The organism is Streptomyces sp. NPDC057099 (genome assembly GCF_042671245.1).
Taxonomy (GTDB): Bacteria; Actinomycetota; Actinomycetes; order Streptomycetales; family Streptomycetaceae; genus Streptomyces; species Streptomyces purpurascens.
In genome coordinates this window covers 1-57,503 of sequence record NZ_JBHUTX010000039.1, presented here as the reverse complement: position 1 = coordinate 57,503, position 57,503 = coordinate 1, and the positions used below count along the sequence as shown (strand labels likewise).

Annotated in this window: 50 protein-coding genes and 1 pseudogene; 25 read left to right on the top strand and 26 right to left on the bottom strand. The window is 70.7% G+C overall.

All coding sequences use genetic code 11. From position 1 onward, the window contains the following. Window positions 1–245 precede the first annotated feature (245 nt). From ACFT4A_RS32510 to ACFT4A_RS32480, 7 genes are all read left to right on the top strand, one after another. Window positions 246–1,607 carry a bifunctional o-acetylhomoserine/o-acetylserine sulfhydrylase gene (locus tag ACFT4A_RS32510; protein WP_382837308.1) on the top strand — a complete coding sequence of 454 codons (1,362 nt, stop codon included), beginning with the start codon at window positions 246–248 and terminating at the stop codon, window positions 1,605–1,607. After that, window positions 1,604–2,779: a homoserine O-acetyltransferase gene (locus tag ACFT4A_RS32505; RefSeq protein ID WP_382837352.1), complete on the top strand. Its 1,176-nt coding sequence runs from the start codon at window positions 1,604–1,606 to the stop codon at window positions 2,777–2,779. Before ACFT4A_RS32510 ends, ACFT4A_RS32505 begins: the two co-directional genes overlap by 4 nt. 29 nt (window positions 2,780–2,808) lie before the next feature. Further along, window positions 2,809–3,411 (top strand): nitroreductase family protein, encoded by a 603-nt coding sequence (locus ACFT4A_RS32500; RefSeq protein WP_382837305.1) that lies wholly within the window; start codon window positions 2,809–2,811, stop codon window positions 3,409–3,411. 63 nt (window positions 3,412–3,474) lie between these two features. Continuing rightward, window positions 3,475–4,305, top strand: a complete 831-nt coding sequence (locus ACFT4A_RS32495; RefSeq protein WP_382837302.1) for a DUF1684 domain-containing protein — start codon at window positions 3,475–3,477, stop codon at window positions 4,303–4,305. Then, entirely contained in the window at window positions 4,302–5,369 is a 1,068-nt protein-coding gene (locus ACFT4A_RS32490; RefSeq protein WP_382837299.1) for an LLM class flavin-dependent oxidoreductase, read from the top strand. Before ACFT4A_RS32495 ends, ACFT4A_RS32490 begins: the two co-directional genes overlap by 4 nt. Further along, complete coding sequence (locus ACFT4A_RS32485) at window positions 5,366–5,554, top strand: hypothetical protein (protein WP_382837296.1); 189 nt, start codon at window positions 5,366–5,368, stop codon at window positions 5,552–5,554. The genes ACFT4A_RS32490 and ACFT4A_RS32485 overlap by 4 nt, the downstream gene beginning before the upstream one ends. A gap of 19 nt (window positions 5,555–5,573) precedes the next feature. Beyond that, a complete protein-coding gene (locus ACFT4A_RS32480) occupies window positions 5,574–5,816 on the top strand; it encodes a hypothetical protein (RefSeq protein WP_382837294.1) in 243 nt (80 codons plus the stop codon). Window positions 5,817–5,866: 50 nt separating this feature from the next. Here the strand turns inward: ACFT4A_RS32480 and ACFT4A_RS32475 are convergent, their stop codons facing one another. Further along, window positions 5,867–6,613: a GNAT family N-acetyltransferase gene (locus tag ACFT4A_RS32475; protein ID WP_382837291.1), complete on the bottom strand. Its 747-nt coding sequence runs from the start codon at window positions 6,611–6,613 to the stop codon at window positions 5,867–5,869. Between the two features lie 417 nt (window positions 6,614–7,030). Here ACFT4A_RS32475 and ACFT4A_RS32470 point away from each other — a divergent pair, with 417 nt between their 5' ends. From ACFT4A_RS32470 to ACFT4A_RS32420, 11 genes are all read left to right on the top strand, one after another. Continuing rightward, the gene (locus ACFT4A_RS32470; protein ID WP_382837288.1) at window positions 7,031–7,612 is read left to right on the top strand and encodes a winged helix-turn-helix domain-containing protein; all 582 of its coding nucleotides are present in this window, start codon (window positions 7,031–7,033) and stop codon (window positions 7,610–7,612) included. Window positions 7,613–7,625: 13 nt separating this feature from the next. Beyond that, the gene (locus ACFT4A_RS32465) at window positions 7,626–8,855 is read left to right on the top strand and encodes an acyl-CoA dehydrogenase family protein (RefSeq protein WP_382837285.1); all 1,230 of its coding nucleotides are present in this window, start codon (window positions 7,626–7,628) and stop codon (window positions 8,853–8,855) included. Between the two features lie 391 nt (window positions 8,856–9,246). After that, complete coding sequence (locus tag ACFT4A_RS32460; RefSeq protein WP_382837283.1) at window positions 9,247–10,263, top strand: ABC transporter substrate-binding protein; 1,017 nt, start codon at window positions 9,247–9,249, stop codon at window positions 10,261–10,263. Window positions 10,264–10,269: 6 nt separating this feature from the next. After that, the gene (locus ACFT4A_RS32455; protein WP_382837281.1) at window positions 10,270–11,106 is read left to right on the top strand and encodes an ABC transporter ATP-binding protein; all 837 of its coding nucleotides are present in this window, start codon (window positions 10,270–10,272) and stop codon (window positions 11,104–11,106) included. Then, a complete protein-coding gene (locus tag ACFT4A_RS32450; RefSeq protein ID WP_382837278.1) occupies window positions 11,103–12,017 on the top strand; it encodes an ABC transporter permease in 915 nt (304 codons plus the stop codon). Before ACFT4A_RS32455 ends, ACFT4A_RS32450 begins: the two co-directional genes overlap by 4 nt. Window positions 12,018–12,070: 53 nt before the next feature. After that, entirely contained in the window at window positions 12,071–13,426 is a 1,356-nt protein-coding gene (locus tag ACFT4A_RS32445) for an LLM class flavin-dependent oxidoreductase (RefSeq protein WP_382837275.1), read from the top strand. Further along, complete coding sequence (locus ACFT4A_RS32440) at window positions 13,423–15,027, top strand: FAD-dependent oxidoreductase (RefSeq protein ID WP_382837272.1); 1,605 nt, start codon at window positions 13,423–13,425, stop codon at window positions 15,025–15,027. The genes ACFT4A_RS32445 and ACFT4A_RS32440 overlap by 4 nt, the downstream gene beginning before the upstream one ends. Further along, on the top strand, window positions 15,024–15,392 hold the full coding sequence (locus ACFT4A_RS32435) for a 4Fe-4S dicluster domain-containing protein (RefSeq protein WP_382837269.1): 369 nt from the start codon (window positions 15,024–15,026) through the stop codon (window positions 15,390–15,392). The genes ACFT4A_RS32440 and ACFT4A_RS32435 overlap by 4 nt, the downstream gene beginning before the upstream one ends. Window positions 15,393–15,448: 56 nt before the next feature. Further along, window positions 15,449–16,348, top strand: coding sequence for a TauD/TfdA dioxygenase family protein (locus ACFT4A_RS32430; protein WP_382837266.1), 900 nt, complete (start codon window positions 15,449–15,451; stop codon window positions 16,346–16,348). A gap of 199 nt (window positions 16,349–16,547) precedes the next feature. Further along, window positions 16,548–17,654 carry an ABC transporter substrate-binding protein gene (locus tag ACFT4A_RS32425; protein ID WP_382837263.1) on the top strand — a complete coding sequence of 369 codons (1,107 nt, stop codon included), beginning with the start codon at window positions 16,548–16,550 and terminating at the stop codon, window positions 17,652–17,654. Window positions 17,655–17,821: 167 nt separating this feature from the next. Further along, window positions 17,822–19,588: an FAD-dependent oxidoreductase gene (locus ACFT4A_RS32420; RefSeq protein ID WP_382837260.1), complete on the top strand. Its 1,767-nt coding sequence runs from the start codon at window positions 17,822–17,824 to the stop codon at window positions 19,586–19,588. A gap of 54 nt (window positions 19,589–19,642) precedes the next feature. On the opposite strand, the gene ACFT4A_RS32415 is transcribed toward ACFT4A_RS32420, so the two are convergent. Then, window positions 19,643–20,488 (bottom strand): LLM class flavin-dependent oxidoreductase, encoded by an 846-nt coding sequence (locus ACFT4A_RS32415; RefSeq protein ID WP_382837257.1) that lies wholly within the window; start codon window positions 20,486–20,488, stop codon window positions 19,643–19,645. 278 nt (window positions 20,489–20,766) lie between these two features. Here ACFT4A_RS32415 and ACFT4A_RS32410 point away from each other — a divergent pair, with 278 nt between their 5' ends. Further along, complete coding sequence (locus ACFT4A_RS32410; RefSeq protein ID WP_382837254.1) at window positions 20,767–21,834, top strand: alkene reductase; 1,068 nt, start codon at window positions 20,767–20,769, stop codon at window positions 21,832–21,834. A gap of 57 nt (window positions 21,835–21,891) precedes the next feature. Here ACFT4A_RS32410 and ACFT4A_RS32405 read toward each other — a convergent pair whose 3' ends face one another. Then, window positions 21,892–22,392, bottom strand: coding sequence for a PaaI family thioesterase (locus ACFT4A_RS32405; protein WP_382837251.1), 501 nt, complete (start codon window positions 22,390–22,392; stop codon window positions 21,892–21,894). Between the two features lie 93 nt (window positions 22,393–22,485). Here ACFT4A_RS32405 and ACFT4A_RS32400 point away from each other — a divergent pair, with 93 nt between their 5' ends. Together ACFT4A_RS32400 and ACFT4A_RS32395 are read left to right on the top strand one after the other, a co-directional pair. Beyond that, on the top strand, window positions 22,486–22,953 hold the full coding sequence (locus ACFT4A_RS32400) for a winged helix-turn-helix transcriptional regulator (RefSeq protein WP_382837249.1): 468 nt from the start codon (window positions 22,486–22,488) through the stop codon (window positions 22,951–22,953). Between the two features lie 132 nt (window positions 22,954–23,085). Continuing rightward, window positions 23,086–23,658, top strand: coding sequence for a TetR/AcrR family transcriptional regulator (locus ACFT4A_RS32395; RefSeq protein ID WP_382837246.1), 573 nt, complete (start codon window positions 23,086–23,088; stop codon window positions 23,656–23,658). A gap of 58 nt (window positions 23,659–23,716) precedes the next feature. On the opposite strand, the gene ACFT4A_RS32390 is transcribed toward ACFT4A_RS32395, so the two are convergent. After that, a complete protein-coding gene (locus ACFT4A_RS32390) occupies window positions 23,717–24,583 on the bottom strand; it encodes an alpha/beta fold hydrolase (RefSeq protein ID WP_382837243.1) in 867 nt (288 codons plus the stop codon). Between the two features lie 158 nt (window positions 24,584–24,741). Then, window positions 24,742–25,593: an alpha/beta fold hydrolase gene (locus tag ACFT4A_RS32385; protein WP_382837240.1), complete on the bottom strand. Its 852-nt coding sequence runs from the start codon at window positions 25,591–25,593 to the stop codon at window positions 24,742–24,744. Window positions 25,594–25,734: 141 nt separating this feature from the next. Here ACFT4A_RS32385 and ACFT4A_RS32380 point away from each other — a divergent pair, with 141 nt between their 5' ends. Beyond that, window positions 25,735–26,370, top strand: a complete 636-nt coding sequence (locus ACFT4A_RS32380) for a TetR family transcriptional regulator (RefSeq protein WP_382837238.1) — start codon at window positions 25,735–25,737, stop codon at window positions 26,368–26,370. A 64-nt stretch (window positions 26,371–26,434) separates the two neighbouring features. Next, complete coding sequence (locus ACFT4A_RS32375) at window positions 26,435–27,439, top strand: NADP-dependent oxidoreductase (protein ID WP_382837235.1); 1,005 nt, start codon at window positions 26,435–26,437, stop codon at window positions 27,437–27,439. A 17-nt stretch (window positions 27,440–27,456) separates the two neighbouring features. Here the strand turns inward: ACFT4A_RS32375 and ACFT4A_RS32370 are convergent, their stop codons facing one another. From ACFT4A_RS32370 to ACFT4A_RS32280, 19 genes and pseudogenes are all read right to left on the bottom strand, one after another. Continuing rightward, window positions 27,457–28,164 (bottom strand): 2-phosphosulfolactate phosphatase, encoded by a 708-nt coding sequence (locus tag ACFT4A_RS32370; RefSeq protein WP_382837232.1) that lies wholly within the window; start codon window positions 28,162–28,164, stop codon window positions 27,457–27,459. Between the two features lie 62 nt (window positions 28,165–28,226). Beyond that, complete coding sequence (locus ACFT4A_RS32365) at window positions 28,227–29,324, bottom strand: magnesium and cobalt transport protein CorA (protein ID WP_382837229.1); 1,098 nt, start codon at window positions 29,322–29,324, stop codon at window positions 28,227–28,229. 64 nt (window positions 29,325–29,388) lie between these two features. Then, window positions 29,389–29,493, bottom strand: a complete 105-nt coding sequence (locus ACFT4A_RS32360; RefSeq protein WP_382837349.1) for a Loki-CTERM sorting domain-containing protein — start codon at window positions 29,491–29,493, stop codon at window positions 29,389–29,391. Between the two features lie 31 nt (window positions 29,494–29,524). Further along, window positions 29,525–29,752 (bottom strand): annotated as a pseudogene (locus ACFT4A_RS32355) (diaminopimelate decarboxylase); the annotation flags it as partial. Window positions 29,753–29,956: 204 nt separating this feature from the next. Continuing rightward, window positions 29,957–30,757 (bottom strand): ABC transporter ATP-binding protein, encoded by an 801-nt coding sequence (locus ACFT4A_RS32350; RefSeq protein WP_382837226.1) that lies wholly within the window; start codon window positions 30,755–30,757, stop codon window positions 29,957–29,959. Further along, window positions 30,754–31,728 carry a FecCD family ABC transporter permease gene (locus tag ACFT4A_RS32345; RefSeq protein ID WP_382837347.1) on the bottom strand — a complete coding sequence of 325 codons (975 nt, stop codon included), beginning with the start codon at window positions 31,726–31,728 and terminating at the stop codon, window positions 30,754–30,756. Before ACFT4A_RS32345 ends, ACFT4A_RS32350 begins: the two co-directional genes overlap by 4 nt. 56 nt (window positions 31,729–31,784) lie before the next feature. Next, window positions 31,785–32,810, bottom strand: coding sequence for an ABC transporter substrate-binding protein (locus ACFT4A_RS32340; RefSeq protein WP_382837224.1), 1,026 nt, complete (start codon window positions 32,808–32,810; stop codon window positions 31,785–31,787). Window positions 32,811–32,901: 91 nt separating this feature from the next. Further along, complete coding sequence (locus tag ACFT4A_RS32335; RefSeq protein WP_382837221.1) at window positions 32,902–37,170, bottom strand: amino acid adenylation domain-containing protein; 4,269 nt, start codon at window positions 37,168–37,170, stop codon at window positions 32,902–32,904. Then, window positions 37,167–37,412: a phosphopantetheine-binding protein gene (locus ACFT4A_RS32330; RefSeq protein WP_382837218.1), complete on the bottom strand. Its 246-nt coding sequence runs from the start codon at window positions 37,410–37,412 to the stop codon at window positions 37,167–37,169. The genes ACFT4A_RS32335 and ACFT4A_RS32330 overlap by 4 nt, the downstream gene beginning before the upstream one ends. 64 nt (window positions 37,413–37,476) lie before the next feature. Beyond that, window positions 37,477–38,994, bottom strand: coding sequence for a long-chain-fatty-acid--CoA ligase (locus ACFT4A_RS32325; protein ID WP_382837215.1), 1,518 nt, complete (start codon window positions 38,992–38,994; stop codon window positions 37,477–37,479). 18 nt (window positions 38,995–39,012) lie between these two features. Continuing rightward, window positions 39,013–39,510, bottom strand: coding sequence for an FcoT family thioesterase (locus ACFT4A_RS32320; protein ID WP_382837212.1), 498 nt, complete (start codon window positions 39,508–39,510; stop codon window positions 39,013–39,015). After that, window positions 39,507–40,400 (bottom strand): TauD/TfdA dioxygenase family protein, encoded by an 894-nt coding sequence (locus ACFT4A_RS32315; protein WP_382837209.1) that lies wholly within the window; start codon window positions 40,398–40,400, stop codon window positions 39,507–39,509. The genes ACFT4A_RS32320 and ACFT4A_RS32315 overlap by 4 nt, the downstream gene beginning before the upstream one ends. Before the next feature lie 22 nt (window positions 40,401–40,422). Further along, window positions 40,423–41,826: an MFS transporter gene (locus tag ACFT4A_RS32310; protein WP_382837206.1), complete on the bottom strand. Its 1,404-nt coding sequence runs from the start codon at window positions 41,824–41,826 to the stop codon at window positions 40,423–40,425. Then, window positions 41,823–42,587, bottom strand: coding sequence for an aspartyl/asparaginyl beta-hydroxylase domain-containing protein (locus ACFT4A_RS32305; protein ID WP_382837204.1), 765 nt, complete (start codon window positions 42,585–42,587; stop codon window positions 41,823–41,825). The genes ACFT4A_RS32310 and ACFT4A_RS32305 overlap by 4 nt, the downstream gene beginning before the upstream one ends. Window positions 42,588–42,597: 10 nt before the next feature. After that, the gene (locus tag ACFT4A_RS32300) at window positions 42,598–43,242 is read right to left on the bottom strand and encodes a sigma-70 family RNA polymerase sigma factor (protein WP_382837201.1); all 645 of its coding nucleotides are present in this window, start codon (window positions 43,240–43,242) and stop codon (window positions 42,598–42,600) included. Window positions 43,243–43,350: 108 nt separating this feature from the next. After that, a complete protein-coding gene (locus tag ACFT4A_RS32295) occupies window positions 43,351–43,959 on the bottom strand; it encodes a hypothetical protein (protein ID WP_382837199.1) in 609 nt (202 codons plus the stop codon). Then, window positions 43,956–44,492, bottom strand: a complete 537-nt coding sequence (locus ACFT4A_RS32290; protein WP_382837197.1) for a copper chaperone PCu(A)C — start codon at window positions 44,490–44,492, stop codon at window positions 43,956–43,958. The genes ACFT4A_RS32295 and ACFT4A_RS32290 overlap by 4 nt, the downstream gene beginning before the upstream one ends. Beyond that, entirely contained in the window at window positions 44,489–46,768 is a 2,280-nt protein-coding gene (locus ACFT4A_RS32285) for a heavy metal translocating P-type ATPase (protein ID WP_382837195.1), read from the bottom strand. Before ACFT4A_RS32285 ends, ACFT4A_RS32290 begins: the two co-directional genes overlap by 4 nt. Next, window positions 46,768–47,016: a hypothetical protein gene (locus tag ACFT4A_RS32280; protein WP_382837193.1), complete on the bottom strand. Its 249-nt coding sequence runs from the start codon at window positions 47,014–47,016 to the stop codon at window positions 46,768–46,770. The genes ACFT4A_RS32285 and ACFT4A_RS32280 overlap by 1 nt, the downstream gene beginning before the upstream one ends. Before the next feature lie 227 nt (window positions 47,017–47,243). Here ACFT4A_RS32280 and ACFT4A_RS32275 point away from each other — a divergent pair, with 227 nt between their 5' ends. Both ACFT4A_RS32275 and ACFT4A_RS32270 read left to right on the top strand, forming a co-directional pair. Beyond that, window positions 47,244–50,237 (top strand): LodA/GoxA family CTQ-dependent oxidase, encoded by a 2,994-nt coding sequence (locus tag ACFT4A_RS32275; protein ID WP_382837190.1) that lies wholly within the window; start codon window positions 47,244–47,246, stop codon window positions 50,235–50,237. Then, on the top strand, window positions 50,234–51,352 hold the full coding sequence (locus ACFT4A_RS32270) for an NAD(P)/FAD-dependent oxidoreductase (RefSeq protein WP_382837188.1): 1,119 nt from the start codon (window positions 50,234–50,236) through the stop codon (window positions 51,350–51,352). Before ACFT4A_RS32275 ends, ACFT4A_RS32270 begins: the two co-directional genes overlap by 4 nt. 21 nt (window positions 51,353–51,373) lie before the next feature. On the opposite strand, the gene ACFT4A_RS32265 is transcribed toward ACFT4A_RS32270, so the two are convergent. After that, window positions 51,374–53,842, bottom strand: a complete 2,469-nt coding sequence (locus ACFT4A_RS32265) for a SpoIIE family protein phosphatase (RefSeq protein WP_382837184.1) — start codon at window positions 53,840–53,842, stop codon at window positions 51,374–51,376. 67 nt (window positions 53,843–53,909) lie between these two features. Continuing rightward, window positions 53,910–57,503 (bottom strand): HAMP domain-containing protein (locus ACFT4A_RS32260; protein WP_382837181.1); only part of this gene is annotated, 3,594 nt, incomplete at its 5' end.

Genomic DNA, 57,503 nt, shown 5'->3' with positions numbered 1-57,503 from the left:
TGCCGCCACCGTGTGGTTACCTGGGCCCATGACCGTGCTCGTGACCCGCCGCCACGTCGATTACGTGCGTGTCACCACCACGGGCTGTTCCGCCGTGAGCTGACGCCTCGCTCCGGCTTCCGACCCGCATTTCCTCCACCGCATCACGCTGACCGCTGCCCTGTACGCCCGTACGGGCGCGGCCGCCTGTCCAGCGGTGTCCTCACGCTTGCCGTCTTCTCCGCCCTCAGCACAGGAGTACCGCCATGAGCCAGCCCCTCGACTCCGTCACCGCCGGCCACACCCCCGAGGACGAGCCCGCCGGTCCCGACACCTCGGCCTGGTCCTTCGAGACCCGGCAGCTCCACGCCGGTGCCGCGCCGGATCCGACGACCGGGGCCCGGGCGACGCCGATCTACCAGACGACGTCGTTCGTGTTCCGCGACACCCGGCACGCCGCCGACCTGTTCTCGCTGGCCGAGCCCGGCAACATCTACACCCGCATCCACAACCCCACCCAGGACGTCTTCGAGCAGCGCGTCGCCGCCCTGGAGGGCGGGGTCGCGGCCGTGGCGCTGGCCTCCGGGCAGGCGGCGGAGACGCTGGCGATCCTCACGCTGGCGAGCTCCGGGGACCACATCGTCTCCAGTACGTCGCTGTACGGCGGCACGTACAACCTGTTCCGGCACACCCTGCCGAAGCTCGGCATCGAGGTGTCCTTCGTGGACGACCCGGACGACGTCGAGGCCTGGCGCGCGGCGATCCGGCCCCACACCAAGGCGCTGTTCGCCGAGACCCTGGGCAATCCGCGCGGCAACGTGCTCGATGTGCGGGCGGTCGCGGACGCGGCGCACGAGGCGGGCGTACCGCTGATCGTGGACAACACGGTCCCGACCCCCTACCTGCTGCGGCCCATCGAACACGGCGCGGACATCGTCGTGCACTCGGCGACCAAGTTCCTCGGCGGGCACGGCACCGCGATCGCGGGTGTGGTGGTCGACGGCGGCACCTTCGACTTCGGTGCGCACGCCGAGCGGTTCCCCGACTTCACCGAGCCCGACCCCAGCTACCACGGCCTCCAGTACTGGCCGGCGCTCGGCCCGGGCGCCTTCGCCGTCAAGCTGCGGGTGCAGTTGCTGCGCGACCTCGGGCCCGCCCTGTCGCCGCACTCCGCCTTCCTGCTCCTCCAGGGCGTGGAGACGCTCAGCCTGCGCATCGAGCGGCACTCCTCGAACGCCCAAGCCCTGGCCGAGTGGCTGGAGCAGCGCGACGAGGTGGCCGCCGTCCATTACCCGGGGCTGGAGTCCAGCCGTTGGTACGAGGCGGGTCGGACGTATCTGCCGCGTGGCGCGGGTGCCGTGGTCTCCTTCGAGCTGCGGGACGGCGTCGAGGCGGGCAAGCGGTTCGTGGACGCGGTCGAGCTGTTCAGCCATCTCGCCAACATCGGAGACGTACGCAGCCTCATCATCCATCCGGCGTCCACCACCCACAGCCAGCTCGACGAGGAGCAGCTGGCGGCCACCGGCGCCGCACCCGGCCTGGTGCGCCTCTCGGTCGGCATCGAGAACCTCGTGGATCTCAAGGCGGACCTGGAGGCCGGGTTCCGAGCGGCGAAGGGCGCGTCCTGAAGACCGTACTGACGCCCTCTCAGGTTCCTCTCCCGCCGGCCTCCGGGGCCTGGCGGGAGGGGGACCCGCCCGGGCGCCGTCGGTGGTACGTGCGTGAGAGCCCGCTCGCGTTGGAGGCGGGAGGTGAACTGCCCGGTGTCCGGCTGGCGTTCGAGACCTGGGGGCGGCTCGCACCGGACCGGTCCAACGCGGTGCTGGTGCTGCACGCGCTCACCGGCGACAGCCATGCGGCGGGTGCGGCCGAGCCCGGCCACCCCACCCCCGGGTGGTGGGACGGGCTCATCGGCCCCGGGCGGGCGCTCGACACGGACCGCTGGTTCGTCGTCGCCCCCAACGTGCTCGGGGGCTGCCAGGGCAGCACCGGGCCGTCCTCGGTGAGCCCTTGCGGTCGGCACTGGGGCGGCGACTTCCCGTTTCTGACGCAGCGCGACCAGGTCGCGGCCGAGGCCGGACTGGCCGATGCCTTGGGCATCGGCCGCTGGGCCCTGGTGGTCGGAGGGTCGATGGGCGGGATGCGGGCGCTGGAATGGGCGGTGTCCCGTCCCGAACGGACGGACGCGCTCCTGCTGCTCGCCACGGCGGCCGCGGCGAGCGCCGAGCAGATCGCCTGGTCCGCCATCCAGCTTCAGGCCGTACGCTCCGACCCGAACTGGCGGGGCGGCCACTATCACGAAACCGGCCGGGGTCCCCACGCCGGGCTCGGCCTGGCCCGACGGGTCGCCCATGTCACATATCGCAGCGAGCCGGAACTCCAGGTCCGCTTCGGCCGCTCGGCCCAGGGCGCGGAGGATCCCTGGGACGGCGGCCGGTACGAGGTCGAGTCCTATCTCGACCATCACGCGGACAAGCTCGTGCGTCGCTTCGACGCGGGCAGCTACGTCGTGCTGTGCGAGGCCATGAACAGCCATGACATCGGCCGCGGACGCGGCGGCGTGCGCTCCGCCCTGAGCCGGGTGACCGCGAGAACCCTCGTGGCGGGGGTGGACTCCGACCGTCTCTACCCGCCCTCCCAGCAAGCGGAGTTGGCGGCGGGCATCCCCACGGCGGACGACGTACGGGTCATCGAATCGCCCTACGGCCATGACGGCTTCCTCATCGAGTTGGAACAGGTCGCCGTGCTCGTGAGCGAACTCGTCCGCCCTCCGCAGGCACCCATCAGAACTCGCCCATGATTCCCATGATTCACGGAAAGGCAGCGCACATGTCGCCTCGTACCGCGCACACGACCGTGGCGGTCCATCCGCTGCTCGCCGAGCGCTGGAGCCCACGCTCGTTCGACGCCACGCACACGGTCACCGACGAGGAGCTGGTGTCCCTGCTGGAGGCCGCCCGCTGGGCGCCCTCCGCCCGCAATACGCAGCCTTGGCGCTTCCTCGTCGGACGGCGCGGCGACACGACGTACCAGCAGATCCTGGCCACTCTCGTGCCCGGCAACCAGGCCTGGGCGGGGAACAGTTCGGTGCTGATCGCGGCGGTGGCGGCGGAGCGTCTCGAGAACGGAACCGCGCACCACGGCGCCGCGTACGACACCGGGCTGGCGGTGGCCCATCTGTCGGTGCAGGCCCACGCGCTGGGACTGCACGCGCACCAGATGGGCGGCTTCGACCCCGAGCGGCTGCGCGTGTCGTTGGACGTCCCGGACGGCTACCGGCCACTCACCGTCACCGCGCTGGGGGCCCTGGCCGCGGCGGATCTCCTCCCGGAGGAACTGCGCGTCCGCGAGACCGCCGTCCGCGAGCGCCGGCCTCTGGCGGAGACGTTCTTCGCCGAGAGCTGGGGCAAGCCGCTTCCGGCCGGCCCCTGAAGCGCGCCCCAGCCCTTGCCCGCACTGTCCTGACCATCAGCGCCGCATCCCGCAGGAGTACACATGACCGTCCAGGACGCCCCCACCGGCATCGACGCCTTCGCCGCCGCATGGGAGGCATGGCATCAGCACAGGGACTCCGCCCTCGCCCATGAACACGGATTCCTCGCCGTCACCGGCCTGTACTGGCCGGACGCCGAACCCCGGCGCTTCCCCGGCGCGCCCGGCAGCTGGTCGACGGGCGACGAGGGCGTCACCGTCGCGCTCGGAGAGGGGGAGGAACTCGTCGTCGACGGCACCGCGGTGCGCGGACGGCACACCTTCGGTGTCATCCCGGAACGCGGTGGCGTGACCGCCGTCTGGGGCGACGCGGTGATCGAGATCGCCAAACGCGGCGGCCACCACGTGATCCGGCCACGGCACCCGGAACATCCGCTGCGGACCGGGTTCACCGGGACGCCCGCGTACGCACCGGACCCGCGGTGGGTGGTCTCCGGTACGTACACGCCGTTCCCGGAGCCGCGACCGACCACCGTGGGTGCCTCCGTCGAGGGACTGCAGCACGTCTACGACGCGCCCGGCAGAATCCGCTTCCGGGTCGACGGCCGGACGCTGGGCCTGACCGCGTTCAACGGGTCCGCACCAGGCAGCCTCATGGTGCTGTTCACCGACGCGACCTCCGGCGTGACCACGTACGCGGCCAATCGCGCCCTGCGGATCGACGCGCCCGGACCCGACGGCACCGTGGTGCTGGACTTCAACCGTGCCACCAACCTTCCGTGCGCCTACACCGACTTCGCGACCTGCCCGCTGCCGCCCGGCGAGAACCGGCTCCCGGTGGCGATCGAGGCCGGTGAGCGGATCCCCCACGAGCGGAAGCCGATCGCCCGGTGAGCCCCTCGCCCCTCCCCCGGATCCGCTCGCTGTCGTTCCTGACGCCGGGCAACTACGCGGACGACGACCCGTACGCGGGTCTCGAGGCCACCCTGCGGCTGTTCGAGTACGGCGAGCGCACGGGGTACGACGGTGCCTGGGTGCGGCAGCGGCACCTGGAGCACGGAGTGTCCTCGGCGGCGGTGTTCCTCGCCGCCGCCGGCCAGCGCACGGAGCACATCGAGCTGGGCACCGCCGTGATCCCGATCGGGTACGAGAACCCGTTCCGGCTCGCCGAGGATCTCGCGCTCGCCGATGTGCTCTCCCGCGGGCGGCTGCAGGTCGGTTTCAGCACGGGCATGCCCCATGCGGAGCTGATGGCGCGACTGGTCCACGACGGCGACTGGCACAGCTTCGACCTGTCGTACGGCCGGATCGCCCGGGTGCGCGACCATCTGCGCGGCGGCCCCCTGGGCAGTGAGGACACCGTCATCCAGACGCCGGGCGGCGCACAGCGGCCACGCCTGCAGCCGTACAGCCCCGGGCTGGCCGACCGCACCTGGTACGGGGCCGGCAGCCTGCGCTCGGCACGGTGGGCGGGCGAGCAGGGGCTGGGCATGCTCAGCGGGAACATCGTCGCCGGCGAAGGCACCGACGACTTCTCCACCGCCCAGCGGGCACTGATCCACGCGTACCGTCGCCTGCTCGGGCCGGAGCGACCGGGACGGGTGGCGATCGGCCGGGTGATCGTGCCCTTCGACAGCGCGGACGCGGCGACCCGGCGGCGCTACCGCGCCTACGCGGCGAGCCGCCACGAGCGGACCCTGGGACCGCAGGGGGCCAAGCGCACCCTGTTCGCCCCCGACGTGGTGGGGACGTCGGAGGAGATCCTGGAGGTGTTGAGCGCCGACGCCGCACTCGCGGAGGTGCCGGAGCTGCGCCTGGAGTTGCCGTACGAGTTCGAACCGGGCGACTACGAGCAGATCCTGCACGATGTGCGCCACCACATCGCGCCCCGGCTGGGCTGGCGGCCCGCCCGGGACCACGGCCCGCGAATCGTCGCCCCGTCGCAAGCGGCAGGATGACTCCCTCGCTCGTCGCGATCGGCGGCCTGCCCGCTACCGGAAAGACCACACCGGCCCGGCACCCGGTCGGTCCGGCGGGTTACGTCGTCGGGTACACCCTGGCCGAGGAGCATCTGCGGCAGGGTCGGACCGTGATCGCGGAGTCGGTGAACCCGCTGGCGGTGACGCGGGGGCGCCTGGCGTGATGCGGCCGCACGGGCGGGGGTGCGTTCCGTCGAGGTGGAGGTCGTCTGCTCCGATCCGGTCGAGCACCGGCGCCGGGTGATGTCGCGGTCGGTCGGCATCCCGGGCCTGCCGCTGCCCGACTGGCAGCAGATCCTCGACCGGGAGTACGAGCCGTGGGACCGGGACCGCGTCGTCGTCGACACGGCGGGACAGCGCCTGGAGGTGTCGTCGGCCGTGCTGCTGGGGGCTGTGTCGGCGGCGGCTGCCGGTGCGTCCGGGTAGGGCGCCCGGGCTTCACGAGCGGCGGGTCGGACGGCGTGGAACGTCATCCGTCACAGCGCCTTCGCCTCGCACGATGTGCCCGGGCTGCGGACCAGCAGGATGGGCGAACGGCGGCGCAGGGTGAAGCCGATGGACTCGTAGAGCCGGATCGCCTGCGCGTTGCCGGCCGAGGCGTGCAGGAACGGGATGTCGCCGCGGGCGCGGATGCCCGCCGCGACGGCGCGCACGAGGCGGGTGCCCAGGCCGCGGCCGCGATGCTCCGGGTCGGTGCAGACGGCGCTGATCTCCGTCCAGCCGGGTGGCCGGATGCGCTCGCCGGCCATGGCGATCAGCCGCCCCCGGTGCCGGATGCCGAGATAGGTGCCCAGTTCCACGGTGCGTTTCCGGAAGGGGCCAGGTCTGGTGCGGGCGACCAGGTCGAGGATCTCGGGGACGTCGTCGGGTCCGAGTCGTACCGCTTCCGGGGCGGGCTGGGCCCGCAGTGCGGTGTCGACGAGCTGGACTCCCAGACCGCCGCCGACGACATCCCACCCGGAGGGGACCTCTTCGACCGGCTTGAGCCGTACGACGGTTCCGGGACCGACGAGCGTACGCAGGTCGGCCCAGGCGGCCGGGTCGGCCGGATCGGCGAGGGCGGCGAAGTCGTAGACGTCGGCAGGGTAGCGGGCGGCACGGCCGAGCCGTTCGGCGAAGCGGGCGTGCGGGCCGGCCAGGGCGGCCCAGACCGCGTTGTCCAGAGGATGCGTGCTCGGGCCGGCCAGGGCTTCGCCACCACGAACGTCGATCGAATGAGCCACGGAGGCGGAGTCCTTAAGGGTCAGCGAGCAGCGCTTCGCAGGGGCACCTCCACCATGTCTAGCAGGCAGTTGAGGGACAGATCATTGCAGGTGCATGAATTTCGGGTCCGGCCACCGGTCAGGCCACGGTCCGGCCACTGTGGCCTTCCCTACATTTCCCATCGATTCACTAGGGAATCGTTGACGGCTCAGCCGCCGGGTGCGCAGGATGATGTACATGTCCCACACGCAGCAACGACTCGTTCGTCGTCGGCATGTCGACTTTGGTCACGTCGTCAGCGCCGCCTGCTGTCGTCGGTGAGGTACGCGGCTCACACCCAGCGCGTGCCGCTCCGCTCCTTCTCTCTTCGCCCAGGTGCCCGGGCGCACGCATCCGCCGCACCTGATGGCCCGACGCACTTCTGAAGGACGACCGCCATGACCACGGCACTTCCGGCCCAGGCCATTCCGTCGGATTCCCCGCTCCCCGATCTGCGCCGCCTCCGGCTCGTGGGCGACACCGCCCAGGAGAGCGACAAGGGAAACGGTTCCGCACCCCTCGTCGGCTATCTCCTGCTCGTACCCGAGGGCACCGACCCGGCCCAGCTCTTCGCCAACGACGTGACACTGCCGGAGATCCGGCCGGTCGCCTACGTTGACTCGCCTCCCCCGCACCGGACGGGGGCGGAAGCCGGAGGCAGTGGCGTCCGCATCGATCCGGAACGCCGTGTCGCCGAGCTGGACGGACGCCAACTCGACCTCACCTACCTGGAGTTCGGGCTGCTGACCCACCTCGTACAGCATCCCCACCAAGTGCATTCGCGCGAGCGGTTGATGGCCGGCATCTGGGGCTACGACCACATCGGCGACGGCCGCACCGTGGACGTCCACATCGCGCGCCTGCGCCGCAAGCTCGGCGCGGCTCACCGGCACCAGGTCGTCACCGTGCGGCGCGTGGGCTACAAGTACGTGCCCGACCAGCAAGAGCGCCCCACCACCACAACGTGCCGCCGACCCTGAGGAGACCACCGTCATGGGCGTTGCCACCGCGCCGGCCGACCACGCCTCGGCATCCGACCGGACCGGGCCCGGCCGTGCGCACTGGCTGCGCGTGGCCCGGGAGACGGCGGACGATCTGGCCACGGACGCGGTGGCCAGGGAGCAGGCGGGCAAGCCCCCGTTCGACGAGGTGTCCCGGCTGCGCGAGTCGGGACTGTTGACCCTCCTCGTTTCGGCCGAGCTCGGGGGTGGCGGTGCGGACTGGCCCACGGCCCACTCCGTCGTCCGGGACATCTCCGCCGCCGACGGTGCCATCGGCCAACTCCTGGGCTGTCACTACTTCCTGTCGTGGAGCGCCCGGTTCCTCACCGAGCCCGCCCTCGCCGCCCGGGTCGAGCGGCGGTCCGCGGCGGAGCAGTGGTGCTGGGGCGGTGGTGTCGCCCGTCAGGACCTGCCCCTGGCGCTGGCCAGGACCACCGCCGGTTATGTGCTCGACGGTCGACAGAGCTACGCCACCGGGGTCCTGGTCGCCGACCGCCTCGTCGTGCGGGCCGTACGGCCCGATACCGGCGAGCCGTTCGCCGTCGTGGTCGACCCCGCCCGTCCTGGCGTGAGGATCGACGGCGACGCCGACCCGTTCGGACAGCGACTCGCGGCCGGCGGGAGCGTGGAGTTCGACGGTGTGGTGATCGCCGCCCACGAGGTGCTCGGTTCTCTGTCCGCGGACGAGGACGTCCTGTCGCCCCTCACCGCATTGGCCTCGCCGGTCGGGCGGCTCCTGTCCGTCCAGCTCTGTCTCGGCATGGCCGAGGGCGTGCTCGCCGAAGCCCGTGACTACAGCAGGTCGGGCCACTCCCCCTGGCACCCGGACTGGCCCGTCGGCTCGCCCCAGGACCCCCAGGTGCTGACCGCGTACGGGGAACTCACCGTCCTCACCCGCTCCGCCTCCGCGCTCACCGACCAGGCACAGGAAGCGGTGCAGCGCGGGCTCATGTGCGGCGAGGACATCACCTACGAGGAGTACGCGGAGATCTCCGTCCTCGTGGCCATGGCCGAAGCCGCCGCGTCCAAGGCCGCGCAGGAGACCACCGCCCGTGCCCTCGACATCATCGGCGTCCGCTCCGCGTCCGCGCGGCTGGGCTTCGACCGCTTCTGGCGCAATGCCCGCATCCACACCCTGTACGAGCCCGTCACTCACCGGCTCCGGGATGTCGGGGACTATTTCCTCAACGGGGCGCATCCTCCGTTCACCCTGCCCGTCTGACAAACCCGCACGGCCGGGCGATTGTGAACGCCGTACTTCACTCGCGTGTCGGACAGTTGCGAACATGAGACGTGTACGCAAGCGGCGTTGACGTGGCTGGTTTTCGCTGCAACTCTCTTGGCTGTGAGCCATTCCGAGAACCTCGCCGCTCGCCTGCACGTCGATTTGCGACGCCAGGCCAGCGCCATCTGTGCCGTCGGTATCTGAGCCCTGCCGGGCACCGCTCTCCCGCGCTCCCTTTCACAGTCGGCTGTCATGTCGCACTGATGCTGCCGTAGAACGCCGCGATCCTCGCAGTTCTCTCTGGCGAGGTCTCATTACCGCTGTTCGCCGCGGTTTCCCATGTTCTCGGCACGTCCGCTTCCTCATTCCCTTGAACAGGATCCTTTTCATGGCCACGACGGCATCGACCAGACGCCACTTCCTTTCCCTGCTCGGTCTTTCGGCGGTGGCCGTGAGCTGCGGTACGACCGCTGGAGCCTCGTCCGGCAAGGGCGGGACCAAGACGCTGCGCTATCAGGGCTGGGCGGGCCAGGTCACTCTGCCGGAGCTGGCCGAGGACCTCGGCTATCTGGAGGACGTGAAGCTGGACTGGGTCGGCAACACCATCAGCGGACCGCAGGACATCCAGTCCGCGGCGACCGGCCAGATCGACTTCGGCGGCGCGTTCAACGGCGCGGTCGTCAAACTGGCCGCGAACAAGGCCCCCATCAAGGCCGTCATCAGCTACTACGGCGCCGACAAGTACGCCTACAACGGCTTCTACGTCCTCGAGGACAGCCCCATCCGCTCGGCCCGGGACCTCATCGGCAAGAAGATCGGGATGAACACCCTCGGAGCCCACTCCGAGGCCATGCTCGACATCTACCTGCAGCGGGGCGGCCTGTCCCAGTCGGACATCGGCAAGGCCGAGCCCCTGGTGGTCCCTCCGGTCAACACCGAGCAGACCCTGCGCCAAAAGCAGATCGACGTGGCCGTACTCGGCGGCCTCCTGCGCGACAAGGCCCTCGCCACGGGCGGCATCCGCCCGCTGTTCACCGACTACCAGCTGCTCGGCGCCTTCAGTGCCGGCACCTACGTGATGACCGACCGCTTCCTCGAGCAGAACCCCGACACGGCCCGCGTCTTCGTCACCGGCGTCGGAAAGGCCATCGAATGGGCCCGTTCCACTCCACGCGAGGAAGTCGTCGCCCGGATGACGGACATCGTGAAGAAGCGCGGCCGCAACGAGGACCCCGCACCCCTCAAGTACTGGCAGTCCTTCGGCGTCGCCGAGAAGGCCGGCCGTATCACCGGCAAAGAGCTCAAGCTGTGGATCGACTGGCTGGCCGAGCGCGGTGACATCAAGAAGGGTCAGGTCACGTTGTCGGACCTCTACACCAACGAGTTCAACGCCAGCGGGAGCTGACCCCCTATGCCGGAATCCACCACACCCAAGATCGAGTTCGAGAACGTGACGAAGGAATTCACCGTCAAGAAGCGAGCGGGAACGGGCGAGGAAACCCGGTTCACCGCACTCGACGGAATCGATCTGCGGATAGCGGACGGAGAATTCGTCGTCCTCGTCGGCCCGAGCGGCTGCGGAAAGTCGACCCTGCTGGATCTCCTCGGCGGCCTCACCCGGCCCACCGGCGGACGCATCCTGCTGGACGGACGGCCCGTCACCGGGCCGGGCCTGGACCGCGGCATCGTCTTCCAGCAGTACGCGCTGCTGCCCTGGCGCACCGCGCAGGGCAACGTCGAGTTCGGCCTGGAGGCCACGGGCGTTCCGCGACGCCGACGCACCCAGCGCGCCCGGGAGTTCCTGGACCTGGTCGGCCTCACCGGGTTCGAGGACCGCCATCCGCACGAGCTGTCGGGCGGGATGCGCCAGCGCGTGGCGATCGCCCGCAGCCTCGCCTACGACCCCGATGTGCTGCTGATGGACGAGCCGTTCGCCGCGCTGGACGCCCAGACCCGCGAGTCGCTCCAGGACGAGCTGCTGCGCATCTGGCAGCGCACCGGCAAGACGGTCGTCTTCATCACCCACGGCATCGACGAGGCCGTCTACCTGGGGCAGCGCGTCGCCGTCATGACGTCCAGGCCGGGCCGTATCAAGCAGATCGTGCCGGTCGCCCTCGGCTCCCGTGACGCCACGGACGACCTGCGCTCCAGTCCCGAATTCGCACGCCACCGCCACGAGATCTGGTCACTCCTGCACGACGAGGTCGCCAGGGCCCAGCAATTGGAGAAGGAGGCGGCTGTCGCATGAGCCCCACCACCGGAACGGTCACCGACCAGAGCACCACGTCCGGCACCCCCGGGCTCGCCGCGGTTCCCGCCCCCAAGGCGTCGCCTCCGCAGCCGCGTCGGGTCCCCGTCACGACGGCCCGGGCCCGCAGGCTGGCCCGCCGGCTGCCCGATCTGCTGGTGAGCGGGGCCACCAAATCCGCGGCGATCGTGGCTCTGCTGCTCATCTGGGAGACGGCGCCGCGCCTGGGGCTGGTCGACCGGACGTTCCTGCCGCCGTTCAGCGAGGTCGCCCGCGCCTGGTGGGAACTGGCGGCCGACGGCCGGCTCGCCGACAACGCCCGCGCCAGCCTGGTCCGCTCCTTCAGCGGATTCGGCCTCGCCGTGCTCGTCGCCGTGCCCCTCGGCCTGCTGATCGGCTGGTACCGGCCGGTGGCCGACCTCCTCGGCCCGCTGCTGGAGGTCTTCCGCAACACCGCGGCACTCGCCCTGCTGCCGGTCTTCGTGCTCCTGCTCGGCATCGGCGAGACCTCGAAGATCTCCATCGTGCTCTACGCCTGCACCTGGCCCATCCTGCTCAACACCATCAGCGCGGTCCGGGGTGTCGACCCGACCCTGCTGAAGCTGGCGAAGTCGATGGACCTGTCCGCGCCCAGGCTGTTCCAGAAGGTCATCCTGCCCTCCGCGGTACCGGTCGTCTTCACCGGCATCCGGCTGGCCGGAGCGGTCTCCATCCTCGTGCTCGTCGCCGCCGAGATGATCGGCGCCAAGGCGGGTCTGGGCTATCTGATCAACGCCTCGCAGTACAACTTCGCCATCCCGCAGATGTACGCCGGCATCGTCACCATCTCGGCCATCGGAGTGGCCTTCAACCAACTCCTGGTGGCGGTGGAGCGACGGCTCAGCTCCTGGCGCCTCCCGGCTGACGGCTGACCTCGGCCCGCCCTCCCGTTCCTGTGTCCCACCGCCCCGATCCGAGGAACCTCATGACCGCGACCAGCCCGCGCCGCCTGCATCTCAACGCCTTCCTGATGAACGCCGGCCACCACGACGCCGCCTGGCGCCACCCGCGTACCCAGCCCGAACGGGTCACCGATCTGCGCTACTTCCAGCAGCTCGCGCTGACCGCCGAGCGCGGCCTGTTCGACTCCGTCTTCCTCGCCGACGGCCTCGCCCTGTGGGGGAAGGTCAGACACAACGTCCTGGGTGGCTTCGAACCGCTCACCCTGCTGTCGGCCCTGGCGGCGGTCACCGAACGCGTCGGCCTGATCGCCACCGTCTCCACCACCTTCAACGAGCCCTTCCACACCGCCCGCAAGTTCGCCTCCCTGGACCACATCAGCTCAGGCCGGGCCGGCTGGAACATCGTCACCTCCGGCACCGTGAACGAGGCCCGCAACTTCGGGCAGGACGAGCACCTGGAGCACGCGCTGCGCTACGAGCGGGCCCGGGAGTTCGTCGACGTGGCCACCCGGTTGTGGGACAGCTGGGAGGACGACGCGATCCTCCTCGACCGGGAGGCCGGCGTCTACGCCGACACCGCCAAAGTGCGGGAGATCAACCACCGCGGGGAGTACTTCGGCGTCCAGGGCCCGCTGAACGTCCCCCGCACCCCGCAGGGTTACCCGCTGCTGGTGCAGGCCGGTTCGTCGGAGGACGGCAAGGAGTTCGCCGCCCGGTACGCCGAGGCCGTCTTCACCGCCCAGCAGACCCTGGCCGACGGCCAGGCCTTCTACAAGGACCTCAAGTCACGGCTCGTCCGCCACGGCCGCACCGAGGAGCAACTTGTGGTGCTTCCGGGCATCGCCCCGGTCATCGGCTCGACGGAGGCCGAGGCCCGCACGCTGGAACAGGAGCTGACGGAGCTGCAGGTGCCCGAGTACGGGCTCGCCCAGCTGTCCGCGATGCTCGGCACCGATCTGACCGGGCTGCCGCTGGACGGGCCGCTGCCCGAGCTGCCGGAGGAGCGGGACATCAACGGCAACAAGAGCCGTTTCACGCTCGTCGCCGAACTCGCCCGCCGCGACGGCCTCACCTTGCGCGAGCTCATCGCCCGCCTCGGTGCCGGCCGTGGCCACCGGGTGTTCGCCGGCACCCCGGAGCAGGTGGCGGACCAGCTCGAGGAGTGGTTCACGCAGGGTGCCGCGGACGGATTCAACATCATGCCGCCCCATCTGCCGGGCGGCCTGGAGGACTTCGTCGACCACGTCGTACCGATCCTGCAGCGGCGCGGCCTGTTCCGCACCGAGTACACCGGCCGCACCCTGCGCGAGCACTACGGCCTGCCCCGCCCCGCCAACCGGCTGGCCGCGGCGACCGCGGGAGGAGGGCGGTCCGTATGACCGGACTGGAACTCACCACCGACGTCCTGGTGATCGGCGGCGGCCCCGCGGCCACCTGGGCCGCACTCAAGGCGGCTCAGGACGGAGCGGATGTCGTCCTCGCCGACAAGGGCTACTGCGGCACCAGCGGCGCCACCGCCTCCGCCGGAACCGGTGTCTGGTACGTCCCCCCGGAGCCGGCGGCGCGGGAGGCGGCCATGGCGAGCCGAGAGGCACTGGGCGGATATCTGGCCGACCGGCGCTGGATGACCCGAGTCCTGGACCAGACGTACGCGGGCGTGAACGAGCTGGCGGCGGCCGGCCGCTACCCGTTCCCCACCGGGCCGGACGGAAAGCAGCTCAGGAACGGCCTGCAGGGACCGGAGTACATGCGCAGGATGCGTATCCGCGTCCAGCGCGCCGGGGCACGCGTCCTCGACCACAGTCCGGTCACCGAACTGCTCACCGACCCCTCCGGGGCGGTCGCCGGGGCCAGGGGTCACCGGCGCCAGGCCGGGGAGCCCTACCGGGTGCGCGCCGGGGCCGTCGTCCTGGCCACCGGCGGCTGCGCGTTCCTCAGCGGCGCGCTCGGCTGCAACGTCAACACCGGCGACGGGGCGCTGTTCGCCGCCGAGGTGGGCGCGGAGCTGTCCGGAATGGAGTTCTCCAACGCCTACGGCATCGCGCCCGAGGGGACCTCCGTCACCAAGACCGCGTTCTACTCCTTCGCGACCTTCTACCACGAGGACGGCACGGTCCTGGAGGGCGCGGCCAGCCAGGGCGGCCGGTCCGTGATCGCGAAGGCACTGCTCGGCGAGAAGGTGTACTGCCGCCTGGACCGGGCGGACACCGCGGCCCAGAAGGCGATGCGGCTGGCCCAGCCCAACTTCTTCCTCACGTTCGACCGGCTCGGCATCGACCCGTTCACCCAGCTGTTCGCCGTCACGCTCCTCGCCGAGGGCACCGTGCGCGGCACCGGCGGTATCCGCGTCATCGGCGACGACTGCTCCACGACCGTGCCCGGACTGTACGCGGCCGGCGACGCGGCGACCCGCGAGCTGATCTGCGGTGGGTTCACGGGCGGCGGCAGCCACAACGCCGCCTGGGCCATCGCCTCCGGCACCTGGGCAGGCCGGGGAGCGACCCGCCATGCCCGCACCCTCGGAGCGCGCGCCGGTACGAGGCGCCTGGTGGCAGCGGGCGGGGCGGGGCTCCGCCCCACGGGGACCCCGGGTCCGGCCGACGGCTTCCGTGCGATCGTCGCCGCGGTCCAGGGCGAGGTGCTCCCGTACGAGAAGAACTATCTGCGCCACGGCGACCGGCTCACCGCGTCGCTGAAGGTGCTCGACAGCGTGTGGGAGGAGTCGCGTACCGCCCTGCATACCGGGAGCGGGGACACCGTACGGGCCAGGCAGGCCGCGGCGATGGCGGCGCATGCCCGCTGGATGTACGCCTCGGCGCTGGCGCGCACGGAGACCCGCGGTATGGCCAAGCGGCTCGACCATCCGGCACAGGACCCCGAGCAGCATCACCGCATCGTGACGGGTGGCCTCGACCGGGTATGGACCCGCACCGAGCCTTTGTCGGCCGCACCGACGGCACCGCTGGGGGTGGCCTCGTGATCGAACTGGTCTCGGCGGAGCGCTGCATCGCCTGCGACAAGTGCGTCAAGGTCTGCCCGACCAACGTCTTCGACCGGGGCGAGGACGGCATCCCGGTGCTCGCGCGCCGCGACGACTGCCAGACCTGCTTCCAGTGCGAGGCGAACTGCCCGGCCGACGCGCTGTATGTCGCACCCCTGACCAGCCCGCTGTCCGACGACTCCCCCGCGCGGGACGAGGAGAACCTGGACCGCACCGGCCTGCTCGGCAGCTACCGCCGGCACATCGGCTGGGGGCAAGGCCGCACGCCCGGTGCGCTCCGGGCCGTCGGCCCTTCCCTCGGACCGCCGGGATCCAGGGGATCCTCCCCGCCGATCACGTCCTGACGACCTTCCGACGCATCACCTCTTCACCGTTCGCTGCCCGAAAGGAAGACCCGCACATGACCACCAGCACCGGCTTCGACATCCGCAGGATCGGCGGCCGTATCGGCGCCGAGATCCTCGGCGTGGACCTCTCCGGCGACCTCGACCCCGCCATCGTCACGGAGATCAACTCCGCCCTCCTGGAACACAAGGCCCTCGTCTTCCGCGACCAGAACCTCGACGACGCCGGCCAGCTCCGCTTCGCCTCCCTCTTCGGCGAACTCACCACCGCACACCCCACCGTGCCCTCCGTGGAAGGCCGGCCCCAGATCCTGCCCGTCGACGGCGACGAAGGCATCCGCGCCAACCGCTGGCACACGGACGTCACCTTCGTGCGCACACCCCCCAAGGCCTCCACACTGCGCAGCATCGTGGTCCCGCCCTACGGCGGCAACACCCTCATCGCCAACTCGGCCGCCGCCTACCGGGACCTGCCCGAGCCGCTGCGCGAGCTGGCCGACAAGCTGTGGGCCGTCCACACCAACGACTACGACTACGCCGCCCCGAAGAACGACAAGGCCGCCGAACACCGCAAGCGGTTCGTCTCCCGCAAGTACCGCACCGCCCACCCGGTCGTCCGCGTCCACCCCGAGACCGGGGAACGGGGCCTGTTCATCGGCGGCTTCGCCCAGAGCATCGTCGGCCTCGGCCCGTCCGACTCCCGCGATCTGCTGCGCATCTTCCAGGCGTACGTCACCCGTCCGGAGAACATCGTGCGCGTCGCCTGGACGCCCGGCGACGTCGTCCTGTTCGACAACCGCATCACCCAGCACTACGCCCCCGACGACTACGGCGACCTGCCCCGGCTCCTCCACCGCGTGACCGTCGCGGGGGATGTCCCCGCCGGCATCGACGGCACCCTCAGCCACGTCGTCGAGGGAGACGACGCCTCCCACTACACACCCGCGGCCTCCTGAACCACCCGGGCGGCCGGGAGGGACGGGTCCCCTCCCGGCCGCCCGCCCGATGCGTCCATCATGCGAACAACCTCTTGGGGCGGAGGCGACCTTCTGCCACTATCCCCAGCAACCAGATAGGAAAGCTAGGAATCAGGCCCGTCGGGCCTTGTCACCGCTTCGCAGCTCCCTGATCACTCATCCCTGAGAGGACCCCTTCGTGTCTGCCGGAAGACCGTTCACCGCCCTGCGCATCCTCGCCGTCACAGCCGCGCTCCCCCTCCTGCTCACCGCCTGCGGCTACGGTTCCGAGAACACGGACGACGACCAGCAGAGCGGAGTCGCGGCGGACGCCGAGAAGCTCTCCGCCGGCGAAGTGAAGATCGGCTACTTCCCCAACCTCACGCACGCCACCGCTCTGGTGGGCGTCCAGGAGGGTCTCCTCCAGAAGGAACTCGGCGGCACCACGATCAAGCCCTCGACGTTCAACGCAGGCCCCTCCGAGATCGAGGCGCTGAACGGCGGCTCCATCGACATCGGCTGGATCGGCCCCTCCCCCGCGATCAACGGCTACACCAAGTCGAACGGCAAGAACCTGCGGATCATCGGCGGTTCCGCCTCCGGCGGTGTGAAGCTCGTCGTCAACCCGGACAAGGTCAAGTCCGTGGACGATCTCAAGGGCAAGAAGATCGCCACGCCGCAGCTCGGCAACACCCAGGATGTCGCGTTCCTCAACTGGATCGCGGAGCAGGGCTGGAAGGTCGACGCGCAGAGCGGCAAGGGGGACGTCTCCGTCGTCCGCACCGACAACAAGATCACCCCGGACGCCTACAAGTCCGGTTCCATCGACGGCGCCTGGGTACCGGAGCCGACCGCGTCCAAGCTGGTCGCCGAGGGTGGCAAGGTGCTGCTCGACGAGGCGTCGCTGTGGCCCGACAAGAAGTTCGTCATCACGAACATCATCGTGCGGCAGCAGTTCCTCAAGGAGCACCCGGACGTCGTCGAGGCGGTGCTGCGCGGCTCGGTGAAGACCAACGAGTGGATCAACGCCAACCCGGAGAAGGCCAAGGCGTCCGCCAACGAAGCGCTGGCGAAGCTGTCGGGCAAGGCCCTGCCCGCCGACGTCATCGACCCGGCCTGGAAGTCCATCACCTTCCTCGACGATCCGCTGGCCTCCACCCTCGACACCGAAGCGGAGCACGCGGTGAAGGCCGGTCTGTTGGAGAAGCCCGACCTGAAGGACATCTACGACCTGGCACCGCTCAACAAGGTCCTCAAGTCCGAAGGCAAGGACGAGGTCGACGACGCCGGTCTCGGCGTCGGATAGCGGCAACCGGCCGACCTGACGACCGCACCGTCCGGTGCCACGGCCACACCTCTCCCGACCGTCGCCGGGTGATGCGGCATCAAGTCAAAGTCACGTCAGCCGTCTTCCGGGATGGCTCCCTCGCCCCTATCCTCATGCGCCGATGTTACCGACGGTAAGGGGTAGCGATGGGCGGCACCACGCGCAGAGGGTTCCTGGGCACGGCCGCGGCCGCCGGCAGCGGGGTCGTCGCCCTCGGAACCGCCGAGCGGGCTTCGGCGGAGAGCGGCGCGGCACCGCAGACGGTGGCTGTGCTGGGCGGGGGCGTCGCCGGACTGACGGCCGCGCACGAACTCGCCGAGCGCGGCTTCCGGGTCACGGTCTACGAACGCAAGGCGCTGGGCGGCAAGGCCCGCAGCATGGACGTACCGGGCAGCGGCACGGGCGGCCGCCGCCCCCTGCCGGGAGAGCACGGCTTCCGCTTCATCCCCGGCATCTACCACAACCTGCCCGACACCATGCGGCGCATCCCGTTCCCCGGGAACCCGGGCGGTGTCCACGACAACCTCGTCGCCCCCAAGGAGATGCTGTTCGCCCGGTCGGGCGGCCGCGAGGACATCCGGATCCCGCTGCCCTGGCCCGGCAACACCCCGGCCGAACTCACCCCCGACGAGATCCGCCGCGCCTTCACCTCGGTTCTGGACACGGCCTTCAACCTCCCCCTCCACGAGGCCCTCTACTTCGCCAACCGCTTCCTGGTCTTCCTCACCAGCTGCGACGAGCGCCGCGACGACGTCTGGGAGCGGACGCCGTGGTGGGAGTTCGTCCGGGCCGGACGGATGTCCTACGACTACCAGCGGATCCTCGCCGTCGGTATCACCCGCAACATCGTGGCCACCAAGGCGGAGGAGGCCAGCACCCGTACCGTCGCCACCCTGCTGGAGGCCTTCGCCTTCAACCTCCTCGGGCGCGGCGCGGACGGACCGCTGGACCGGATCCTCAACGCGCCCACCAACGAGGCCTGGATCGACCCCTGGGTGACGTACCTGAAGTCCCTCGGCGTCGAGTTCCGCGTCGGCTGGACCGTACGGGACCTGACCCTGGGCGCGGGTGCGATCGCCGGAGCCGTCGTGGAGGACCCGGGAGGCGCGCGCCGGACCGTCACCGCCGACCACTACATCTCGGCGATGCCGGTCGAGCACGCCCGCCGCACCTGGAACTCCGCCGTACGCGCCGCCGACCCCCAACTGGCCGAGTGCGACCAGCTGGAGACGGACTGGATGACCGGCATTCAGTTCTACCTGACCGAACGTACGCCGATCCTGCACGGCCACCTCGACCTCATCGACTCCCCGTGGTCGCTGACCGCGATCGCGCAGGCCCAGCACTGGCCGGGCCACGACTTCCCGGCCGACTTCGGCGACGGCACGGTAGCGGACTGTCTGTCCGTGGACGTCTCCGAGTGGGACCGCCCGGGCATCCTGTACGGCAAGACGGCCAAGCAATGCACCCGTACCGAAGTCGCCCGTGAGGTGTGGGCGCAGTTGAAGGCGGCGCTCAACGACAGCGGCCGTACGGTCCTGAAGGACTCCGTGCTGCACTCCTGGTTCCTCGATCCGGCCGTGGACGGACTCGGCACGCCGCACCCCGTCAACGAGGAACAGCTGCTCATCCACCCGGTGGGGACCTTCCACCACCGCCCGCGGTCGGCCACGAAGATCCCCAACCTGTTCCTGGCCGGCGACTATGTGGCCGTGCCCATCGATCTCGCCACCATGGAGGGCGCCAACTCCTCGGCCCGGCAGGCCGTCAACGCCCTGCTGGAACGGATCGGCTCGACCGCCGAGCGGTGCACCGTGACCCCCTTGTACCGGGCCCCGGAGTTGGAGGCATTCAAGCGACACGACCGCACCCGCTATCTCCTCAGGCTGCCGAATGTCTTCGACATCGGCTGAAGGCCCTTGGAGGCGCGGCTGCGCAGCGGCCTCTCGGCCGAGCGGGCGCCACCGTCACAGGACGTCCGCGAGGCGGTCCACCTGGTTCGGGTCGATGCCGTAGCAGTAGAGCATGACCTCGTCGGCGCCGAGGTCGGCGAAGGCGGCGATCGCCTCGCGGATCTCGGCCGGCGTGGTGAGCATTCCGGCCACCATCCGGTCGGCCATGCCGGTGAAGGTGTAGTACGCGTGTATGTGGGTCCGGGCGTCATGGACCACGTCGTCCGGGCCGAGGGCGACGTTGACCTGGGCGACGAGGCGTGGTTCGCCGTCGCGGCCGTGCTCCTTCCAGAACCTGCGGGCGGTGTCGAACAGTCCGCCCGCCCAGGAGGGCGCCGCGGCGGCGATGAAGCCGTCACCCCAGCGCGCGACGCGTTCGATCGCGGCGGGCTTGAAGCCGCCGAAGAGGACCTCGGGGCCGCCGGGCCGGGCGGGCTCAGGACCGATCGGTCCGACGCCGTCGCCGTACGACTCGCCGGACCACAAGCGGCGCATCACCTCCATCTGCCCGTCGAGGCGCCGGCCTCGGGTGCGCGGGTCGACGCCCGCGACCTGGTGGTCGTCGTCCCGGCCGCCGATGCCCAGGCCGAGGCTCAGGCGGCCACCGGTCATCCGGTCCAAGGTGGCGGCCTGCTTGGCGAGGAGCGCGGTGTCGCGCAGCGGGGCGAGCAGCACCTCGGTCTGGACGCGGATGCGGGAGGTGGCGCCCGCGAGGACGCCGAGCGCGACCAGGGGTTCGGGGTTGTCGTAGACGAGCCGGTCGAGCATGCCGAGCGTGCTGAAGGGCCCGGCGTCGGCGCGCTGGGCCCAGGTGAGCAGGGTGACAGGGTCGCCGATGGGCAGGCCGATACCGACGTTCATGAAGGAAGCCTCCGAAAGGAAGGGTCGACAAAGACTGCTGCCGCCCCTCCGGCACCTCAGCGAGGTGGGACGCTCCCGCTCTGCGGCGTGCTTCTGGGGAACGTCTCGTCGAAGTGGACTCACCGTAGGACGAGTTGGCCTGTCGGGCAAACCGATTAGGGCCCGCTTGCGGCTCCACGTCCCGCCCGCATAGAATTACGATCATACTTTTATAGAGGAGGCCGGCTCCACCCCGACCCCTTTAGCGATCCACCACTCATCCATCCGAGGAATCACCCATGCTGAACACCCTGTGGAACCCGACCGTCGCCGGAGAGATCCCCCTGCCGCACCGGCTGGCCATGGCCCCCCTGACCCGCAGCCGGTCCACGCCGGAGGGCGTACCGACCGAGCTGAACGCCGAGTACTACGCCCAGCGCGCCTCGCACGCGCTGATCATCACCGAGGGAACCCAGCCCTCCGCCGACGGCCAGGGCTACCCGGTGACCCCAGGCATCCACACCGAGGAACACATCGCCGGCTGGCGCAAGGTCACCGACGCCGTCCACAAGGAGGACGGCCGCATCGTCATCCAGCTGATGCACGCCGGGCGCATCGCCCACCCGGACAACACCCCCCACCACCGGCAGCCGGTGGCCCCCTCCGCGATCAAGCCGGCGGGGCTCACGTTCACCGCGTCCGGACTCCAGGAGATGCCGGTGCCGCGCGAGTTGTCCACCGAGGAGGTCGCCGCGACCGTCGACGACTTCCGGCGCGCCGCCGCGGCAGCCATCGCGGCCGGCGCCGACGGCGTCGAGATCCACGGGGCCAACGGCTACCTGGTCAACCAGTTCCTCTTCCCCAGCGCCAACCAGCGCACCGACCAGTACGGCGGCTCCCTCGACAACCGCATCCGTTTCGCGGTGGAGGTCGCCACGGCCGTGGCCGACGAGATCGGCGCCGGCCGCACCGGCATCCGGATCTCCCCCGGCAACCCCTTCCAGCTCAACGACCTCGAAGAGAGCGACCCCCACGAGCTCTACCCGCACCTCCTGCGCGCCCTCGCCCCCCTCGACCTCGCCTATCTGCACATAGGCCACGGCGGCGACGAGGAACTCCTCTCCACCCTCCGCGAGCTGTGGCCGGCCACGCTGATCCTCAACCGGGCCGGCACCGACATCGCCACCCGCGCCAAGGACATCGATGACGGCGTGGCCGACGTCATCGCCGTCGGCACCATGGCCCTCGCCAACCCCGACCTGGTCGAGCGCGTACGCTCCGGGGCGCCGCTGAACACCCCCGACCCCAACACCTTCTACGGCGGCGGCGCGGCCGGTTACACGGACTACCCCTCCCACGCCGCCTGACGAAGCGCCTGACGCCCGAGGGGACTCAGCCTTCGGGCGTCTCAACACGACTGCGGCTCACCCTTGCGAGGGAGGCACCGGGAAGAGCATGCAGCTACTGGTGGCGTGGGCGAGCAGGCGGTCCTTCGCGTCGAGCAACTGCGCCTGAGCCAGGGCGGTTTGACGGCCCTGACTGACAACCGTGCCGATGGCGCGCACCACTCCCGTGTCCGCGGTGATCCGCCGCAGGAACTTCACCGTCAGGTCGAGCGAGGTGTACGCCATGCCCTGCGGGAGGGTGGACTGGACGGCGCATCCCGCCGCCGAGTCGAGCAGAGTGGCGAAGACGCCGCCGTGCACGCTGCCGATCGGGTTGTAGTGCTCCTCCCCCGGCGTCAGCGAGAAGACCGCCTTTCCGGGCTCCACCTCGTCCAGGGTGAAGTCGAGGGTGTGGCTGATGGGCGGCCCCGGCATCCGCCCGGCCTGCAGCTCGCGCAGGAAGTCGATACCGGCCATGCGCCCGGCGGCCTCCGCCAGGATCGCGGGATCCTCCCATTGATACGCACGTGTTCGTCCCACAGCCCGGCGCCTTCCCCTCTGACTTTTTCAAGTGAAGCTAGACTCCCGCTCACCTGACTGTCAATGACGAAGCCAGGCCCTTACGATGGCGGGATGGAGTGGCTTGAAGCGAGCACGGAGAACTGCCCCGTCCAACGCACGCTCGACGTGGTCGGAGAGAAATGGACGTTGCTGATCCTGCGTGACGCCGTCAACGGAGTCCGCCGCTTCGACGACTTCCACCGCCATATCGGCCTGTCGGAGGCCGTTCTCAGCGACCGCCTCCGGAAGCTGATCTCGACCGGCATCCTGAAGACCGTCCCCTACCGGGAGCCGGGCAGCCGCTCCCGCAACGAGTACCGCCTGACACGCAAAGGCTGGGACCTGTGGCCCGTCCTGATGGCACTGAGCCAGTGGGGCGAGAGGCACGCCCTCGGCCCCGACGGCCCCGTGCTGGACGTCCGCCACACCGACTGCGACGCTCCGGTCCGCGTCGTCGTCGAGTGCTCCGCGGAGCACTCCGCCCTCACCCCTGGGGAGGTCACGGCCCGGCTGGGGCCTGGCGCTCGGCTCCGGTCGTGAACCATCGGCGCCCGGTCCGCAGGGTCACAGACCAGCAGCCGCGTTCACCTGCCGGTTATAGTATTACGTACGTCAGGCCATCGACGGCTTGGGCGCGGGGCGACGGCCTCACGGAGCGATTGGAGGAAGCTCGTGGTGCGCTACGCCAAGGAGCACAAGCAGGTGACGCGGCAACGGATCATCGAGAAGGCCGGCCAGCGGTTCAAGCAGGACGGCATCGACGGTTCGGGCATCTCCACGCTGATGTCGGACGCGGGGCTCACCAACGGAGCGTTCTACGCCCACTTCGCCTCCAAGGACGACCTCGTCGCCCATGTCGTGACCGACGAACTGCGCACACAGGTCGCCAGGTACGGCACCCTGCGGCCCGGTCGCCAGGGACTCGACGACCTCATTCGCGAGTACCTGTCCCCCGAACATCGGGACCACCCCGGCCTCGGATGCCCGTCCGCCGCCCTGCTCGACGAGATCGGCCGCTGCGAAGAGGGGACCAAGCAGGCTTACACCGACGGGGCGCGGGCCGTCGTGGAGGAGATCTCCGCCCGCCTGACGCCGGAGGACCCAGGGTCCGCCCGGGCCAAGGCCATCGGGCTCTTCACCATGATGGTGGGGACGTTGCAGCTGTCCCGTGCCCTGTCCGACCGGAAGTTCGCCGATGAGGTCCTTGAGCAGGGAATCGAGAACGCCCTCGCGTTCATGAGGTGAGGGGAACCGCCGACGGCAGCCCCACGTGGGCCCAGGTGACGAACGCGCCGCACACCTTCTACCGTTCGAGGAACTCGAGAGCCGTCTCCACGAACTGCCGGTGGAACTGGAAGATGCCGCCGTGGCCGGCGTCGGGGTAGAGCACCAACTCGCTGTTCGGCAGGCGCCGTGCCAGGTCGACCGAGTTCTGACTCGGAACCATCCTGTCGCTCTCGCCGTTCGCGACGAGCACGGGCTGGTGAATGACGGAGAGATCCTGGGGCCGCTCCAGCCCCCAACGGTGAATTGCCTTGAGCTGGGCTCCGTACGACGCGAGAGAGATCGCCGCGTCCCGGTCCTGGGTGCGCTCCTTCAGTCGGGCCAGGAAGTCCTTGCCCGCCCGGCGCCCCTGGGCGGTGCGGGTGAAGAAGAGGAACTGCTTCGGGTCCTGCAGGGTGAGCAGACCTCGGACGGTGTCGAGGTGGGACAGCCGGGTCACGCCCTTGATGCCCTCGCCGCCCGCGGGACCGGTACCGGTGAGGATCAGCTTACGAACGAGGCCCGGGTCGGTCTGCGCGATCACCTGGGCGATCATGCCGCCCATCGAGAAGCCGTGGAGATCGACGCGCTGGAGCCCGAGCGCCCGTATGAAGGTGACGGCGTCCTTCGCCATGGCGTGGATGGTGCGCGGCGTCGAGCCGCTGGAAGCGCCGACGCCTCTGTTGTCGAACGTGATGACGTGACGCTTGGCGGCGATGCCGTCGACAACCCTGGGGTCCCAGTTGTCGAGAACCGCCGCGAGGTGGGTGAGGAAGACCACCGGGACGCCGGACCGGGGGCCGAGCTCTCGGTAGGCGAAGGCCACTCCCCCGGCGGCGATGGTGCGGGTCGGTGCGCTCTGGTACGACGTCATCACGTCGCCTCGTACTTCCTGTGAATCCTGCATGGTCGTTCCCTTCGGTGGTGACGGTCGAAGGCCGTCGGGGCCGGATCCCGGAGCGGTCCGGCCCCTCGGCATCACGTCAATGATTAAAGTATGATCATAATTCCATGGGCTCACAAGTGTGCGAGCCGAACGAAAGGGCGTCGCTCGCCCGTGGGTCGTCAGGCGGCGAGGAAGTCGGCCACCTGCCGGGTAAAGGCCTTGGCGTACTGGAAGAGGAACGCATGGCCGGCGCCGGCGTAGAGCACGAGAGTGGCGTTGTCGAGGTGCTGGACCGCGACGTAGGAGTTGTGGGCGGGGATCATCACATCGTCCAGGCCGTTCGCGTACAGGACGGGATGCTTGATGGCCTCCAGTTCCGCCACCACCTGATCGAAGGGGGCCGCCAGGAGCGTGGCCGCCGCGGTGAGCATCCCCTGGGCCGCCGGCTCGGAGACCGCGGGGCCGCCGTTCGCGAGCCGGGTCGAGACGTGGTCGAAGTGCTCGTGCCCAGAAGCACGGGCCGCCTCCGTCTCGGGGTAGAAGAGGTACAGCATGTCCTCCAGGTCGGCATCGGGCTTGGCCATGATGCCCAGGACCTTCTCACTGAAGGGCGGAGCGTCGGGCACCCAGCCGGCCGGGCCGCTGCCCGCCACGACGAGCCTGCGCACCAGCTCGGGGCGTCGTACGGCCACACGCTGGGCCACGATGCCACCCAGGGACCAGCCGAGCAGGTCGGCCTGCGCGAGGCCGAGTGCGTCGATGAACTCGATGGCCCCCTGAGCGAATCCCTCGAGGGAGTCGCGCGGCTCACCGCCGGTGTAGCCGACGCCGACGTTGTCGAACACGATCACGTCGTGGTCGGCGGCCAGACGGTCCAGGAACTCCGGGTCCCACCAGTCGATGGTCCCGCGGAAGCGGTTCAGGAGGACCAGCGGGACGCCGCCCCGCGGACCCATCCGCCGATAGGCGAACCTCGCGGACGGACCCTCGACAGCGAGGTCCTCGGCCCTGTCTGCCAGATATGTGCTCACGATGTCCCTCTCGGAGTTCTCATCACCGGCGCCCTTTGACGCAGCACGCGGCACGCCTGCGCCATTACATTACGTTCATAATATTACGCATGGAGGGCGGCGGGCCACAAGCACCCGCTCCGGCGAGGGAAGGAGCGCGCGGTGCGATACGGGCAAGAGCACAAGTGGGCGACCAGACAGCGGATCATCGAGGCGGCCGGACGCCGGTTCAAGCGGGACGGCATCGACGGCTCGGGCATCTCGGCACTCATGAAAGACGCCGGGCCGACCAACGGCGCCCTCTGCACCCACTTCGCGTCGAAGGGCGACCTCGTGGCCACCACGGTCGCCGACCAGCTGCGGGCACAGAACACGACCATCGCCGCGCAGGCGACACCCGGCCGCGCCGGGCTCGAGCAGATCGTCCGGTGGTACCTGTCCGCCCGGCACCGCGACAGCCCCGACGACGGCTGCCCCTCCGCCGCCCTGCTCGACGAGCTCCGGCGCTGCACCGAGCCGACCAGGCAGGCGTACACCGACGGCGTGCTGATGGTCATCGACGGCATCGCCGCCCGCCTGGCACCCGACGATCCACTCTCGGTCCGCACCAAGGTGCTCAGCGCCTACGCCATGATGGCCGGCACGCTCCAGCTCCCCCGAGCCCTCACCGACAGGCAGCTCGCCGACGAACTGCTCGAACAGGGCATCCGCAACACCTTCAGCCTGCTGGACGTCGAGCATGAGCCCGAGAGGGGCGGATCCACTTGCGACCCGCCGACCGACCTCATAGCATTATGAACATAATCCAATAAACTCTACGCACCTCACCCGGTCCGCTTGCGGACGAGATACGGAGACGACCATGAGAGCCTTCACGGTGGAGCGCTACGGCGACAAGGCCGGCGTGCGCGCCGGCGACGTGCCGGATCCGAAGGTGGGCCCTGACGATGTGCTGGTCCGGATCCGGGCCGCGAGCATCAACCCGCTCGACCGGATGATCCGGGACGGGGAGATGAAGACGATCCTGCCCTACAAGGTCCCGTTCGTCCTGGGCAACGACCTGGCCGGAGTGGTGGTCGAAGTGGGTGCGTCCGTCACGCGGTTCGCGGTGGGCGACGAGGTCTACGCGAGGCCCGACAAGGACCGGATCGGCACCTTCGCCGAACTCATCGCGGTGCACCAGAACGACGTGGCCGCCAAGCCGACCACGCTGACCATGGAGGAGGCCGCGTCCCTTCCGCTGGTCGCCCTGACCACCTGGCAGGTGCTGGTCGAGCGAGCCGATGTCCAGCCGGGCCAGAAGGTTCTCATCCACGCGGGTTCCGGTGGCCTGGGCACCATCGCCATCCAGCTGGCGAAGCAGCTGGGGGCACACGTGGCGACCACCACGAGCACGGCCAACGTCGACCTGGTGAAGCGTCTGGGCGCGGACGTTGTCGTCGACTACAAGAAGCAGGCGTTCGAGACGGTGCTGCACGACTATGACGTCGTCCTGGACTCGCTCGGCGGTGAGACGCTCGCGAAGTCCCTGGACGTGCTCAAGCCCGGCGGGAAGGCCATCAGTGTCGCGGGTCCTCCCGACGCCGCTTTCGCCAGGGAGCTGGGAGCGAATCCGATCATCCGGCTGGTGATGTCCGCGCTGAGTTTCCGGACCCGACGACGCGCCCGGCGCCGCAACGTGACCTACTCGTTCCTGTTCATGAAGGCCAGCGGGGACCAGCTGCGCGAGCTCACTGCCCTCATCGAGGCCGGCAGGATCCGACCCGTCGTGGACACCGTGTTCCCGTTCGAGTCGACCCATGAAGCGCTGGAGTACGCGGAGGATGGGCGCGCGAAGGCGGGCAAAGTCGTCGTCAAGATGACCTGAGGGAATGGATTCGAGAGTCACCCCGAGCCACGGGCGGGGGGCGGGATGTCAGGCACCGGGACGGGACGGAGCACCGTCAGAGACTCTTCCCGGCGAGCCACCATCGCGAAGGAGAACCTGTCGATGTCCAGGCAGAGATCGACATCGTCCGGGTGGTAGCCGCTCCGCCGCCCGTCGGCGAGGTCTGCCGCGGCACGGGAAGTCCTCGCCCGGTGGAGATACGGGGCCGCTTCGACACCGTCTCCGGCCATGCGTTGACCTATGTATTCAGCGCAGGCCAGGTCCTCGTCGGCCTGGCCTCCCTCGCCGGTGACAACGAAGGTCACCGGACCGGAATCCTCGGTCTGCAGGAACCGCGCGGTCGGGCCGGCCACCACGAAGCTCGCGCACAGGACCAGCGGTGCGTCCGCGACGGCCAGCGCGCCCACGGTTCCTGCCGTCGTCTTCTGCACCAGCGTGCGACCGGCGAAATCGCGTGACCGGAGCAGGCCAGGTGAGTTCACCGCGTCGAAGCCCGCTGCCGGAGCTCCGTCCTTCAGAGCCAGCCAACCCGGGTGGCTCTCCTTCAGGGCGAGTGCCTCACTCTCCGTCGAGGCCAGGACGATCTTCTCGACGCCACGCGAGAAGGCCCAGGCAGCCACGGTGAAGGCGCGCATGACATCGATGACGACGGCGACACGGGGAACGCCGGTCAACTCCGGTATGCCGACGAAGTGATGCTCCATCGCACCATTCTGACGGACCGTGCAGCAGGTCGAGCTTGCCTGGTGCGTCGGGGCCCGGCCGTCTACAGCCAACCGTTGCGCTTGAAGCCGCGGTGGATGACGAAGCAGGCGGTGGCGATGACGGCGAGAACGAGGGGGTAGCCGAAGCGCCAGCGCAGTTCGGGCATGTGGTCGAAGTTCATGCCGTAGACGCCGCACACCATGGTGGGCACGGCGATGATCGCGGCCCAGGCGGTGATCTTGCGCATGTCCTCGTTCTGGGCGACGGTCACCTGCGCGAGGTGGGCCTGGAGAATGGAGTCGAGCAGGGCGTCGAAGGAGTTGATCTGCTCCGTGACGCGGGTGAGGTGGTCGGCGACGTCCCGGAAGTACGTCTGTATCTCCGTGTCGAGACAGCCGCGGGGTTCGGTGGCGAGCCGGTCCAGGGGGCGGGCCAGCGGGACGACGGCCCGCTTCAGTTCCAGGAGCTCCCGCTTGAGCTGGTAGATACGGCCGGCGTCGGCGTTGCGGGGACTGCGCGGCGAGAAGACATCGGTCTCGACCTGGTCGATGTCGATCTGGACGGCGTCGGCGACCCTGACGTAGTCGTCGACGACATGGTCGGCGATGGCGTGCAGCACGGCGGAGGGGCCATGGGCCAGCTGCCGGGGATCGGCTTCGAGGTCCTCGCGCAGGGGACCGAGGGAGCCGTGGCGGCCATGGCGGACCGTGACGACGAAGTCGGGGCCGGTGAAAACCATGATCTCGCCGGTGTTGACCACCTCGCTGGTCGAGGTGAGCTCGGCGTGCTCGACATAGGTGACGGTCTTGAAGACGGCGAAGAGGACATCGCCGTACTGCTCGACCTTGGGACGCTGGTGGGCGTGGACGGCGTCCTCGACGGCGAGCGGGTGCAGGCCGAACAGTTCCGCGACGCCGGCGATCTCCTCCTCGCCCGGTTCGTGCAGGCCCAGCCAGACGAAGCTGCCCCGGTGCTTGCGGACCTGCCGTACGGCGTCCTCCACCGAGTCCGATTCCGGCCCGCGGAGACCGTCGCGGTAGACGACGCAATTGACCACCGTCGAGCCGAGCGGCGAGCGGGCCGGGTGGCTGAGATCCACGCGGCGGCGACCGCGCCGCGCCAGGTTCGCGACTTTGCGCAGGTTGCCGACCATTGACATGCGGGCTCCTTCATCACCGGACCGTCCGATCCGGACAGTGTGCCAAATGGCGACAAGCCGGTCGTCAGAGCCAGCGCTTCTTGCGGAAGACCAGGTAGACGAGGGTGACCAGGGCCACGGTGATGATCAGCATCGCGGGGTAGCCGAGCAGCCATCCCAGCTCGGGCATGTGGTCGAAGTTCATGCCGTAGACGGCCGCCAAGGGACTCCCGGCGTACGAGGAGCCGGGCAGGGCCGACCCGCGCGGCGGTCACCGGCGGGCGGCAGACCAGGTGGTAGCCGCTCGCCACCGACAGGTGGTACGCGCCGGCGAGGGGGTCTCCGGGGCGTCGGCGGCGATCACGACAACGGTCACCAGGGCCGGCCGACAACGGTCACCAGGGCCGGGTCGCGCTGCCGCGCCGGCCGATCAGGCGCGGCGCGGGACGTGAATCCGGCGGTCGTGCGCTCACAGGGGGGTGTGCGGAGGCGGCGGGCCACGCCACGCACGAGGCGATCGAAAGGCTCCGGGTCTTCCGGGCAAGAGTTCTGGCATGGGACGCCTCCTGGAAGGGTCCGGCTGACGGACGACCCCGGTGCGGGGTTGCGTACCGGGGCTCTCCGGTGACGCTGTCGCCGGGTCCGCCGACCCTTCATGACGGGACGCTGACGGCGGGCGGGCCGAGGGCGAGCGGCTGGGCCGCGTACGTGATGCGGACGACGCCGTCTTCGTGCCGCTCCGTCCTGCCCAGTACGCCGAAGACGCCGCGCAGGACGTCCGGCGTCAGGACATCCAGTACCGGTCCGGCCGCCACCACCTCGCCCTCGTGGAGGACGACGAGGTGGTCGCAGAGCCGGGCGGCGAGGTCGAGGTCGTGGAGGACCGCCAGGGTGGTGATCCCGGTGCTGCGGATCAGGTCCAGGAGTTCGAAACGGGCGCGGATGTCGAGATGGTTGGTGAGTTCGTCCAGGACCAGGAGATGCGGGCGCTGGGCGAGGGCGCGGGCCAGGAGGACGCGTTGCCGTTCGCCGCCGGAGAGGGTGGCGTAGTCGCGGTCCGCGAAGGGTACGACGCCGCAGCGGTCGACGGCCTCCGCCACGGCCCGGCGGTCCTCGGCGCCGTCCCGGCCCATGAGTCCGTGGTGGGGTGTCCGGCCCAGGGCGACGATCTCGGTCACGGTCAGGCCGGTGGTGGTGCCGGCGTCCTGGAGCACGGCTGCGGTGCGGCGGGCGGCGGTGCGCGCGGACAGCGCCCAGACGTCGTCGTCCCCCACTCTGACGACGCCGTCCGCCGGGCGCAGTGAGCGGTAGACCGTGCGGAGCAGGGTGGACTTGCCGCTGCCGTTGGGCCCCACGAGCCCGACGATGTCACCCTTGGCGGCCTCCAGGTTCACCTCGCGGAGGATCGGCTTGCGGTCCAGGGTGATGTGGAGGTGGTCCACGGTCAGTTTCATACGGTGTCCAGGCCCTTGTTGCGGCGCAGCAGCCACAGGAAGAAGGGGGCGCCGAGCAGGGCGGTGAGGATGCCCAGCGGCAGTTCGTTGGGGCGGTTGACGGTGCGGGAGAGCAGGTCCACGACGACCAGGTAGACGGCTCCGAGGAGGGCGGTCAGGGGCAGCAGCCTGCGGTGGTCGGCGCCCACGGTGAGGCGGACCAGGTGGGGGATCATCAGGCCGACGAAGCCGATGCCGCCCGCGACGGCGATGACGGTGCCGGTGAGCAGCGCGCTGATGACCAGCAGGACGGCGCGCAGCCGGTTGACGTCCACGCCGAGCGCGGTGGCGGACTCGTCGCCGGCCAGCAGGGCGTTGAGCCGCCGTCCGAACAGGGTCAGTACGACGGTGCTCGTCAGGACCACCACCGTGATGGTGGGCAGTTGGTCCCATTTCGCGCCGGCGACGCTGCCCAGCATCCAGAACATCACCGTCCGCAACTCGGTGGGTGTGGCCAGCAGTTGGACGAAGCTCGTGATCGACAGCAGCACGTAGCCGACCGCGACTCCGGCCAGGACCAGGCGCGTGGGGGCCAGGCGGCCCCGCCGTTGTCCCAGGGCGAAGACCAGGGCTCCGGCCGCCAGGGCACCGACGAACGCGGCACCCGACACCCCGAGGCCGGCCAGGCTGCCGAGGGCGACACCGCCGAGGGTGATGACCAGGACGGCCCCGAGCGAGGCTCCGTAGGAGAAGCCCAGGACGATCGGGTCGGCGAGCGGGTTGGAGACCAGGGTCTGCAGGACCGCCCCGGCGACGGCCAGGCCCGCGCCGACCAGGGCGGCCAGGGCGACGCGGGGAGCCCGGAAGCTCCAGACGATCTGGTCCGTCGCCGGGTCGGCGGTGGCGCCCTGCCCGGTGAGGTGGTGCAGGAGGATCCGCCACACGTCGGCCACCGGGACGGTGACCGCTCCGATGCTCACCGCCACCACCATGACGGCGGCGAGCACCAGCAGCAGGGCGCCGACGGCGAGAGACAGCCGCAGGCCGTTCAGACCTTGTCGGGGTGCAGCATCCCGGCGACCTTCTGCACGGCCAGGTCGTTGCTCGGGCCGAGGTACATCGAGTCCGACAGCGCCACGTACTTCTTGTTCTTCGCGGCCGGCCACTGGGGGAACTCCTTCAGCAGTTTCTTGGCGTAGGCCGCCGGATCGGGGTCGTTGTAGCCGATGACGACGAGGGCGTCGACGTCGGTGGCGGCCACCTTCTCCTTGCTCAGGTCGGCGAAGGAGGTCTTGGAGGCGTTCTCGAAGGCGTTGGAGCCGCCGGCCTTGGCGAGGATGTCGTTGTAGATGCCCTTGGCGACGACCGAGCTGAAGTCGTTGCCGCCCATGGCCATGTTGGAGAACAGGACCATGACCTTGGGCTTCTTCTCCCCCTTCACCTTGGCGGAGACGTCGGCGATGTTCTTCTCCGAGGCGGCGATCAGCTTCTCGGCACGGTCGTCGGCGTGGAAGATCCTGCCCATGTCGCGCAGCAGCGTGTAGCTGTCGGCGATGGTCATCCTGGAGGTGTCCTGGTCGCAGCCCTGCGGGGAGACGTAGGTGTTGGCGCCCACTTGCTTCAGCTGCTCGCGGGTGGCGAAGCCGTTCTTCTCGTCGAAGCCGTAGGAGGTAGTGGACAGCACCAGGTCGGGGCGCAGGCCGATCATCGCCTCACGCGGGATGTCGTAGGCGTCGTTGAGTTTGACGTCGCCGTTGGGCAGCGCCTTGATCGCCTTGGCTCGGCCGGGGACCTCGGACATGCCGTAGCTCTGCTGGTTGGCGACGATCTTGTCACCGAGGCCCAGGGCGAGCAGGGTGGAGACCTCGGCGACCGAGGCTCCGTTCATGAGGACGACGCGTTCGGGCGTCTTGGTGAACTTCTCCGGCACCCCGCAGGTGTCGAGGTTCACGGGGTAGCCGGGCGCGGCGGCCTTGGACGCGTTGTCCTGGTCCGTCGAGGAGCCGGCGCATGCCGTGGTGATGAGGCAGAGGGCGCCGGCCAGGGCGACGGCGACCGGCCGTTTCGTCGACATGCTTGCTCCTTGGTGCGGGCTGCTCGTGAGCCGTGGTGGGTTCTGGTGCAGTAGTCGGAGGGCGACGCCCCTGAGTTCCCGACGCGGCCAACTACTTGACGGACGCGGCGAGATGGCTCTGCTCTCGGGGCGGCGCGGGCAGCACACCCGTGGCGACGCAGTGGTCGAGGTAGCGGAAGACGAGGCCCCGGTCGACGGACGGGCAGGTGATGCCGCTGCCCCGCAGTCCGCTCACGACATTGTCGGCACGGACCCGCCCGAGGCGCAGGTCGGGCTCGGTGTCCCAGGAGTCGAAGAAGGCGAGCGTGGTCGCCGCCGCACCGGACGTGCGGGGAAGCTCGGCACGCCACCGGTCCAGCGGCATGCGCCGCAGGGGGTAGCCGTACTCCTCCAGCCAGTCGTAGACCTCGCCCAGCCGCACGGGGACGCTGTCGGCGTGGTTGAACACCCTTGCCGCCAAAGGCGGTTGACCGATACTGAGCCGGACCAGGGCTTTCGCGGCGTGGTCGACCGGCGTCCAGACCTCCTCCTCGAAGAGTTCGGGCACGATGCCCGCGGGTACGCCCGCGCGCAGCACGCTCCACAGGAAGTCCCGCTCGTTCACGTAACCGGTGCTGGACGGGCCTACGATGCGGCCCAGCCGGTGCACGGTGACCGGCAGACCCCGCTCGGCGGCCTGTTCGAGCAGGCGCTCGGCCGCCCACTTGGACTGCTGGTAGCCGTAGCGCAGTCCGGGATGGGACGGCAGGAACGCCTCCGGTACCTCAGGGCTGAGGGCGAGGGGCGGGGCTACGGAGAGGGTGGAAACGAAGTGCAGGGGGGCCGACCGTACGGCCGCCATGCGCAACAGGTCCTTCGTGGAATGGGTGTTGGCGGCGCGGAGGGTGGCGTACTCGCGCATGATGCTGACGGTCGCCGCGTTGTGGACGATCGCCCCGCAGGTGCGGGCGAGTTCGCTGAACGTCTCTTCGTCCAGGCCGAGTCGGGGTCGGGCCAGGTCGGCGCAGACCGCCGTGACGCGTTTCCTCGCCGCTTCAGGGAGCTGTATGCGGTGGGTTTCCAGGGCCTGGTGAAGGCGGGCGGTGGCCTCGGCGGGGCTCGGGGCGCGGACCGTGCAGACGACCTCCGCGTCGGTGCCGGTGAGGAGTTCCGCCAGCAGATGTACGCCGACGAAGCCCGTGGCGCCGGTGAGCAGGACCCTGTCCGGTGTGCCGTGCGTAGGGCCACCGCCCGGCCTGATGTCCGGGTCGAGGACGGCGTCGGTGAGCAGGGCCGCCGGAAGACCCGGCACGGTCGGCTGGCCCTGCCGCTCCAGGTACCGGGCCAGCCCGGCCGGGGTCGGGTGCTGGAACAGCCAGGCCACCTTCACCTCGCGGCCCAGTTCGACGCCGAGCCGGTTCGCGACCTGGATGGCTTGGAGCGACTGGGCGCCGAGGTCGAACACATCATCCTCGGCGGATACGGCGGATACGGCGGCCACACCGAGCATGTGGTGCCAGACGGCGGCGATGGTGCGCTCCAGCGAGCTGTCGGGCACCGCCAACGCCGGCTGCTCGTCGGGCGTGGCCAGCGCCTTCCTGTCGGTCTTCCCGGAGCTGGTCCGGGGCAGGCGGTCCAGGAACTCCACGGCCGTCGGGATCATCGCCGCGGGCAGCACCGCACGAAGACGGTCCCGGATCGAGGCCACGGCCGGGGCGGGCCCGTCCGGGACGACGTACGCGCTCAGCCGCCGTGTTCCGTCGCCCAGCACCTGGCCGACGACAACGGCGTCGCGGACTCCCGGATGGGTCACCAGGACGCTCTCGATCTCGGCCGGGTGCACCCGGTGTCCGCTGATCTTGAACTCGGCGTCCGCTCGGCCCAGATGGCGCAGCTGTCCGTCGTCGCCGATCCGCACCAGGTCACCGGTGCGGTAGGCGCGGGGCGCGCCGGGGAGTCGGTCGAGCGGTGCGAAGCGGGACGCGTCCGGGACCGGTTCTCCTCGGTAGCCGAGGGCCAGGTTGTCGCCCAGGAGGTGCAGTTCGCGGTCGACGACCGCGGCCCGCGTGCCGGGGAGCGGCAGGCCGATGGGGACGTCCCCCGGGGCGAGGGAAGGGTCGTGGAGGTCGGCGACGGTGGCGACCACCGTGGCCTCGGTGGGGCCGTAGGTGTTCAGCAGCCGGACCGACGTCCCCACGGCCTTGCGCCAGCCGTCGACCCGTGCGGGCAGGGCCGGCTCCCCGCCGATGACGACGGTACGTACCTCGGTCGGCAGGGTCGCGGTGCCGGTCGAGACGGCGTAGGCCAGTTCGTGCCAGTACGCCGTCGGCAGGTCGAGGACGCTGATCCGCAGCCGGGCGCAGGCGTCCAGGAACCCGGGGACCGATTCGGTCATGTCGCCCGTGCGGACGACGAGGGTGGCGCCCGCGCAGAGGGTGAGGAAGAGCTCCTCGACGCTGGTGTCGAAGTGGAGCGGGGCGAACTGCAGGACGCGGTCCCCGCGGTGGAGGCCGTAGCGGTGGGTGGCGCCGGCGACGAAATGTGCCAGGGCACGGTGGCCGATCTCCACGCCTTTGGGGCGGCCGGTGGAGCCCGAGGTGTAAATGACGTAGGCGAGGGCGTCCGGCGTGGGTGTCGTCGGCGAGACGGCCGCGGACTCGGGTTCCGGCTGGTCGAGTCGCAGGATCGTCCGGTCCGCGAAGTCTCCGGCGTGAGCGCCGGACGTCACCACGAGCGCGGGACGGATGTCGTCCAGCAGGTCGGTCCTGCGCGCCGGGGGCGCCGTCGGGTCGAGCGGGCAGTAGGCCGCCCCGGACACCAGGACACCCAGGACGGCGGTGACGGCGTCGATGCCGCGCGGCAGGGCGACGGCCACCAGGTCGTCGCGGCCGACCCCACGAGCCGACAGTCGGTGGGCGAGCGCGCGTGCCGCGTCGAAGAGCTCCGCGTAGGTGATGCTGCGCCCGTCATGCTCCACGGCGACGGATCCGCCGCTCCGGGCCGCGTGTTCGGCGATCAGGGCGAGGACCGGTCGTGCCGGGCCGGGCAGCGGCCCTCCGTCCAGGACTGGGACCGCCTCGCGTGCGCGCAGCTCCCCGAGCGCCCGGTCGGGGGCGCTGACGGCCTCGTCGAGCAGGGCGAGCAGCCCCTCCTGGAACGCGGTGACGTCCGCCTCGTCGTAGAGATCGGGGTTGGCGTCCACGGCGATGCGCAGGCCCCCGCCCTCGGAGCGGTCGTAGACGTTGACGGACAGGTCGTCGACGGGGCCGGCCGAGACATTGTGGACCGTGCTGCGATGTCCCGCGAACCGCAGGTCGTACGCGAACGGCATGATGTTCACGCCCGGACCGGACAACCGGCGCTGTCCGCCGACGAGTCCGAGGTCGCGCCGCAGTTGTTCGTAGCGGTAGCGCTGGTGCGGCAGTCCGGTGCGGAGTTCTGCGGAGACCCGGGCGGCGAGGTCGCGCAGGCAGTCCGAGGGGCTGGCGGTGACGCGCAGGGGCAGGATGTTGCGCACCATGCAGGGGACACGCAGCGAGACGGAGCCGAGGCGTCCCATCGCCGGCAGGCTGAGGACGATGTCCGGGGCGCCGGTCACGTGGTGCAGGTGGGCCGCCGTCACGGCCAGCAGGATTTCGGACCAGGTGACCTCGAGGTCGCGGGCGACGGCACGCAGGGGCGCTGTCCGGGCGGCGTCGAGGTCGACCACCCGGCGGTGGAAGGTACGCGCGGGCAGGGCCGTCCGGCCGGCGGGTGTGGCCACGGACGGCCGGTCCGCGTAACGGTCCGTCCAGCGGGCACGGTCCTGGGCGAAGCGCGGCGACTCGCGGTAGACACTCTCCTCGTCTCGCACCGAGGCCAAGCTGCCGAACCCGCTGTCCCCCGGCGGCTCGCCCGCCATCAGGGCCGTGTAGACCTCGGCGACCCGGCGGGCGACCAGCGACAGCCCGAAGCCGTCGAGAGCGATGTGGTGGACGCGGTGGTACCAGAGGTACTCCTCCGGTGCGATACGGAGCAGGGCGTGGCCGAAGAGGGGGCCGCGTGTCAGGTCGACGGGGCGGGCCATGTCCTGGTCCATCCACGCCAGGGCCGCCGCGTGCGGGTCGGGCTCCGCGGTGAGGTCCGCGGTGTGCGGACGCCAGTCGGCGGCCGGGACGTCGATCTGCCACGGGCGGCCGTGGTCGTCGACGACGAAGGCGGCGTTCAGGGCCTCCGTCTCCGCGACCACATGGTGCAGCGCCGCGTCGAAGGCGGACGTGTCCACCGGTCCGTGGATGTGCGCGTACTCGGCGGTGTTGTAGGCGGGACTGTCCGCGTCGAGCTGCTGGCCGGTCCAGATGCCTTCCTGGGCGGCCAGCAGCGGATGGCGCGCCGCTGTCACGGGGTTCCTCCCCGAGGTACGGAGAGCAGCTGCCACCACTGGGCGAACGAGGTGCACTCGGCGAGGTCGACGAAGGTCACTTCCACGCCGGTCTCCCGCCACCGTTCGATGAGGGTGACGACGCGCAGGGAGTCCAGTCCCGCGTGGAAGGGGTTCTCGTCGAGGTCGACTTCGTCGGGCTGCTGGTGCAGGAGCTCCGCCAGGTCCGCGCGGAAGCCCTCCAGCGTGAGGGGAGCAGGCATGTCGTTCTCTCTCGATGGGCCGATGGGCCTATGGGCCGATGGACCGATGAACCGTGGTGGCCGGTCAGTTGACCTTGCGTGCGGAGTCGTCCCAGAAGCGGTCGCGCAGTTCCCGGCGCAGGATCTTGCCGCTGGGGTTGCGCGGGACGCTGTCGATGAACTCGTAGCGGGCGGGCAGCTTGAAGCTCGCCAGTTGCGGGACGAGGAAGGTGTGCAGGTCCCGGGGTCTGGGCTGCTGCCCGGCCGTGGGGACGACGAAGGCGTGGACGTACTCGCCCCAGCGTTCGTCGGGGGCGCCGACGACGACGGCCTCGGCGACTTGGGGGTGGCTTTCCAGGACGTTCTCGATCTCGGCGGGGTAGACGTTCTCGCCGGCGACGAGGACGGCGTCCTTGATCCGGTCACGGATGAAGAGGTAGCCGTCCTCGTCGACGTATCCGGCGTCCCCGGTGTGGATCCAGCCGTCGACGAGGGTCTCGGCGGTCTTGTCGGGCAGTCCCCAGTACTCGACCATGTGCGCGGGCGTGGCCAGGCAGACCTCCCCGACGGCGCCCGGCGGAAGGTCGCGGCCCTCGCCGTCGATCACCTTGGTGCGGACTCCCGGGTAGGGTCGGCCCACGGCCTGCATGAGGGGACTGCCGGGGACGTGCGCTGCCGGTGGCAGGCAGACAGCCGTGTTGCCGGTCTCGGTCAGACCGTAGATCTGGGCGAACTCGCAGTCGAGGACGGCGAGGCTCTCCTCCAGCAGGGCCTCGGAGATCGGGGAGCCGCCGTAGACCGTCTTGCGCAGGGTCGTGAAGTCCTCGGGGCCGACGCCGGGTTCGGTCAGCATCATGCGGAGCATGGCGGGCACGACGCAGGCGGTGGTGACGCCGAGGTCGCGGATGAGGTCGACGGCCCGGCGGGCGGCGAAGGCGCGCAGGGCGACGACCGTGGTGCCGGCGTTGAAGTTCTGCGTGGCCCACCAGAGTCCGCCGATGTGGAATCCGGGGATGCCGATCAGGGCGATGTCGCCGGCCCGCCAGTCGATCCAGTCAAGACCCTCGCTCGCGAGGGCGTCGCGGATCGCGAAGAAGCTGCGGTGGGCGAGGACGACGCCCTTGGGCAGTCCGGTGGTGCCGCTGGTGTAGAGCTGGGCGACGGGGGTGTCGGGGGTGGCCTCGAACTCCGTGTCGTGGTGCGGGTACGGTGCGCGCCACCCTTCCAGGGAGCCCAGATGTACGACGGCTTCGGGCTCCGACTCGACGGCGACCGCGAACTCCTCCTCCACGAACAGCAGCCGGGTACCGGAGTCCCGGAGGATGTGGCTGACCTCGGGTGCGGTGAGCCGCCAGTTGACCGGGACGAGGACGGTGCCGCTCTTGGCGCAGCCGAAGAGGATCTCGTAGTAGTGCTCGGACTCCTTGCCGAGGTAGGCGACCCGGTCACCGGGGGCGAGCCCGGCGGCGCGCAGGGCGTGGGCGACACGGTTGCTCTCGCGGTGGAGGTCGGCGTAGGTCAGGCTGCGGCCCTCGCACAGCACCGCCGGGTGGTCCGGTCGGTGCTCGGCGTGGTGCCGGGTGGTCTGGACGAGCGTCTTCATGGGCGGACCCTTCGGCGGTCAGGGGACATTGACGAACGCGAGGGTCGCCTCGCCGTCGCAGCGGCCCGATGCGGCGTCCTGGTAGCGGAAGGCGGTCTCGGCGTGCAGGAACGGGGTGCCGCCGGTCCGGGTGCGCCGGGTTACGGACCGGAACTCCATCTCCCCGGAGAAGCCACGGGGATCGACCGGGCGCCGGAAACGCGCCGAGAAACGGGCGATGAGAATGTCGGGAAGCTGGTGCTTCCAGAAGTCGTCGAGCGTCCAGGATTCGAATCCCGTACCGATCCCGTCTTTCACGGACTTGGCGACGAGGTAATACATCATCTGGTTGTAGCAGATGTTCACCTCGACGGAATTCAGGTGTCCGGTGTCGTCGATGTAGCACGACTCGGGTATCTCGAACTCGCAACGGGCGAGAGCCCGTCCGTCCGTTTCCGTCACGACGGCCGAACGCAGGTATTTGCAGTGGTCCTTGTACGGCGCCAGTACCTGCGCCAGCAGAGCCTCGTCGGTCATGCCGTCGCCTCCATCCCGTCGTGGAGCCTGCGCTCGTCGTGCACGGTGATGCGGAAGGAGACGGTCGGCTCGGGTGTGGTGGTGTGCCGGGCGCGGTGGATGAGGCTGCGGTTGTCCCAGACCAGCAGGTCGCCCTTCTCGAAGCCCTGCAGATGGATGTTCTCGTGCTCGAAGGTCTCGTCGAGCTGACCGGTGGCGTCGAACAGCCGCTTCAGCAGCTCCTCGTCGAGCGGCCGGCCGCTCTCGTCCTCGATACCGACCGTGAAGCCCTCACTGATGTAGAGGACCGTCTCGCCGGTCATGGGGTGGGTGAAGGTGGTCGGCCGGCGGACGGCCGGGGTCTTCCGTTCGACCTCGTCGATGATCTCGGAGAGGGGCCGGTAGACGTCATGGGGCCGGATCTTGAAGTACTTGCGCACGGAGTGTCTGCAGTACGTTCCGGTGATCTCCTTCTTGAGGTCCTCGGGCAGTTTCCCGTAGGCCCGGCCCATGTCGATGAAATACGTGCCTCGGTTCTTCTCGGGGACGACCTGAGGATAGATGAGGGTGATCCCGAAGGGGTCCGGCATGAATTGATAGTCGGCGTGCCAGAACTTGCCCGTCTTGGGCACACCGATCTGCTTGCCGTTCTCCGGCACATTGGAGGAGACGAAGATCTCCGGCACTTCGGGGTGCTTGTACATCGGCTCGTAGTACGTCTCGGGGCGGCCGAGCCGCTTGCCGAGTTCCAGGAATTCCTCGGGGGCAAGGTCCTGGTCCTTCAGGATCGCGATCTTCTTCGTGTAGAGGGTGCTCTTGAGCGCCGCGATGTCGGCGTCCGAGGCGGTGGTGTGGTCGAAGGCCTCGACCGTCGCGCCCATCGCTTCGCCGGGCTGTTCCTTGATTTCCATTGACGAGTGTCCTTCCGTGGGTTCAGACGGTTGCCCGGCGGAGGAGGAGCAGCGCGAGCGCGCCGCAGCCGATACCGCCCGCGATCACGAAGACAGCGGTGCGGATGCCGTCGAGGAGCCCGGGGCCGGATCCGTTCTGCCCGACTCCCCCGGCGACCGCGACCAGTACGGCGAGGCCGACCGCCCCGCCCACCTGGAGGGTGGTCGACGCCAGCCCCGAGGCGATGCCCTGGTCCTCGGGGGCCACTCCGGCGGACGCGGCGATCCACATCCCCGTCCACGCGGCCCCTTGGCCGAGGCCCAGCAGCACGATCCCCGGCAGCAGCGCGGGATACGAGCCGTCCGAGCTGAGCGCCAGGCCGAGTGCCACGGCCCCGGCGGCACCCAGCACCATGCCGCCCACCAGCATGCGGCGCGTCCCGAAGGCGGACACGGCCCGTTCGCCGGCCTGCGTACCGAGGGCCACCACCAGGGCGGGCACGAGGAACGCGAGCCCGGTCGCGACCGCGCTGTAGCCGTGGACGGTCTGGAAGTACAGCGTCAGGAAGTACGGCACCGAGCTGAACGTGGCGCTGAACAGAGCGGTCACCCCCATGGCCGTGACCAGGCCTCGGTGGGCGAACAGCCTTGCCGGCACGAGCGGATCACGGGCCCTTGTCTCGACGACGGCGAAGAGCGTCAGCAGACCGACCGAGAGCGCCGCGCTCGTGAGGGCCGTCGGTGTGCCCCAGCCCTCCGCGGGGCCCTGCACCAGCAGGAACACCAGGAGCGTGACCCCGCCCGTCGCGGTCAGCGCGCCCGCCACGTCGAAGTGCCGCGAGCGGTCGAACGGTCCGTCCTTCGGGAAGAGCGACCACCCGGCGACCGCGAGGGCTCCGGCCACGGGCACGTTGACGAAGAACACCGCCGGCCAGCCGAACGCCTCCACCAGGAAGCCGCCCAGGAGAGAGCCGAAGCAGAGCCCGCCGGCGCCGGCGGCACTCCACACCGCCAACGCGCGGTTCCGGTCCGGTCCCTCGGCGTACAGGGTGTTGATCAGGGACAGCGTCGCCGGGAACAGCAGCGAGCCGCCGACACCCTGGACCGCCCTGACGGCGACCAGGACGCCGGGGGACTCCGAGACTCCGCCCACGAGGGACGACCCCGCGTACAGCAGAGCCGCCAGGACGAACATCCGGCGCCGGCCGAGCAGATCCGCGGCCCGGCCGCCCAGCAGCAGGAAGCCCCCGGTGGCCACGACGTAGGCGCTCACGACCCACTGCAGATCGTGGTCGGAGAAGCCCAGCCCGGTGCCGATCGCGGGCAGCGCGACGTACACGATGTTGTAGTCGAGCGAGATGACGAGCTGCCCCGACGCCAGCACGAGCAAAGGCAGCCCGAGGGGCTTTCGCCGCGTGGCCTTCCCGGGCTCTGTCGCGGCCGTCATCGGCCGCCCCCGCTCTCCCCCATGAGCCGACGGATCTCGGTGATGAGGGCGACCAGGGCCCGACGCTCCGGAACGGTCGTCTCCGGGTGCCAGAGGTCGATGAGCAGGCAGGTCCGTGGCCTGGTGCCGTCGTTACGTGCCTCGTGCTCGAAGGAGTAGTCGAAGAGCAGGCATTTCCCCTCCTCCCATGAGCGGGTCTCCCCCGCGACCGTGATGCCGCACCCTTCGGGGATGTCCACGGCGAGATGCAGATTGATGCTGAAGTTCCACAGATCGCAGTGGGGTTCGATGAGGGCGCCCGGCAACAGGGTGGAGAAGTGGCTTTCCAGGAGAGGGCATATCTTGCCCGTGTCGACAGCGACGTCCTTCAGTACCTGATAGGCGGTCGGAGTCGTGGTGGCCGATTCCTCGACCAGGCCACCGTCGCGGTAGAGGTACAGGGCCTGCCAGTTCTCCTGGCGCGTCAGATAGTGCTCGTAGTCGGCGAACGCCTCCCGGCGTTCCTCCCACGCGCTGTGCAGCTCCTTCTTGATGGTCAGGTGATGTGCCTCCAGCTCCCGTACGACGGGGGCCAGTTCGGCGTACGCGTAGGGGTCGTGCCAGGGAGTGGGCGAGAGGCCCGGCATGATCCATTTGGCCGCCTTCTGCAGCGGATGCCGTTCGACCCCGCCCGGCTCCAGCATCCGCTCGACCCGGGTGATCGATTCCGCGCCGAACTCGGCTCGGACGGCGGCGAAGGCGTTCTCCATCTCTGGTGTCACCGTCTGTCTCTCACCTGTTCGTGACCGCCTTCGCCGTGGAGCTGTTCTGTCGGGCTAGTAGTCGGTCGGGGGCGGACTTGAGTTCCCCGTTCGCGCCGGCTTTCTGGGCCTCTTCAAGGAGCCCGACGAGGGTCGTCCGGGCCCGTGCCACCCGTGAACGGATCGTGCCCACGGGGCAGTCGCCCGCCCGGGCGGCGTCCTCGTAGGGAAGGCCCGCCAGTTGGGTGAGCACGAACGCCTCACGCCGCTCGGCGGGCAGCGCGTCCAGCAGGTCGAGCAGGGCCACGCCGTCGTCGAAGCCGGGCAGACCGGTCGGCTGGGCGCGTTCGACCCATGACGTCCAGTCGGCCACGTCGGCCGACTTCGGCCGCGTGGCGGCGTACCGCAGGCTGTCGACGACCGTGCGGCGCGCGATGGACAGCAGCCAGGTGCGCGCCGACGAGCGCCCCTCGAACCGGTGCAGGCTGCCGAGCGCCCGCAGGAACGTGTCCTGTGTCAGGTCGTCGGCCATCTGGCGGTCTGCGGAGAGATGCGTGACATAGCGGACGACGTCCGGATGCAGTGCGCGTACGAAGCGGTCGACGGCGTCGGGGTCGCCGGTCCGGGCGGCGAGAGCCCAGGCCGTGGCACGGTCGTCGCGGACAGGAGTGATCACCTGATGTCCTTCTCGGGGGATCCGAGGCCGGTTCGGCAACACGGCGGCACGGTTGAGCACGCCACGGCCGAAGGGTCCCGGAACGGGAATGGGATGGAGCCGGCTGTCTCAGACGACAGCGGTCCCGGCCGGAGGCCCCCGAGAGATGACCGTGTAGGCGAAGGTCAGCCGCGGGACCTGCTCCGCACGCTCGCGCGTCGGCCGCAGACGGGGCCGGCGGGGCGGGGCCGGCAGCGGCAACGGCAGCCGCAGCGGAGGGGCCAGCCGGCCCGCGACGGCCCGCACAACACGGAACGCGGCCTGCTCGCCGAACGCCAGCCACACACCGGTCAGCAGAGCGGCCAGCAGATGGGCGGCGAGCATGCCGAGCGAGGACGTGTCACCGGTGCCGTGGGCCATGTGGCTCAGGTGCTCGGCGTGCGTCGCGTGGCCCATGTCCATGGACGCCATGTCCCCCGAGCCCGCCGACCGGCCCCACGAGAAGACCCAGTGGAGCGCCCCCTGGGCGACGACGACCACGGACACGACCAGTGGGAAGGCCCGCTCACGGCCCGCCAGTGCCCAGCCGGCGCCACTCGTGACGACGAACCCGGCGGCCACGGTCCACCCCGGCAGGGCGGAGCCGGACATCAGTACGTGCCCGAGGGCGGCGAGCAGCACGCAGACGGTCGCGAACACCGCGGCCCGCAGCGTGCGCGCACACCACCCGGCAGTCATGACGACCGCTCACCCGTGTTCTGGCCCGGACGGACCACCACCGCGAGGGTCTTCACAGCCCCGCTGCGTTCGAAGTGCAGCGTGAAGGCGACGAGGTCACCGATCTGCCGGCCCTCCTTCACGGGCACGATCACGTCGAAGCCCGCCGGTGACATCGCGAGGCTCTTCCCGGCCGGGATTCCGACGGAGGACACCGTCCGGTCGGAGGCCGTGTTGGAGCTGGTCATGACGTGGCGGCTCAAGGTGAGCCCGCGGTCGCCGGCCTCGGCGGTCGTCACCTTCAGCAGCCGGTCCGGCGTTCCTCCGCTGTTGGTGATGCGGAAGAAGGCCGCCGTCTCCGGGGTGGCACCGGTGGGCGCGAACACCTTGCCGTCGGTGACGGTGATCGAGGCCGGGGTGCCGGCGTTGCCGTAGGCGGTCCAGACGCTGAGTCCGCCGAGGGCGAGTCCGCAGGCGGCGACGGGTGCGACCGCGGCGAGCAGGGTGTCGGCGAGCCGGCGGCGGGTCGGGCGCCAGGGGCGCTGTCCGGTCATCGGGTACGTCTCCGGGTGGCGGGGGAGGTCGAGGGCGAGGGCTGCCAGGCGCGCAACCGAAGGCTGTTGGCGACGACCAGCACCGAGCTGGCCGACATCGCCGCGGCGGCGAGCATCGGGTTGAGCAGGCCCACCATGGCGAGCGGGACGGTGACGACGTTGTAGCCGAAGGCCCACACCAGGTTGGCGCGGATCGTGACCAGGGTGCGCCGGGCGAGCCGGACCGCGTCCGCCAGGGCCTCGATGTCGCCGCGCACGAGCGTCACATCGGCGGCGCCGACCGCCACGTCCGTGCCGCCGCCCATGGCGATGCCCAGATCGGCACCCGCCAGCGCGGCCGCGTCGTTCACCCCGTCGCCGACGACCGCGACCCGGTACCCCTGCTCCTTCATGTCCCTTACGAGAGCGGCCTTGTCCTCAGGGGTGCAGCGGGCGTGCACCTCCTCGATGCCGAGCGCCTGTGCGACGGCCCGGGCGGGCGCCTCACGGTCGCCGGTGGCCAGGACGGGGCGAATGCCGAGGCGCCGCAGCCGGTCCACGGCCCGGTAGCTGCCGGGCCGCAGGACGTCCCCGACCTCGATCAGGGCCTCGGCCGTGCCGTCCACGCGGACCACGACAGGCGTCCGAGCGGCGTCCTCGGCCCCGGCCAGGGCATTCACGAGTTCGCCGGGCAGATCGTCGTCGGGGGCGAGGACTTCGACCAGCCGCCCCTCGACGCGTCCCCTCACTCCGCGCCCCGGCAGCGCGCTGAACTCGCTCACGTCCGGCAGCCTCTGCTCGCCCTGCTCCCGCCGCGCGCAGGCGCAGACGGCCCGCCCGAGCGGATGCTCCGACCCCTGTTCCACCGCTCCCGCCAGCCGCAGTACCGCCTCCTTCCCGAGCCCGTCCGCTACGGCCGTGATCCGGGCGACGGTCATGTGGCCGGTGGTGAGGGTGCCGGTCTTGTCGAGCACGACGGCGTCGAGATGCTGGAGCCCCTCCAGGGCCTGCGGGCCGGTGACGAGCACGCCCAGCTGAGCGCCCCGGCCGGTCGCGGCCATCAGCGCGGTCGGTGTGGCGAGGCCCAGCGCGCACGGGCAGGCGACCACCAGGACCGCGACGCAGGCGGTGAGCGCGGCCTGCGGATCGGCACCGGCGCCCAGCCAGAACCCGAGCGCGGTGACGGCCAGCGCCAGCACGACCGGCACGAACACCCCGGCCACCGAGTCGGCCAGCCGCTGGGCGCGCGCCTTCCCGGCCTGTGCCTCGGTCACCAGCCGGGTGATCCGGGCGAGTTGCGTGTCGGCGCCGACGGCCGTGGCGCGTACGAGGAGCAGTCCTCCGGCGTTGACGGCGCCGCCCACGACCGCTGATCCCGGTCCGACTTCCGCGGGCTCGCTCTCGCCGGTGACCAGGGACAGATCCACGGCCGAACTGCCCTCCGTCACCTGCCCGTCGGTGGCGACGCGCTCGCCCGGACGCACGAGGAAGACCTGTCCGGCCCTCAGCTCCTCGATCGGGACGAGCCGTTCCGAGCCGTCGTCCGTGCGGACGGAGACCTCCTTGGCCGCGAGTCTGGCCAGCGACCGCAGTGCCTCCCCCGTCCCGTGCCGCGCCCGCGCCTCCAGGAACCGTCCGGCGAGGACGAACAGCGGTACGCCCACGGCCGCTTCGAGGTAGATGTGCGCGACGCCGTCCGACGCGGTGGGTACGAGGGTGAACGGCATCCGCATCCAGGGATCGCCCGCGCCGCCCAGGAAGAGCGCGTAGGCCGACCAGGCGAAGGACGCGACCACGCCCAGCGACACGAGCGTGTCCATCGTCGCCGCCGAGTGCCGCAGCCCCCGGACCGCCCGCACGTGGAAGGGCCAGGCACCCCACACGGCCACGGGCGCGGTGAGCGCGAAGCACAGCCACTGCCAGTTGCGGAACTGCAGCGCGGGCGCCATGGACAGGACCAGCACGGGCAAGGCGAGCAGGGCGGTGACGACCAGCCGGTCGCGTTCCCGCCGGGTGCCCTCCGCATCGCCGCCGTCATCGTCCGCCGGCTCCTCCGCCGTGGGCGGCTCGGGCAGGGCGGCCGTATAGCCGGCCTTCTCGACGGTGGCGACGAGTTCCTCCGGACCGATGTCCGCCGGGTGGCTCACGCGCGCCATGCCGGTGGCCAGATTGACGTTCGCGGTGACCCCGTCCAGCTTGCCGAGCTTCTTCTCGACCCGGGTCACACAGGCCGCGCAGGTCATGCCGCCGACGGTCAGGTCGGTCGTCACCAGGACCGTCCCGGCTCCAGCCCCCATCAGCCGTGTCCCCCCTGCATGCCGTCCATGTCTCCCATGCCCCCGCCACCGCCCGGTTCGCCGCCGTCGCGGCTCGTGCTGTCGCCGTGCATCCCGGGTGCGACGGGGCCGGCGCCGGCGCCGACGGCGTAGGACACCGCGAAGATCAGAACCAGCAGCAGGAGGAAGCCGCAGAGCGCGGGCGGTGGCGCCGCTTTCCGCAAGCCCGCGCCCGCGCCGCTCGAAGGGGACTGCTGAGCCTCGTCCATCAACCGCGTCTCCAGGTCACGTCGTACGACGTCGCTCGGATCGCGCCGTACCCGTTCAGTGGTCGGACGGGCCGTCAGGTGAGTTCCTGGGGGTGTCTATGGCGCGTGTCACACGAGGCCGGAGCGCTACACCGAACGAGCGACTTAGGCATATTTTCTCCGGTCTTGTTCCACCTATGAGCAGGGAACGAACGCCGAATCAGCCAGACCAGCGGGAGAGCGCGCCCATGACCGGGACAGCCGATCAGCCCCAGAATTCCTCGCGGCCCCTGGCCGACTGCGCGGCCGAGCCGATCGCCGGCATCGTGGCCGAATTCGTGGACAAGCGCATGGGGCAGCGGATCGCCCAGGGCCAGGACCCGGTGCTGCGGCCGGTCTTCGTCAAGTACCACGGCACGGCCCGGGGAGTGCTCACGGTCGCCGCCGATCTGCCGCCGGAGCTCTGTATCGGATTCCTCAAGGCCGCCCGGGACCAGCAGGGCGGTCTGACCGCCTGGGTGCGTTTCTCCAGCGACATCCTCCCGGACCGTCCGGACTTCCGCCGGACCCTCGGTATGGGCATCAAGCTGTTCGGCGTTCCCGGCCCGAAGCTGCTGGAGGACGAGAGCCGGACGGACACGCAGGACCTCATCCTGCAGAACCATGACGTGTTCTTCGTCGACACCGCCCGGGACATGTGCGAGTTCCAGCAGGACCCGGTCGCGTACCAGAACGCGCATCCGGAGACCCGCAGCATTCTGCAGGCCATGCGCAAGCCCGAGGAGAGCACGCTGACGGCCAGGTACTGGGGCGTGCTGCCGTACGCGTTCGGGGCCGACCGCCATGTGAAGTACGTGCTCGCGCCGGTCTCCTGCCCGCACGGTGACCCGCAGGCGGCGCCGCCGGACGAGGACCCGTCCTTCATGCGGGGAGATCTGCGGCACCGGCTGGCCGCGGGCGAGGCCGCCTTCGACCTGCTGGTGCAGTTCCGCACGGACCCGGACCGGATGCCCCTGGACCGTGCCACCGTGCGCTGGGAGGAGTCGCTGAGCGCACCGGTCCGTGTGGCGCGGCTGACCCTGCATCAGCAGGACGTCCGGGCGCGCGGCCAGGACGCCTACGGCGAGAACCTGGCCTACAACCCCTGGCACAGCCTGGCCGAGCACCGGCCGGTCGGCAGCGTGGCCGACGCCCGCAAGGTCGTGTACCGCGCTTCTGCCGCACGGCGCCGCGACGCGAACGGTATTCCGGTGGCGGAACCGGGTCCCGCACGGCCGCCGTCCACCGAACCCCAGGGGCGTGACAGCCGGATCGTGCGGGCCGCGATCCATCCCGCCATCGGAGTGGCGCGGGTCGGGGACAGCGCGGACGAGTTCTTCCTCGCGCCGGAGGTGGACGCCCCTCCCCCGCTGCCCACCGGCTCGTACAAGGACGCGACCGGCGCCCTGAAGCGGCAGGCGGCACGCTTCCGCGTCTACGGCTACAACGCCGCCGGGGAACCGGTCGCCGAGCTGACCGCGGACAACGCCGACATCCGGTGGACCGTGCATGTGGCCAACAAGAAGGCCGCCTGGTACCAGTTCCAGCTGGCCCTGGACATCCCCGAAGCCACGGCCGCACCCGCCACCACGCCCCGCAATCCCAAGGTGCCGCCCGCGGAGCGCGGCAAGCTGGTCATCGACCCCGGTCCGCGCTCGATCCGCGGCCGGGACCGCGCGGGCCGGCCCGAGTACCGCTTCGACACGGGCCGCTTCCTCGGCAGGCCCGTCGCTCTGGGCGAGGTGCGCACCGACGGTGCCGGCCGGCTGCTGTTCCTCGGCGGGCACGGCGTCTCGGCCTCGGTGGACCACGCGCAGGCCACGCACTTCGCCAACAACGACGGCTGGCACGACGACATCTCCGACGGACCGGTGAGCGCGACGGTGCGCGTCGACGGCCGTTCCATTCCCGTCGAACCGGCCTGGGTGGTGGTGGCGCCGCCGAACTTCGCGCCGGAGCTGACGTCCGTACGCACGATGTACGACCTGATGCGTGACCTCTTCGTGTCGGCCGGCAGCCTGCCACCGCCGGACCAGGTCTCCTTCACCCGCGACGTGCTGCCGATCCTGCGGCGCCTGTGCGACCTCCAGTGGGTCAATCGCGGCATCGCCACGCTGTTCGGACACGGCGGGCGGGAGCACTTCCTGGCGCCCGGGCGGCTCGCGAGGCTGGCCGACCCCGGGCCGCGCAACGCGGAGTTGCGCCAGCAGATCTGGGCCACGATGCGGGACCTCGACCGCGACGGGCTCTCGCCCGTGCCCTGGCCGCCGCTCTACGGCGACACGATGAGCGTGCGGCCGGTCTACCCGCGGCAGCATCTGACGCTGACCCCGTTGCAGTACCGTTCGCTGGCCCGCTGGGCCGCGGGGGACTTCGTCGCCGACCACGACCCTTCGGCCGTGCCGCCCGCGAACCTCGACGCGGTGCCGCTGAGAGAGCGGCCGGGCATGCTCGACCGCGCGGCCCTGTCGTTCTGTCTGGCCGACGCGTTCCACCCGGGGTGCGAGATGTCCTGGCCGATGCGCCACAGCACCCTGTACACGGCACCGTTCCGGGTACGGCACCGCGATCCCGGCACGCCCGAGCCCGACTACGGCGCGGTGCTGACTCCGCAGACGGCGCTCGACGCCGGCGGTCCGCTGTACGCGCAGGGGCCGGGCGATCTCACGCGCTGGATGGCGGTGCCCTGGCAGACCGACACCGCCCGCTGCCGCTCCGGCTACTACCTCGGGTACGGCCCGCGCTACGACCCCTATCTGCCCACCTTCTGGCCCGCCCGGGTGCCCAACCACGTCCTCACGGAGCAGGACTACGAGAAGGCGATCGACCCCGGCAGCCCGGCGGAGGAGCGACGGACCGCCTTCGAGCGCCGGGCCGTGTGGGACAGATGGCTGCCCCCGGACCGCATCGAGCAGATGAACGCCATGGTCAAGGACTTCGGCAAGCTCGGCCTCGTCGAACGGCGCTCGGGCGCCTCGGACGACCCGGAGCTGCCCACGACGATGTTCGTGGAGTCCGCGGTGAGCTTCCAGCCGGAGCAGCCTCCGCCCGCTCTGCGGAATCTGCGGTGCCTGCATGTGCCGGAGGCTGCGGACTCGGGCGACGGTGTCCTGGCCGCGGCCCTCGCCCAGACGGACGTGCCCGAAGAGCAGGTGATGGCGGGCTACTTCGAGAAGGTCGAGCGCTTCCCGGACGAGCGGTGACCTTCGAGGTGGTCGTGGCCGGAGGCGGTCCGGCGGGCGCCGTCGCGGCGCTGGTCCTGGCGCGGGCCGGCCGCCGTGTCCTGCTCGTCGACCCGGGCACGGACGGTCCCCGCTCCTCCTCGTCACGGATCGGCGAGACGCTCCTGCCCGCGGCCGGACCGCTGCTGCACGATCTGGGCCTGTGGGACGCGTTCGCCGCGGGGCCTCACCTGCGCTGCGTGGGGACCTACGCCTCCTGGGGATCGGAGACCCTCCACGGCCGCAGCCACCTCCACGATCCGCACGGGCACGGCTGGCACCTGGACCGGGGCGGGTTCGACGCGTTTCTGCGCGGCGCCGCCGAGTCCGCCGGCGCCGAACTGCGACGGGCCGAGGCCGTGCCGTCGGCGGCCCCTCCCTCGCACACCGGCGACCGGCGCGTACTGCTCCGTGACGGCGGCCCGCTCGAAGAGGTGCGCTGCGAGTGGGTCGTGGACGCCACCGGCCGTCGCGCCGTGATCGGCCGCCGGCGGGGCCGGCGCCGCAAGCAGGACCGGCTCGTCGCCGTGTACGCGTTGTTCGGGCGACGGCTCCCCGGCCGGCGCGCCGAGGACACCGAGCTTCGCACGCTCGTCGAGGCGGTCCCCGGCGGCTGGTGGTACACGGCGAGGGTTCCGGCCGGACGAGTGGTCGCACACCTCACCGACACCGACCTGACCCACTCCGCCCTGCGCACCGCCTCGGGCTTCCTCGGCGCGATCGGGGACACCCGCCACGTCCGTACCCGTCTCGACGGCTACGACCCGGCGCATGCCCCGGCGCCGCGCTGGACCGCGGCCCACGGGCTGCGTCTGCGCCCGGCGGGGGGCCCCGGATGGATCGCCGCCGGAGACGCCGCCCTCGCCTTCGACCCGCTCTCCTCCCAGGGCATCCTCACCGCCCTGCACACCGGGGCCCGCGCCGGGCGGACCGTCGACCGGTGCCTGTCCGGCGAGACGGCCGCCCTCGACGACTACTCCCGGTTCCTCGACGGGATCACGGACGCCTACGAGCGGCATCACGCCGAGACCTACGCCCAGGAGCGGCGCTGGCCGGGGCACATGTTCTGGGCACGCCGCTCACCCGCGACGGTCTGAGGCCGTCTCCATGGCTTCGATCTACATGACTTCGATGCTGATGATGCAGGTGTCGTCGTCCGTGTCGGATCTGCTGTAGGTGAGCAGATGGTCGAGCCGCTGGTCGAGGGTGGTCTTCTTGGCGCTGGCGGTCATCAGGAGGTGCTTCAGGGACTCCTCCATGGAGCGGTCCCTGCGTTCCACCAGTCCGTCGGTGTACATCAGCAACGTGTCGCCGATCTCCAGCCGCATCTCGGACTCCTGGTAGGTGATGTCCGACGCCGCGCCGAGCAGCAGCCCCTTGAGCAGGGGCAGGGTCGTCGCCTGTCCGTCCCGGACGAGAACCGGCGGCAGATGTCCGGCGCGGGCCCAGCGCAGGACCCGGCGGAAGGGGTCGTACAGCGCGCAGACCGCGGTCGCCGTCACCGATTCGGAGAGGTGGTGGGCGACGCTGTTCAGCCAGGACAGCAGCTGGGCCGGACCCGCTCCGGTGACGGCCAGGCCGCGCAGGGCGTTGCGGAGCACGACCATGCTGGTGGCCGCCTCGATGCCGTGCCCGGCGACGTCTCCGACGCTCAGCAGGATGTGCTTCGAGGGCAGGACCACGGCGTCGTACCAGTCGCCGCCCACGAGGTGATCGGTCTCGGCGGGCCGGTAGCGCACGGCCGTGCGCAGGCCCGGCGCGTCCAGGGGTGCTGCCGTGGAGGGCATGATGGCCTGCTGCAGTTGCAGGGCCAGTCGGTTCCGCTCCGCCGACTGCTGTTCGGAGTGGGCGAGTTGGTCGCGGGTGGCGGCGAGGGCGACCTCCGTCCAGTGCTGCGCCGAGACGTCCTGGTAGGCGCCCCGCACGGCGAGCAGGCTGTCGTCGAGGTCCACGACGGGTTCGGCGACCACCCGGATGTGGCGGGTCACCCCGTCCGGGCGCAGCAGACGGAAGGCCGCCGACGCCGGTTTGCGGTGGTGCAGTACGGTCCGCAGGAAGCGGCCGATGGTGACGGCGTCGTCCGGGTGGGCGTGGGCCCGCAGTTCCTCGACGGGGGCGGGCCCGTCGGACTCCGCACGGCCGTAGAGGGCGAACAGCTGGCTGTTCCAGGTGATCTCGCCCGTGACGAAGTTCTCCTCGAAACCGCCGATCCGGCCGAGGCGTTGCGCGTGTTCGAGGAGATTGGCCAGGCGTGCCATCTCGTCCTCGATCCGCCAGATCAGCAGCACGCTGTCGCCGTGCCGGGTCATGCTGACCTCGGCGACGGAGGACAGCGGCACCTGGTCCACGAGCGCGGTGAGTGTCATGTGGCCGGCCCGGAACGGCTCGCCCGTGGCGTAGACCCGTTCCAGGTGGCTGAAGAGGCCGTTCTCGTCCGCTGCCAGGGGGTACGCCTCCAGCAGCAGCGCTCCGTCGACGGTGCTGCGGGGACGCCCCGCGGGGTCGCGGAAGCGGTGGTTGACGTGGTGGATGCGGAAGTCGGTGAGATGTCCGGTGTCGTCCACCTGAGGGATGAGCACCAGCGCGGGGTCGTACAGCGAGTCGGCCAGGTCCGCCAGTTCCGACAGGCCGGACCTCGGCGGAGGGCCGTCGAGCGGCAGGGTGGAGGGCGAGTGGATCTCCAGGGTGTGGGCGCACAGTTCCGCGAGTGCCTCGAACTGTCGGACGACGGCGGGTGGTTGCGGGACCAGCGGGGTCGGCCAGCAGATCTCGAGCACGCCGTGGATCCGTCCGCCCACTCCGGTGGGGACGGCGACCCTTCCGCCGTCGGGGTGGTGGGTGCGGCCGATGGACGGCGGCCCGGACGCCGCCAGGGACCGGATCCATTCGGGCCTGCGCTCGGTCAGCGCGACGCGGGCCACGGTCGCCACGCCCGGCGGCACATAGCGCCAGCGCTCCGCCTCGCCCTCGGGGAACCCGGAGCTGCCCGCCAGGGTCAGGGAGCCGTCGGCGCCTGCCGCCCAGATCGCCACGCCGGTCACCCCGAGGGGTTCCAGCGCGTGCTGCAGCAGGGAGTCGGCGACGGCCTGGGTGTCCTCGGCGGCCAGGGCGCTGCTCTCCGCCGTGCGCAGCCGTACGGCGGACACGGCGGCCGGCGCGGCGGGCGGGGTGCCCCGGACCGCCGTAGCGAAGTCGACCGCGACCTCGGTCAGGCGGTCGCGTGCCGCCTGGTTGATGATGTCGACGGCCAGTTCGAGCGGCGTCATCGCCGACTGTTCGGCGAGTTCGGCCAGTTGCCGGGCGGCTTCGGCGGGACCGCAGTGCAGGCGCTCGACGAGCACGCCCTTGGCGAGATCCATGAGGGCGCGTCCGTCGGCCGCGGCGTGCGCCGCCTGCACCTCGTGGCGCAGGCGTTCCACCGTGACGGCCAGCCGGCCGACCGGAGAGGTCAGCGGTCCGCCGGGCGGCTCGGCTGCCGGTATGACGTCGCCCCCGGCGGCCTCGGCGGCCGGCAGGCTCTCCGCGGCGGCATGCCGTCGCGGCTCATCGTCCCGGGAGGGGTCCCCGGACAGATCGGTGCTGCTCACGTGGACGCTTGCTCCTTCTGACCCGCACACCGTGTGGGAGGCGTCGTGATGTCGGTGGGTTTCGGCGTCACGCGGACAGCCAGTGCCGCACGCAGGCGATGAGGTCGTTGGCGTCGACGGGCTTCGTCACGTAGTCGCTGGCGCCGGCCGCCAGGCTCTTCTCCCGGTCGCCCGGCATGGCCTTGGCGGTGACCGCGACGATCGGCAGGCCCCGGTACTCGGGCATCTTCCTGATCTCGGCGGTCGCGGCGTACCCGTCCATCTCCGGCATCATCACGTCCATCAGCACGAGCCGGATCTCGGGGTGCGCGGTGAGGATGTCGATGCTCTTGCGGCCGTTCTCCGCGTGCAGCACCCGCAGGCCGTGGAGTTCGAGGATGCCGCTGAGGGCGAACAGGTTGCGGGCGTCGTCGTCGACGACGAGCACCGTCTGTCCCGCCAGGGTGATGTCGACCTCGGGGGCCGCGCCCAGGCTCTCCTCCATCCGCACGAGCGGCACCACGTCGCCGGGCTGCTCGGCCGACAGATGCAGGGTGATCCGTTCCTTCAGCTCGTCCAGGCTCGACAGCACCTCCAGGGGGCGGTTGTCCGCCCGGGCCTGCAGGGCGGCCTCCTGGGCCGCGCTCGGACGGTGGTTGTTGTGGACCAGGACCGGGACGGTGGCCAGCGCGGCGTCGCCGTCCACCGCTTCCAGCAGCCGCGGGCCCTCGCCGTCGGGCAGATCCATGCTCAGGACCACGCAGTGGCACGGCCCGGCGGCCAGGGCGGAGGCGGCCTCCTGGGCGTCCATGGCGGTGACGATCTCCACGGCGTCGTGCTGATCCCGCGCCGCACGGCTGTGGTCCAGGTCGGCGACGGCGCTCTCGGCGACCACGGAGAGCAGCCCGCGCACCCGCTCCTCGACGATCAGCAGCCGCCGGGTGTGCGGCACCGGCAGCGCGAGAGCCGTACCCGGGCGCTGCCCCTCGGCCGGCCCGACGGCGCTGTCGTCTTCCTGCGTCCCGTCCGGCCGAGGCGCGGCGGAGAGGTCCTCGAAGTCGGCGCGCGCCACCGGAAGGTAGAGCGTGAAGGTGCTGCCCTGTCCCGGGTTGCTGTCCACGGTCACCGCGCCGCCCAGCAGATGGGCGATCTCCCGGGTGATGGACAGGCCGAGGCCCGTGCCCCCGTACTTGCGGCTCATGGTGCCGTCCGCCTGCTGGAAGGCGCCGAAGATGGTCTCCAGCTGCTGCTCGGGGATGCCGATGCCCGTGTCCTCGACGCGGAAGGCCACCACGGGCCCCCCGCGGTGCACGATCTCGGGTACGTCGTCGTCGGCGGCCGGCTCGATGTGCAGCTCGACGCCGCCCCGCTCGGTGAACTTCACCGCGTTGGACAGCAGATTGCGCAGCACCTGGCGCAGCCGCGCGTCGTCCGTGACCAGGTCGGCGGGCGCGCCCGGGGCCCTGGTGATGGCGAAGGTCAGGCCCTTCTGGGTGGTCATCGGCCGGAAGGTGGCCTCGACGTAGTCCAGGAGGCGGCGCAGCGGCACGCGTTCCGGGGCGATGTCCATCTTGCCCGCCTCGACCTTCGACAGGTCGAGGATGTCGCTGATGAGCTGCAGCAGGTCGGAGCCGGCGGAGTGGATGATGCCCGCGTACTCGACCTGCTTCGGCGTCAGGTTCCGGGAGGGGTTCTGCGCGAGCAGCTGGGCGAGGATGAGCAGGCTGTTGAGCGGGGTGCGCAGTTCGTGGCTCATGTTGGCCAGGAACTCCGACTTGTACTTCGAGGCCAGCGACAGTTGCTTGGCGCGGTCCTCCAGCTCCTGGCGGGCCTGTTCGATCTGCAGGTTCTTCGCCTCGATGTCCCGGTTCTGTGCGGCCAGCAGGGTGGCCTTCTCCTCCAGCTCCGCGTTGGACCGCTGCAGCTCGCCCTGGCCTGCCTGCAGCTCGTCGGAGCGGACGCGCAGTTCCTCGGCCAGCCGCTGGGACTCGCCGAGCAGTTCGTCGGTGCGGGCGTTGGCGAGGATGGTGTTGACGTTGACGCCGATGGTCTCCCTGAGCTGCCCCAGGAAGTCCTGGTGGATCTGGGTGAACCGGGTGACCGAGGCCAGCTCGATGACGCCGAGGACCTGTTCCTCGACGGTGATGGGCAGCACCGTCAGCGAGGTCGGTGTCGTCCTGCCGAGCCCGGACGAGATGGTCACGTAGTCGGCCGGGACCTCGTCCACGGTGATGGTGCGGCGGCTGCGTGCCGCCTGGCCGATCAGGGTGTGCCCGAGGGGGATGCGCTCCAGGCGGTCGCCGTCGGCGGGGTAGCCGTAGGAGCCGATGAGCCGCAGTTCCACGCCGGTGCCGGTCTCCTCGGCCAGGTAGAACGCCCCGTACTGCGCGGAGACCAGCGGTGTCAGCTCGTCCATGATGAGTTCGGCGACGACGTCCAGGTCCCGGTGTCCCTGCATGAGGGAGGACACCCGGGCCAGGTTGGACTTCAGCCAGTCCTGTTCCTGGTTGGCCTGGGTCGTGTCGCGGAGGGACTCCACCATCGCGTTGATGTTGTCCTTGAGTTCGGCCACCTCGCCGGAGGCGTCGACCGTGATCGACCGGGTGAGGTCGCCCTCGGCGACGGCGCTGGCCACCTCGGCGATCGCCCGGACCTGCCGGGTCAGGTTGCCGGCCAGCTCGTTCACGTTCTCGGTGAGCCGCTTCCAGGTGCCGGAGACACCCTCGACCTCGGCCTGGCCGCCGAGCCGGCCCTCGCTGCCCACCTCCCGCGCGACGCGGGTGACCTCGGCGGCGAACGACGAGAGCTGGTCGACCATGGTGTTGATGGTGGTCTTGAGTTCCAGGATCTCGCCGCGGGCGTCGACGTCGATCTTCTTGGACAGGTCGCCGTTGGCGACGGCCGTGGTCACCAGCGCGATGTTGCGGACCTGCCCGGTCAGGTTGTTCGCCATCGAGTTGACGTTGTCGGTGAGGTCCTTCCACGTCCCCGCGACGTTGGGCACATGGGCCTGGCCTCCGAGGCGTCCCTCGGTGCCGACCTCGCGGGCCACGCGGGTCACCTCGTCGGCGAAGGCGGACAGGGTGTCGACCATGGTGTTGATCGTTCCCGCCAGCGCGGCGACCTCGCCCTTGGCCTCCACGGTGATCTTCTGCGACAGGTCGCCGCGGGCCACGGCCGTGGCCACCTGGGCGATGGAGCGGACCTGCCCGGTGAGGTTGGAGGCCATCACGTTGACGTTGTCGGTGAGGTCCTTCCAGGTGCCCGACACCCCGCGCACGGTGGCCTGGCCACCGAGGTTGCCCTCGGTGCCCACCTCACGGGAGACCCTGGTGACCTCGTCGGCGAAGGACGACAGCTGGTCGACCATCGTGTTGATGGTCTCCTTCAGCTTCAGGATCTCGCCCCGCGCGTCCACGCGGATCTTCTGCGAGAGATCGCCCTGTGCCACGGCGGTGGTCACCTCGGCGATGGAGCGGACCTGGGCGGTCAGGTTGTCCGCCATGAAGTTCACCGAGTCGGTCAGGTCGCGCCAGGTGCCCCGCACGCCCTTGACGTCCGCCTGACCGCCGAGCCGGCCCTCGGTGCCCACCTCCCGCGCCACACGCGTGACCTCGTCCGCGAACGCCGAGAGCTGATCCACCATCGTGTTGATGGTGTTCTTCAACTCCAGGATCTCGCC

Bases quoted from the DNA above. Each gene is read 5' to 3' on its own strand.
- ACFT4A_RS32275 (WP_382837190.1), top strand. From the start codon at position 47,244: ATGACCGGGACAGCCGATCAGCCCCAGAATTCCTCGCGGCCCCTGGCC.
- ACFT4A_RS32440 (WP_382837272.1), top strand. From the start codon at position 13,423: ATGACCGGACTGGAACTCACCACCGACGTCCTGGTGATCGGCGGCGGC.
- ACFT4A_RS32375 (WP_382837235.1), top strand. From the start codon at position 26,435: ATGAGAGCCTTCACGGTGGAGCGCTACGGCGACAAGGCCGGCGTGCGC.
- ACFT4A_RS32410 (WP_382837254.1), top strand. From the start codon at position 20,767: ATGCTGAACACCCTGTGGAACCCGACCGTCGCCGGAGAGATCCCCCTG.
- ACFT4A_RS32350 (WP_382837226.1), bottom strand. From the start codon at position 30,757: ATGAAACTGACCGTGGACCACCTCCACATCACCCTGGACCGCAAGCCG.
- ACFT4A_RS32495 (WP_382837302.1), top strand. From the start codon at position 3,475: ATGACCGTCCAGGACGCCCCCACCGGCATCGACGCCTTCGCCGCCGCA.
- ACFT4A_RS32295 (WP_382837199.1), bottom strand. From the start codon at position 43,959: ATGACTGCCGGGTGGTGTGCGCGCACGCTGCGGGCCGCGGTGTTCGCG.
- ACFT4A_RS32485 (WP_382837296.1), top strand. From the start codon at position 5,366: ATGACTCCCTCGCTCGTCGCGATCGGCGGCCTGCCCGCTACCGGAAAG.
- ACFT4A_RS32320 (WP_382837212.1), bottom strand. From the start codon at position 39,510: ATGACCGACGAGGCTCTGCTGGCGCAGGTACTGGCGCCGTACAAGGAC.
- ACFT4A_RS32325 (WP_382837215.1), bottom strand. From the start codon at position 38,994: ATGAAGACGCTCGTCCAGACCACCCGGCACCACGCCGAGCACCGACCG.
- ACFT4A_RS32445 (WP_382837275.1), top strand. From the start codon at position 12,071: ATGACCGCGACCAGCCCGCGCCGCCTGCATCTCAACGCCTTCCTGATG.
- ACFT4A_RS32420 (WP_382837260.1), top strand. From the start codon at position 17,822: ATGGGCGGCACCACGCGCAGAGGGTTCCTGGGCACGGCCGCGGCCGCC.
- ACFT4A_RS32390 (WP_382837243.1), bottom strand. From the start codon at position 24,583: ATGCAGGATTCACAGGAAGTACGAGGCGACGTGATGACGTCGTACCAG.
- ACFT4A_RS32330 (WP_382837218.1), bottom strand. From the start codon at position 37,412: ATGCCTGCTCCCCTCACGCTGGAGGGCTTCCGCGCGGACCTGGCGGAG.
- ACFT4A_RS32465 (WP_382837285.1), top strand. From the start codon at position 7,626: ATGGGCGTTGCCACCGCGCCGGCCGACCACGCCTCGGCATCCGACCGG.
- ACFT4A_RS32340 (WP_382837224.1), bottom strand. From the start codon at position 32,810: ATGTCGACGAAACGGCCGGTCGCCGTCGCCCTGGCCGGCGCCCTCTGC.
- ACFT4A_RS32290 (WP_382837197.1), bottom strand. From the start codon at position 44,492: ATGACCGGACAGCGCCCCTGGCGCCCGACCCGCCGCCGGCTCGCCGAC.
- ACFT4A_RS32370 (WP_382837232.1), bottom strand. From the start codon at position 28,164: ATGGAGCATCACTTCGTCGGCATACCGGAGTTGACCGGCGTTCCCCGT.
- ACFT4A_RS32470 (WP_382837288.1), top strand. From the start codon at position 7,031: ATGACCACGGCACTTCCGGCCCAGGCCATTCCGTCGGATTCCCCGCTC.
- ACFT4A_RS32450 (WP_382837278.1), top strand. From the start codon at position 11,103: ATGAGCCCCACCACCGGAACGGTCACCGACCAGAGCACCACGTCCGGC.
- ACFT4A_RS32310 (WP_382837206.1), bottom strand. From the start codon at position 41,826: ATGACGGCCGCGACAGAGCCCGGGAAGGCCACGCGGCGAAAGCCCCTC.
- ACFT4A_RS32430 (WP_382837266.1), top strand. From the start codon at position 15,449: ATGACCACCAGCACCGGCTTCGACATCCGCAGGATCGGCGGCCGTATC.
- ACFT4A_RS32280 (WP_382837193.1), bottom strand. From the start codon at position 47,016: ATGGACGAGGCTCAGCAGTCCCCTTCGAGCGGCGCGGGCGCGGGCTTG.
- ACFT4A_RS32365 (WP_382837229.1), bottom strand. From the start codon at position 29,324: ATGTCAATGGTCGGCAACCTGCGCAAAGTCGCGAACCTGGCGCGGCGC.
- ACFT4A_RS32500 (WP_382837305.1), top strand. From the start codon at position 2,809: ATGTCGCCTCGTACCGCGCACACGACCGTGGCGGTCCATCCGCTGCTC.
- ACFT4A_RS32360 (WP_382837349.1), bottom strand. From the start codon at position 29,493: ATGCCCGAGCTGGGATGGCTGCTCGGCTACCCCGCGATGCTGATCATC.
- ACFT4A_RS32315 (WP_382837209.1), bottom strand. From the start codon at position 40,400: ATGGAAATCAAGGAACAGCCCGGCGAAGCGATGGGCGCGACGGTCGAG.
- ACFT4A_RS32415 (WP_382837257.1), bottom strand. From the start codon at position 20,488: ATGAACGTCGGTATCGGCCTGCCCATCGGCGACCCTGTCACCCTGCTC.
- ACFT4A_RS32455 (WP_382837281.1), top strand. From the start codon at position 10,270: ATGCCGGAATCCACCACACCCAAGATCGAGTTCGAGAACGTGACGAAG.
- ACFT4A_RS32510 (WP_382837308.1), top strand. From the start codon at position 246: ATGAGCCAGCCCCTCGACTCCGTCACCGCCGGCCACACCCCCGAGGAC.
- ACFT4A_RS32460 (WP_382837283.1), top strand. From the start codon at position 9,247: ATGGCCACGACGGCATCGACCAGACGCCACTTCCTTTCCCTGCTCGGT.
- ACFT4A_RS32285 (WP_382837195.1), bottom strand. From the start codon at position 46,768: ATGGGGGCTGGAGCCGGGACGGTCCTGGTGACGACCGACCTGACCGTC.
- ACFT4A_RS32400 (WP_382837249.1), top strand. From the start codon at position 22,486: ATGGAGTGGCTTGAAGCGAGCACGGAGAACTGCCCCGTCCAACGCACG.
- ACFT4A_RS32345 (WP_382837347.1), bottom strand. From the start codon at position 31,728: ATGGTGGTGGCGGTGAGCATCGGAGCGGTCACCGTCCCGGTGGCCGAC.